General features: G+C 54.4%; 41 protein-coding genes and 1 pseudogene. 27 read left to right on the top strand and 15 right to left on the bottom strand.

From position 1 onward, the window contains the following. Nucleotides 1-96 precede the first annotated feature (96 nt). Entirely contained in the window at nt 97-255 is a 159-nt protein-coding gene (locus KXG62_RS29110) for a hypothetical protein (protein ID WP_218095523.1), read from the bottom strand. 21 nt (nt 256-276) lie between these two features. Beyond that, on the bottom strand, nt 277-711 hold the full coding sequence (locus tag KXG62_RS29115; protein ID WP_218095524.1) for a DUF6526 family protein: 435 nt from the start codon (nt 709-711) through the stop codon (nt 277-279). Nucleotides 712-878: 167 nt separating this feature from the next. On the opposite strand from KXG62_RS29115, the gene KXG62_RS29120 reads away from it, so the two are divergent. Further along, complete coding sequence (locus tag KXG62_RS29120) at nt 879-1,469, top strand: TetR/AcrR family transcriptional regulator (RefSeq protein ID WP_218095525.1); 591 nt, start codon at nt 879-881, stop codon at nt 1,467-1,469. 133 nt (nt 1,470-1,602) lie between these two features. Beyond that, nucleotides 1,603-2,343 (top strand): hypothetical protein, encoded by a 741-nt coding sequence (locus tag KXG62_RS29125; RefSeq protein WP_218095526.1) that lies wholly within the window; start codon nt 1,603-1,605, stop codon nt 2,341-2,343. A gap of 63 nt (nt 2,344-2,406) precedes the next feature. Here the strand turns inward: KXG62_RS29125 and KXG62_RS29130 are convergent, their stop codons facing one another. Then, on the bottom strand, nt 2,407-3,936 hold the full coding sequence (locus KXG62_RS29130; RefSeq protein WP_218095527.1) for an extracellular solute-binding protein: 1,530 nt from the start codon (nt 3,934-3,936) through the stop codon (nt 2,407-2,409). After that, nucleotides 3,917-4,336 (bottom strand): type 1 glutamine amidotransferase family protein, encoded by a 420-nt coding sequence (locus KXG62_RS29135; RefSeq protein ID WP_218095528.1) that lies wholly within the window; start codon nt 4,334-4,336, stop codon nt 3,917-3,919. The genes KXG62_RS29130 and KXG62_RS29135 overlap by 20 nt, the downstream gene beginning before the upstream one ends. 188 nt (nt 4,337-4,524) lie before the next feature. Between KXG62_RS29135 and KXG62_RS34735 the strand changes: the two are divergent. The 3 genes and pseudogenes from KXG62_RS34735 to KXG62_RS29145 form a co-directional block, all read left to right on the top strand. Next, a pseudogene (locus KXG62_RS34735) lies at nt 4,525-4,983 on the top strand (RNA polymerase sigma factor); the annotation flags it as partial. A 585-nt stretch (nt 4,984-5,568) separates the two neighbouring features. After that, entirely contained in the window at nt 5,569-6,948 is a 1,380-nt protein-coding gene (locus KXG62_RS34250; protein ID WP_246627692.1) for an extracellular solute-binding protein, read from the top strand. A gap of 40 nt (nt 6,949-6,988) precedes the next feature. Beyond that, a complete protein-coding gene (locus KXG62_RS29145; RefSeq protein ID WP_218095530.1) occupies nt 6,989-7,609 on the top strand; it encodes a chloramphenicol phosphotransferase CPT family protein in 621 nt (206 codons plus the stop codon). Nucleotides 7,610-7,665: 56 nt separating this feature from the next. Here the strand turns inward: KXG62_RS29145 and KXG62_RS29150 are convergent, their stop codons facing one another. Continuing rightward, nucleotides 7,666-8,856: a serine hydrolase domain-containing protein gene (locus KXG62_RS29150; protein ID WP_218095531.1), complete on the bottom strand. Its 1,191-nt coding sequence runs from the start codon at nt 8,854-8,856 to the stop codon at nt 7,666-7,668. Between the two features lie 170 nt (nt 8,857-9,026). Further along, nucleotides 9,027-9,533: a VOC family protein gene (locus KXG62_RS29155; protein ID WP_218095532.1), complete on the bottom strand. Its 507-nt coding sequence runs from the start codon at nt 9,531-9,533 to the stop codon at nt 9,027-9,029. A gap of 183 nt (nt 9,534-9,716) precedes the next feature. Between KXG62_RS29155 and KXG62_RS29160 the strand changes: the two genes are divergently transcribed. Continuing rightward, entirely contained in the window at nt 9,717-10,055 is a 339-nt protein-coding gene (locus KXG62_RS29160; protein WP_218095533.1) for a DsrE family protein, read from the top strand. A gap of 81 nt (nt 10,056-10,136) precedes the next feature. Here KXG62_RS29160 and yedF read toward each other — a convergent pair whose 3' ends face one another. The 3 genes from yedF to KXG62_RS29175 form a co-directional block, all read right to left on the bottom strand. Then, entirely contained in the window at nt 10,137-10,406 is a 270-nt protein-coding gene (gene yedF, locus KXG62_RS29165; RefSeq protein WP_218095534.1) for a sulfurtransferase-like selenium metabolism protein YedF, read from the bottom strand. A gap of 1 nt (nt 10,407) precedes the next feature. Next, complete coding sequence (yedE, locus tag KXG62_RS29170; protein WP_246627693.1) at nt 10,408-11,664, bottom strand: selenium metabolism membrane protein YedE/FdhT; 1,257 nt, start codon at nt 11,662-11,664, stop codon at nt 10,408-10,410. Between the two features lie 120 nt (nt 11,665-11,784). Then, nucleotides 11,785-12,660, bottom strand: coding sequence for a hypothetical protein (locus KXG62_RS29175; RefSeq protein WP_218095536.1), 876 nt, complete (start codon nt 12,658-12,660; stop codon nt 11,785-11,787). Between the two features lie 123 nt (nt 12,661-12,783). Here KXG62_RS29175 and KXG62_RS29180 point away from each other — a divergent pair, with 123 nt between their 5' ends. From KXG62_RS29180 to KXG62_RS29200, 5 genes are all read left to right on the top strand, one after another. Next, nucleotides 12,784-13,338 (top strand): RNA polymerase sigma factor, encoded by a 555-nt coding sequence (locus KXG62_RS29180; protein WP_218095537.1) that lies wholly within the window; start codon nt 12,784-12,786, stop codon nt 13,336-13,338. Then, the gene (locus tag KXG62_RS29185) at nt 13,286-14,941 is read left to right on the top strand and encodes a DUF4179 domain-containing protein (protein ID WP_246627698.1); all 1,656 of its coding nucleotides are present in this window, start codon (nt 13,286-13,288) and stop codon (nt 14,939-14,941) included. Before KXG62_RS29180 ends, KXG62_RS29185 begins: the two co-directional genes overlap by 53 nt. Before the next feature lie 184 nt (nt 14,942-15,125). Next, nucleotides 15,126-15,470: an ASCH domain-containing protein gene (locus tag KXG62_RS29190; RefSeq protein WP_218095539.1), complete on the top strand. Its 345-nt coding sequence runs from the start codon at nt 15,126-15,128 to the stop codon at nt 15,468-15,470. A 123-nt stretch (nt 15,471-15,593) separates the two neighbouring features. Beyond that, nucleotides 15,594-16,007: a hypothetical protein gene (locus tag KXG62_RS29195; RefSeq protein WP_218095540.1), complete on the top strand. Its 414-nt coding sequence runs from the start codon at nt 15,594-15,596 to the stop codon at nt 16,005-16,007. A gap of 596 nt (nt 16,008-16,603) precedes the next feature. Continuing rightward, complete coding sequence (locus tag KXG62_RS29200; protein WP_218095541.1) at nt 16,604-18,181, top strand: hypothetical protein; 1,578 nt, start codon at nt 16,604-16,606, stop codon at nt 18,179-18,181. A gap of 113 nt (nt 18,182-18,294) precedes the next feature. Here the strand turns inward: KXG62_RS29200 and KXG62_RS29205 are convergent, their stop codons facing one another. The 3 genes from KXG62_RS29205 to KXG62_RS29215 form a co-directional block, all read right to left on the bottom strand. Then, entirely contained in the window at nt 18,295-19,617 is a 1,323-nt protein-coding gene (locus tag KXG62_RS29205) for an ABC transporter substrate-binding protein (RefSeq protein ID WP_218095542.1), read from the bottom strand. Nucleotides 19,618-19,809: 192 nt separating this feature from the next. Beyond that, complete coding sequence (locus KXG62_RS29210; RefSeq protein WP_218095543.1) at nt 19,810-21,132, bottom strand: ABC transporter substrate-binding protein; 1,323 nt, start codon at nt 21,130-21,132, stop codon at nt 19,810-19,812. 337 nt (nt 21,133-21,469) lie between these two features. Further along, on the bottom strand, nt 21,470-22,240 hold the full coding sequence (locus KXG62_RS29215; RefSeq protein ID WP_218095544.1) for a helix-turn-helix domain-containing protein: 771 nt from the start codon (nt 22,238-22,240) through the stop codon (nt 21,470-21,472). A 150-nt stretch (nt 22,241-22,390) separates the two neighbouring features. Here KXG62_RS29215 and KXG62_RS29220 point away from each other — a divergent pair, with 150 nt between their 5' ends. From KXG62_RS29220 to KXG62_RS29230, 3 genes are read left to right on the top strand one after another with little or no spacing between them, the layout of a single operon-like run. After that, nucleotides 22,391-23,449: an amidohydrolase family protein gene (locus KXG62_RS29220; protein ID WP_246627694.1), complete on the top strand. Its 1,059-nt coding sequence runs from the start codon at nt 22,391-22,393 to the stop codon at nt 23,447-23,449. A 21-nt stretch (nt 23,450-23,470) separates the two neighbouring features. After that, on the top strand, nt 23,471-23,821 hold the full coding sequence (locus KXG62_RS29225) for a Rieske (2Fe-2S) protein (RefSeq protein ID WP_218095546.1): 351 nt from the start codon (nt 23,471-23,473) through the stop codon (nt 23,819-23,821). 17 nt (nt 23,822-23,838) lie between these two features. Next, nucleotides 23,839-25,317 carry a glycoside hydrolase family 88 protein gene (locus KXG62_RS29230; RefSeq protein WP_218095547.1) on the top strand — a complete coding sequence of 493 codons (1,479 nt, stop codon included), beginning with the start codon at nt 23,839-23,841 and terminating at the stop codon, nt 25,315-25,317. 207 nt (nt 25,318-25,524) lie between these two features. Here KXG62_RS29230 and KXG62_RS29235 read toward each other — a convergent pair whose 3' ends face one another. Beyond that, nucleotides 25,525-26,103 (bottom strand): NADPH-dependent FMN reductase, encoded by a 579-nt coding sequence (locus tag KXG62_RS29235; RefSeq protein ID WP_218095548.1) that lies wholly within the window; start codon nt 26,101-26,103, stop codon nt 25,525-25,527. Nucleotides 26,104-26,522: 419 nt separating this feature from the next. Here KXG62_RS29235 and KXG62_RS29240 point away from each other — a divergent pair, with 419 nt between their 5' ends. The 6 genes from KXG62_RS29240 (at nt 26,523) to KXG62_RS29265 (ending at nt 30,912) form a co-directional block, all read left to right on the top strand. After that, nucleotides 26,523-27,854: an ABC transporter substrate-binding protein gene (locus tag KXG62_RS29240; protein WP_218095549.1), complete on the top strand. Its 1,332-nt coding sequence runs from the start codon at nt 26,523-26,525 to the stop codon at nt 27,852-27,854. Nucleotides 27,855-28,114: 260 nt separating this feature from the next. Beyond that, nucleotides 28,115-28,552 carry an NUDIX domain-containing protein gene (locus KXG62_RS29245; protein ID WP_218095550.1) on the top strand — a complete coding sequence of 146 codons (438 nt, stop codon included), beginning with the start codon at nt 28,115-28,117 and terminating at the stop codon, nt 28,550-28,552. Between the two features lie 57 nt (nt 28,553-28,609). After that, nucleotides 28,610-28,855 (top strand): VOC family protein, encoded by a 246-nt coding sequence (locus KXG62_RS29250; RefSeq protein WP_218095551.1) that lies wholly within the window; start codon nt 28,610-28,612, stop codon nt 28,853-28,855. Nucleotides 28,856-29,006: 151 nt separating this feature from the next. Then, nucleotides 29,007-29,801 carry a Nif3-like dinuclear metal center hexameric protein gene (locus KXG62_RS29255; protein ID WP_218095552.1) on the top strand — a complete coding sequence of 265 codons (795 nt, stop codon included), beginning with the start codon at nt 29,007-29,009 and terminating at the stop codon, nt 29,799-29,801. A gap of 201 nt (nt 29,802-30,002) precedes the next feature. Beyond that, entirely contained in the window at nt 30,003-30,476 is a 474-nt protein-coding gene (locus tag KXG62_RS29260) for a MerR family transcriptional regulator (RefSeq protein WP_218095553.1), read from the top strand. Continuing rightward, entirely contained in the window at nt 30,460-30,912 is a 453-nt protein-coding gene (locus tag KXG62_RS29265; RefSeq protein WP_218095554.1) for a hypothetical protein, read from the top strand. Before KXG62_RS29260 ends, KXG62_RS29265 begins: the two co-directional genes overlap by 17 nt. A 254-nt stretch (nt 30,913-31,166) precedes the next feature. On the opposite strand, the gene KXG62_RS29270 is transcribed toward KXG62_RS29265, so the two are convergent. After that, a complete protein-coding gene (locus KXG62_RS29270) occupies nt 31,167-33,302 on the bottom strand; it encodes a GMC family oxidoreductase (protein ID WP_246627695.1) in 2,136 nt (711 codons plus the stop codon). Between the two features lie 493 nt (nt 33,303-33,795). On the opposite strand from KXG62_RS29270, the gene KXG62_RS29275 reads away from it, so the two are divergent. The 5 genes from KXG62_RS29275 to KXG62_RS29295 all read left to right on the top strand — a co-directional run bounded on the left by KXG62_RS29275 (nt 33,796) and on the right by KXG62_RS29295 (nt 42,746). Beyond that, a complete protein-coding gene (locus tag KXG62_RS29275) occupies nt 33,796-34,569 on the top strand; it encodes a class I SAM-dependent methyltransferase (protein ID WP_218095555.1) in 774 nt (257 codons plus the stop codon). A gap of 182 nt (nt 34,570-34,751) precedes the next feature. Beyond that, the gene (locus tag KXG62_RS29280; protein WP_218095556.1) at nt 34,752-35,735 is read left to right on the top strand and encodes an ABC transporter substrate-binding protein; all 984 of its coding nucleotides are present in this window, start codon (nt 34,752-34,754) and stop codon (nt 35,733-35,735) included. Further along, on the top strand, nt 35,732-36,793 hold the full coding sequence (locus tag KXG62_RS29285) for a FecCD family ABC transporter permease (RefSeq protein ID WP_218095557.1): 1,062 nt from the start codon (nt 35,732-35,734) through the stop codon (nt 36,791-36,793). The genes KXG62_RS29280 and KXG62_RS29285 overlap by 4 nt, the downstream gene beginning before the upstream one ends. After that, nucleotides 36,790-37,821, top strand: a complete 1,032-nt coding sequence (locus tag KXG62_RS29290; protein ID WP_343223542.1) for a FecCD family ABC transporter permease — start codon at nt 36,790-36,792, stop codon at nt 37,819-37,821. The genes KXG62_RS29285 and KXG62_RS29290 overlap by 4 nt, the downstream gene beginning before the upstream one ends. A gap of 473 nt (nt 37,822-38,294) precedes the next feature. Further along, entirely contained in the window at nt 38,295-42,746 is a 4,452-nt protein-coding gene (locus KXG62_RS29295; RefSeq protein ID WP_218095558.1) for a copper amine oxidase N-terminal domain-containing protein, read from the top strand. 222 nt (nt 42,747-42,968) lie between these two features. Here KXG62_RS29295 and KXG62_RS29300 read toward each other — a convergent pair whose 3' ends face one another. Further along, the gene (locus tag KXG62_RS29300) at nt 42,969-43,445 is read right to left on the bottom strand and encodes a nucleoside deaminase (RefSeq protein ID WP_218095559.1); all 477 of its coding nucleotides are present in this window, start codon (nt 43,443-43,445) and stop codon (nt 42,969-42,971) included. A 281-nt stretch (nt 43,446-43,726) separates the two neighbouring features. Here KXG62_RS29300 and KXG62_RS29305 point away from each other — a divergent pair, with 281 nt between their 5' ends. After that, entirely contained in the window at nt 43,727-44,623 is an 897-nt protein-coding gene (locus tag KXG62_RS29305; protein ID WP_246627696.1) for a phosphotransferase, read from the top strand. Between the two features lie 60 nt (nt 44,624-44,683). Further along, nucleotides 44,684-45,109 carry a GNAT family N-acetyltransferase gene (locus tag KXG62_RS29310; RefSeq protein WP_218095560.1) on the top strand — a complete coding sequence of 142 codons (426 nt, stop codon included), beginning with the start codon at nt 44,684-44,686 and terminating at the stop codon, nt 45,107-45,109. The last annotated feature ends 113 nt before the right edge of the window (nt 45,110-45,222 follow it).

Consider the following 45,222-nt stretch of genomic DNA (forward strand, 5'->3'; position numbering starts at 1 on the left):
ATACTTCATTTTGAGCGCCTCTTTCGTATGTGGGTTTTGTTCTTGCCGGAACGTTTCCCAGTATACAAGAGGGGCTTTTTGCGTTCAAAGCTCAAATTACTTCATTACAGGAATGGCTCCTTTTGCAAAGATTCGTTCGATTTCAGGCAGATGCTGCTCCCACACTTGCTGGCATGTATGATCGATATATTGTTGGACATAGGTTTTCAGCATTCCCATAGTCGTCCCTTTGAACGTTTCCGTTAAACTGCTCATTTGACACCTCCGTATTTAAGTTCAAACCCGATCATAATCGGCTCTCCATGTTTTAATCTCACGTTTAATGGCTTCGGGGGGAGTGCGATCATTAGCAGCCTTCTCACATTGAGACAAAAATTCATCATCCGAAGCGAAGCGCAGTGCGATTACTTGGTTCATCGTCAGACTGGGATCGAGCAGCTTGCCGGTTAATACGAAGTGTCGCAAGTTTTCCTCCGCACGAATCGCGCGATCCTGAGCCTTACATGCGAAAGTCCGGGAAAATATCATGGTCATGACCATCATGAGGGAAAGGGACACGAATAACAGTGGGGCAAACAGCGACACCGTGCTGCGTACCGAAATGAACAGATATACGACTGCAGCCGTCAACGTAATCAAACCGAGCGGCACGAGGAAAAAATGGAATCCCGGAATCAATCTTACGTAATTGCTGTAGTTTTGGGACTTCATGGGGGACACCTCCTTTCTCAAAAGTAGTAATGAGTGAGTGCACACTCAATATTATACACACGAACTCGTTCATCCCAGCAATTCATCGCTTGACTTTGAGTGAGTGCACACTCATAATGTGAGCATATACAGCTTTTCATGCCATGTCAATAGAGTGAGGGATGATCTTGGATTTAAAAAATAAAATTTCTGAAGCTGCCGAGCAAGTGTTATTAACGAACGGATTGGCCAAAACCACGACGAAGGAAATTGCCCGGGCGGCCGGCTGCTCTGAAGGATCGTTATATAATCATTTTCGCAACAAGGAGGATATATTTCTTCATGTGTTGCGGGGGCAGCTGAAACATTTGATGGGAACCTTATCCTCGCTGCCAAACCTTGTCGGTAAAGAACCGGTGCTTAAAAATTTGGAGCAGGTGTCTCTTGCGGCATTAGGGGATTTCAGCAATTCCATGTCTTTGATCTGTTCTATTTTCTCGGAACCGGATATTCTGCTTCGCCATCGAGAAGGATTTACGACAAGAAATGAAGGTCCTCACAGAGCAAATGAGGCTGTGGAAGCGTACTTGTTGAAAGAGAAACAGTACGGCAGAATCCCCGAGGAGATGGATCCGAGAGCCGCCGCGGATTTATTACTGGGCAGTTGCTTTCAACATGCGTTTCAGTTGAATTTCCTGGGTAAAGTCGAAACTAAAGAAGAGCAGACCGACTTTGTGAGCCGTGTATTGAAGACATTATTTCCAGTCGAAAGCACATAATGGGGCATATAAGACTAAGCCAACGTTAACGATAATTGTTCTTAAAATATAATAAGAATTAGCCTTCTATTTTCTTAAGATTAGCCTGATACATTGGTTAACAGGAGAATCCGAAATAGGAGGCGCATCCCCAATGAATGATCATGTAAAACGAGAATGGACTAACGAATTCGCTATAGGGTTTCCCGGTCGCTGGGTTGGAGGGATTTCTCTTATTGTAAGTCCCTTGCTTCTGCTGGTAGGCGTATTAATCCGCAGGCAGTTTCATTTCTTCTTTCCAGAGCAGCTTGCGGCCGTTCAGATGCATCCGATTCTAATGGCCGTGTCTTACAGCTGTTTTGCCGCGGGCAATCTGCTTTTGTGTCCTGCCGTCATTGTGCTTGCCGGGTTAATAGGGAGAAGGAAGCCCGGCTGGGCAATGTGGGGCGGAGTATTCACGATATTCGGATTGTTTGCCCGAACATTTCATTCCGGTGTTGACCATCTTGCTTTTCAATTAGTCCGAAATCAAAGCATTGAGCTTGCTACCGAGGTCGTTGCGAACTCCTATGGGGCGTTTCATATATTCTGTACTCTTAACCTCGCCATCATGATGGGTTGGATATTGCTCGCGGTCGGAGCCTTTCGTTCTGGTACACTTCATCCGCTCTCTTCTGTCGCTCTCGCTCTTATGGCTACTCTTCCGTTAGGTGTGCTCAAAGGCACTACACCGTTTTCCATGATAGCTATTACTGGACTTTGTATTTCATTTATTCCATTGGGCATCAAGATATTGCGTCATGGAGAGAAACCCGGCATTGGAAATATTCTCATCTGGTCCATACGTATTATATTGGTAGGAGGCATTTTCTTTTATTTCGGGCAGCAGGGCTGACCGCTTACAAGACTCGGCAGCCGGTCATTGATGATCCGTCTGCCGATTTGATATGGGGTTGACCTATGGAATTTGAGCTAGACGTTTATCCAGGCTGCTTGCAGCCTCAGTTAATCGCTTCTGAACAGCGGCAGGGGAATGTGCAGTCAATAGTGATTTGAACACGGTCGTCATATTAAGCATTTGCAGTTTAGGATTTCGATACATGCTAGGACTCACCGCGTAATTCAATTCCTCGTACATAACCTTCATACCCGCATCTTCTGTAAGCTTCCATTGTTGTATGGCTGCTTTGGAGGTCAGCATTTCCTGCTTGGCCCAGTCCCGCTGGAACCCGCTTTCCGGATTTAGAATGACATCCTTCATAAATTTCCATGCAAGCGGTTGTTGTTCGGAAGCTGCTGCGATGGACAGCGTGCTGATCGACACGGAGTTTGCCCTCACGCTGCTGGTTAGACGGGGAACGGATACAACGCCAACATTTTCGGCGTCCCAAGCTCTTAACAAAAAGGAGTAATTTAGAGCCTTCGATACGCCCATTCCGGCGTTACCGGTTCGAAGCTCCGTAAGCATGTCGTTATAGGGGCTGGAGGTTTGCTTGATGGCTTTGCTGTTATCCACGCCTGTGACCAAGCCGGCAACGGCTTCTGCAATTACAGGACTATCAAAATAACCGCTGAAGGTGCTGCCGTCAGGCGAAAGTAGGCTTTTCCCCTTACTATGGGCCAATGTTTCAAATAAGGAGAGTTCCATCGGCACGGCACTGCCGTAAATTTCCCTTCCTTGCACGGCATTGGCATCCTTCAGGAGAATGGAGGTGTTAAAGAACTGCTCCCAAGTCCAATCATCTGTAGGCTCCGGCAATCCGGCCACGCGGAACCAGCCTTTATGGTAAAAGACGACCATGGGGTCCGGTGTCATCGGAATCCCCGTTAATTTTCCATTCACAGTAGCAAAGTCAATCAACGGTTTGTATATATCATCCGTTGTCATGCCTTCGCTCTTGTAAAACGGCAGCAGATCGGCAAACGTCCCCTTGTGACTGAGTTCTGCATCGTAGGCGCCGAAAACAAGATCCATCGGTTGTTTTTCCTCCATCCGTTTAACCAGTGAGCTATGGTAGCTTTCTGACGGGAGAAAAACAAAGGTGATTTTTACTCCTTCATGGGCAGCTTCGAACAGCTTGGCATGCTTTTGAAATGTATTCATCCTGTTCACCCATGTGGTGGAGCTATTTTTGGGGAAGAGGATCGTTAATTCATGGGTCTGCGGGGGGTTCTCCGGTTTTTGAATTTTCGGCGTAGCTGTTCTAGTTTGCAGGTTAAATGTATCTCCTGCGGACAGGAAGTAAAATTTCTCACGCTTCCGGTCTTTGGACTTTTCATCATATATGGCAACCTTACTGTTTCCGACCACTTCAAACGTATCCCCCGAAACAACGATAGCCGTCCCCTCATCGATTCCAATACCGAGGAGCTCCGGATATTTTTCGATAACTTCAAGCAGATCAAACTCGCGGTTCCTAGCCAATAAATGCTGGTCAATAGCAACATTTTTGAGAAAGCCAAACCCTTCAAGATGGTCTCCGATCATAACGGTGTTTGAGCGGGTGCCGGCCGCCGACGATAAACACGCCCGCGGCTTTCTGGAGCGGCTCTACAAATTCATCCTGGTTGGCTGTGTTAGGGTCCCTCGTATGAAGTACAGTTACATCCGTAAATCCAGCATTATAAAAAGAGCGCAACGTTGGCCACGACTTTCCGAAATGTTCACCTTCATCCGCAGTCGGTATAACCACAATGGGTTTCGTCTTGTCATGAAACAGTTGGGCAAACCCCGTCACACTGCCAGTTCCGCCACCGTGAATATACAGCTTACCGTTGGAGCTCTTCGCGCTAGGTTTGATGAGCAGTGGTTTAGCGACGAATAAAGCAACCAGCAGAACACATATACAAGAAAACAACACCATAAGCAGTAACTGCTTTTTTTTCAAATCGACTCCCCCTCTTCTTGTAGTCTTCGGCTTCATCACCGATTGATTCACCTCCATGCCCATGTTAGACAAAATAAGTTGGGGGAAAGTCGCAAAGTGTATAAGGACTTTTCAGGAAATATAGCATCCTATAAGTGGTAAAATATGTTATATTTTAAGGGAGATATGAAGCGAGAGGAGTGGCTTGATTGACGAATGAGAAGCACCATGAGCCTCTGGAGCATCACTATGAACGGTTAAAAAAATACGTGATTCATAAAGTCGGAGAGGATCGGGCAGAGGACATCGTCCAGCAGGTTTTTCTCAAAGCGCACCAATCGCTTTCGGCGTTTAGGCATGAATCCGAACTATATACTTGGCTTTATAAAATTGCGCAGAACACCATAATAAATGAAGAAAAGCGGAGCTACCGTAAAAGGGAGCTGCCTGCGGATCGCGAAGAGATGTACCGTTTTGTTACGGCCGATTTTACAAGGGATGTTGATTTTCAGATTGATTTGGGGACGGCTATGAGACATTTGGATCCAATGGATCAAGACATCATATCCATGCGATTTGCAGTCGGATTGCCTTTTGCCGAAATATCATCCCAGCTGGAGTTAAATGAAAGCACAGTGAAGAATCGGTTATACCGGTGCATTGGGAAAATGAAAAACGTGCTTGAAGATTGGCACTCTCCTGAGCCATTATCTACAAAGCAATTGTTTATTATGGTGAATATGCTTGAAAGACAGAGGCATATGAAGCAAGACGATCAGGCTATGGACGATATTATGAATTTACTTCGAAAAAACTTTCAACGTGTTACAACGTTGCTTAATTATGTTCCGACGCAAAAGATTACTTATGAAGTGTATCCCAACATTGAATCGTTTCATAAGTCGCTTAAGAGACCTGTCGATATATGCGCGGACTCCTTTACGGGGGTAAATCGGGTAAGCATGGTTTCTCCCCTTAATCCGGGACCGACACGCTGCTATGAAGATGTGCTGCGCTCCGCCTTATATTTGTTTGGGTCAAAACTGGCCCAACAGCTCAATCCTCGTCTCCCTAGATGGCTATACGAAGGGGTAGGCGAATATATAGGGATGGAGAGACCTCGCGCGTGGGTAAAAAGATCGTTATCTGCTAGAATGCGATCGGATGAAATTCCTACATACAACGAAATTATGACGACCTTTAATGGAACATTTTCAAACGGTGTCCCGCGTCTTCATATCAGTTACACCTTGGTGGATTTTATTCATACCCGTTACGGGCTGCCACTGTTACAGCGTTTACTGCGGGAGCCGGAGGTTGAATCTGCTTTTCACAAAGACTTGGCGGAGCTGGAATCCGAGTGGAGACAATTCGTATGCGATAATTATTTGAGCCATACCATTACGACAGCCCCTGCGACGGGATCGGCAGAGGGGGCGGAGGAGCTTGTAATCCTGATCCCGACAGCATCGTCGGGTTCATTCAGAAATCGGGCGCAACTGTTTCAGAAGCACGCACAGCTGTTCGAGAAGGCGAACCCCGGCGTTATCGTTACCATTGAAACATTCGATCATTGGGGACGGGAGATGTATTTGCGAAGACGCTTGCAGAGGGGGGAGCCGGTCGATCTCGTGTTAAGCAATTTTTATGCTTCATTGGCGCAAGAAGGGGTATATGCCGATCTGCTTCCGTTCTATCAAGCGGATCGGATGACCACCGACGACCTGTACAAGACGCTGGCCGACATGACGACCGTTAATGGGAGGCTGACCGGCATTCCGATGTCGCCGCAGCCGCTGGTGCTTTTTTACAATAAAGAATGGTTCGATCAGATGGGCTTGGCTTATCCGAGCGGTGCGATGACTTGGCAGCAATATTTCGAAATTTCCAAGAAGCTGAAGACGGCTAATCGTGAAACCGGGAAGGCAGTCTACGGGAGCGTAACGCCGTTTGACATGCAGTTCCTCGAAACGGTTGCGCTCAGCAACGGACTTCAGGTAGTGTCGCCCGACGACACCACGCTGACCGGGTACATCGACGCCGAATCGGTCGCAGAGGCGTTGAAGGAGGTGCTCGATGGAATCAACAAAGGAACGAGCAGCAAGCTGGTATCGAACTCCATGATGCCGCCATTCGAGGAGCTTAAGAGCCATAATACAGGAATGGCAATCGGCCAGGCGGGGATGTATTTTTATTTGTCTAAGAGAAGGAGCGACTTCGGCGTGGCCGCCATCCCGAAGCCAGCCCACGGCGTTCAAGCGACTTCCTCCTATATCACCACGTTATCGATGATCGCAAGCTCGAATAAACAGCAGTTGGCCTGGAAGTTTATGAAGGATGTGATCCTTGACGGGAACAGCCCCTTTCATGAGGATTGGGGGAAGCTGGAGCTGCTTACCTCCAAAGCCGCCGTTCACAAGCTCGAACTACATCTGGACCCGGACATGAAAGTGCTGTACGAGCAGCTTGATTATGCCAATAAGCCTGTCTTGTACCGAAATCCCAGGATTAGAAAAATTAATCCATCCGATCTGCTGAGAAAGCTCGCCTCCTCGAAATCGAAGAAATCCATGCAGCGAGAGCTATCGGAAGCTGCGCTCCAGTTTGACGCTTATATGGAAACCTTAACGTGAAGCGGTGGGGTCAATTGAAATCATGAATGGAGGGAAATGCATGCCGCACGAAAATAAGCCCGGTCAAATCGTCATTCTCAATGGCAATCCGCGGGCTGGGAAGACCAGTATTGTCCATGCGATCCAGAATACGTTTGAGGAGGTATGGATGAACGTGGGGGGCAGTCTATTCAAGAAAATGACGCCTGAACGCTACCAGCCGGGGATCTCGCTTCGGCCTGGAGGGGAACGCCCCGACCTTGAGCCTCTCATTGTGACCTTGTATGAGGCGATGTATGAGTCCATTGCGGCACATAGCCGCTTAGGACTGAATGTCGTGGCGGATGTCTGGCACCACGACTCTTACTCTAGCCCTCGAGGAATTCTTCCCAGATGCGCCAGGATCCTGAGTGGATTGCCGGTTTTATTTGTGGGGGTGCGATGTCCGATAGAGGTTGTCATGCAGCGGCGGATCGCGACTTGGAATGCCGGCTACGAAGAAGACGGTTCCGTACCGAAGCCGGTGGGATTGTGGCAGCACGCTGTCCATGTGCCGGGCATTTACGACATGGAAGTGGATACTTCAATTCTTAGCCCCGAGGAGTGTGCCCGTCAGATCCGTCAGCGTCTCGAAGAGGGCCCGCCGTTCTCGGCTTTTCATAGTCATGAGGACATGATGTAGATGCAATCGTAGGACCAAGCCCCCATGACAGGCGGGCTTGGTCCTTGCATTATTAATTATTTGATGCCGAAAGCGGCCATGCCGATTTTGAGTCCAAGCACATTTTGATCGGGGCCTTTGGCATCGGTCGAGTTGACAGAGTAAACCACCTTGCGCTGCAAGTCACGGGTAGCGAACATGCCGTTGGCGTAGCCCGGTCTTGCTCCGGTCTTCCCCCAGAAGGTCATGCCGTTGATCTCGGTTCGCATCATGCCCATGCTCATTGTCGCCTGGCCGGCGTCCGCGCCGTCTTTACTCCATACAGGAACGTCCGGTACGGTGAACATATGCTCGAGTTCGTTCTTCGGCACGACTTCACCGCGAAATAAAGCGGTCATGAAGACATTCAGGTCATTGGTTGTTGAAATGATCTGCCCCGCCGCCCAAGTGAAGGACTGGCTCCCTTCGGTCACGTCTTCCAGTTCGACGCGATCCTCTCGCTGAATCGCTTGATAGCCCTTCGCATGTGTACCGATCATCCTCACGTCGCTTCCCGGCAAATACGTGTTGTACAGGCCCAGCGGCTGCAGGATTCGGGATTGGACCTCGACTTCGTACGGGTTACCGGTCACCTTTTCAATCAACAAGCCGGCAAGAACGTAATTGATGTTAGTGTAGTGCTGCCGGGTACCCGGTTCAAATTCCATCGGTTGTTGAAAGGCCAGCTCGGCGAGCTCTTGAGGCGTCCAATTTTTGTAGCGCATTTCTTCATCGCCGAGATGGTCCGGCAGTACGGGACTGGGAAGGCCGCTCGTGTAATTGAGCAGTTGTCCTACGAGTACCGGCGGAAACTCGGAGGGCAGCAGGCCGGGCAAATAGTGCTGAATCGGCTTGTTCAAATCGACCGTTTGCTCGGCAGCGAGCTGAAGCACAACGGCGGCGGTAAACACCTTCGTGATGCTGCCGATGCGGAATCGGCCATCCGCCCTTGCGGGGGCGTTGGATGCGATATCGGCCACGCCAGATGCTCCCATCCAGCTGTCTGTCGGGGTACCTACATAGACCAGAGCCGCCGTCGCCTTCGAGTTCGGCAGACCGGAGAGCACCTCACGCATCGTCCTGAGGTCGAGCGGGGGAAGAGAACTGACCGCGGCCGCATCAGCTGCATGAACACCGGGATTCTGCGCCGCCGCCGTAGCAGTGAAAGATCCTGCAAAAGTACTTACCGTTAGCATGACGGCAAGGATCGAACCGATCGTTTTTTTCATAAAATGAACGCTCCTCATCTCGTATATTCCTTGGTTCAAATATACGACGCGAGGAATTTTCAGGAAACGGACGGGAGTCGGGACATTCGCTAGGCTAAGGTCTAGTACACCGGCCCTATGTTCTTCTTGCCGCAGATATTCACCTTGACAGGGGTTCAAGCTTGCTCTGGTTACCCTTCATAAGCTCGGCGCAAAGCGTTCAAATCAATCTTCGTTTTCGTCTGCAGCAGTGCGTTCATCACGCGCTGCGATTGGGCCGAATCCGGGCCGCTGATCATCTCGCTCAAGTCCGCAGGAACGACTTGCCACGAGACGCCGAACTTATCCTTGAGCCAGCCGCACACTTTGGCTTTCTCATCCCCGCCCTCGCCAAGCTTCTCCCAATAGTAGTCGATCTCTTCCTGCGACTCGCAGTGGACGATAAACGAGATTGCCTCTGTAAATTGAAAGTGCGGCCCGCCGTTTAAGGCGACGAACGGCTGTCCCTCCAGCTGGAATTCGACGGTCATGACGCTTCCCTCCGGAATCCCGTGGACTTCGCTCCGCTCCGACTTTCCGTAGCGGGTAATTCTGCCGATCTGGGCATCGTTAAAGATCGATACGTAATGCCTCGCCGCCGCTTCAGCCTGCGAGTCGAACCAGAGGTTCGGAGTGATTTTATGAATCTTCGATTTCATGCGGACATCTCCTTTTTCGCGAATCGTGTTTTTTTTGGAATCCACAGCTGTAGCTTCATGTTAACAAAAAACGCGGTCAGCGGTTTCTTATGCATTGCGGATTTAGGACACGACGGGAATCGGCGAAATGAAGCGGTTTCTGATACAATACAAGGGGACAAACCAATCCAAGGAGGCGTTACGATGCGCAATAAAGTCATTTTGCTGAGCACGGACAGCTGGGGGAAGGGCGACGGAGAGCTGGGACAGACGATTCTGGAATCGTTCTTTACGATTTTGAAGCAGGAAGAGGGAAAGCCGGCCGCTATCTTTTGCATGCATCGCGGGGTGCTGGCCCTTACGGATGCATCCGTCGCTTCGCTGCATCTGAAGGAAATTCAGGAGCAGGGTGTGCCGGTTCTCGCCTGCAAAACATGCGCCGATTATTACGAGGTGACGGACAAGCTGTACGCCGGGGAAATCTCGACCATGAAGCGTTTCATCGAGCTGTCCGCCGAGCACGAAGTATTTACGATTTCCTAGTCAATGGATGCGTTCAGGCGCAACCAAAACAAAGCCCTCCGGCTCCGCTTATACAAGCGAGACCGGAGGGTTTGTCACTGCCTATGGCTTTAATATATAAAAGCGGATCGTCGGTCCGTCCGTCACCGGCTCGCCGAGCAGCACGTACCCGGCCCGCCGCGCTTCTTCCGGCACAGCGTGGAACGCTTGAGGACAGTCGGCGATGACCTCCAATATTTCTCCCTTGCGCAGCTGCTCCATCGCATCCAGGCTGTAGACGACGGGGTAAGGGCAAGGCTCGCCTTCCAGATTGAGCGTCATCGTCGGCTGAATCTGTTCGAGCTTGAAGTCTTCCGTTCGAAGCGGGTTCATGTTAAGCCATCTCCTTTCTTGCTACGCCGGCTTTCATCAGCACGGTTTGACCTTTGCGGTCCGCCTTGTAACGGACGCGCTTCTCCCAATACAGAGCGAATACATAGAACGCGAGCATCAGGCCGATCGTGGTGGCAATCGCTCCGCCCCAGCCCCATTCCGAGACGAGATTGTATTTCGGATAGCCTTCCACCAGTGTCGCGTATAACGACCAGTGATCCCAGCCCCACGCCAGCAGTCCGGCGCCCGCGATATTGCCCGCGCCTACCACGACATATTGCATCTGGCCTTCCATCGCGCGGTACATCCAGCCGGTCTCGCAGCCTCCGGCAATGACGATACCGATGCCGAACAGCAGCCCGCCGATCAGCGCGCCCGGACTGGCCCACATGATTTTTTGCGGGACGCCCAGCGAAATGATGACGGCGGTGCACAGCGTCGCGGCGATAATGCCGATTGAGAGCGCCTTGGCCATCGTAGCACGTCCCGTGACCCACAAGTCGCGGAAGGCGGACGTGAAGCAGATTTGTCCGCGCTGGATCAGCAGGCCGAAGGCGACCCCGAACAGGCCGGCCAACGCCAGCTTCGGTTTACCCGCGGCGAACTCTACGGCAACCAAGACGACGGCCACCGCGAGCACGACGAGTCCGATCCACGGCTGGAGCTTCGGCGTCGTGGAGACCATCGGACGCGGCCCGTGTGCGGCTTTCTCCAGCCGCGGCTTGCCCAGCAGCAGCGGGTGCAGCACCACCTTCACGCCGATCCATGTGCCGATGCCCATCCCGAGCATGAACAGCCACGCATGGAACGAGAATTGCGGGATGCCGGTGAAAAAGGACGCGAGGTTGCAGCCCATCGCAAGGCGCGCGCCGAATCCGGCGATGATGCCGCCGACGAAGCCCTGCGCCAGTCTGCGCTTTTGCTTCGGAAGGCGCAGCTTGAATTGACCGGCCAGCAGCGCGCTGAGCAGGGCGCCGAGGAACATGCCGGTGACGACCCATCCGTCGATCCGGTCGATGGGACTGCCCTCCAGATGCATAATTTGTTCAATGTACGTAAGCTTGTGGGGATCGACTCCGAGCCACTCCATCCCATGGCCGGCAAATCGGGTAAATTCGCCCGTAACCGCCCAAAACGTGCCCGTGACGCCAAAGTAGAGCGCACTCAGCACACCCGCGATGACGGTGACCAGCATCGGGTTCCAAAACCGTCCGAACAGCTTCCGGCGAAGCTCGGGTATCAGGTGAAACAGATTCAAGCCCATTCTCCTCCTTTGGGATAATGAAAACCAAGTCCTATTGTAGCAAAATTTATTCGGAATAGGGGCTGGAAAAAATAAAAAAACGGAAGCATGCCGGCGCATACTCCCGTTTGTAATTCAAGCTTCCGCTTTTTGAATTTTGGCCGGATTGTTGATTTTGTAAGGCACAGGATGCTTGGTCAGCTTCTTGGCGACCACCTTCGCTTCGAACGTAATCGTATCGCCGACGGTGAGCTCCAGCTTCTTCAGCGTGTTGCTGTAGCTGGACCACGCGGCGCCGAGCTCGAGGGCAGGCTCGGCGATGGCAACGGCCTCGTAGACGATCACCTCGTCGTCGGTTTCGGTGAAATGGTTCGGCACGCTCGTAAACTGCTGCACGGTCGCGGTCATCTTGACCTTCTCCTCGGGCAGCTCGATTTTCGCCGCTTTGCCTTTCTTCGCTTTCTCCTTCGGCGGCTGCTCCGCCGCCGGCTTGTCCACCGCGGGCTGCTCCGCTGCCGGTGCCGCAGTATGCTGATCGGCAGACGCATCGTCAGCATTGGCTGCGGCCTTGGCTTGCGTAACGGATGGAGCCGCCTCTTCGCTCGCGTCCGAGTCCCCGGTTTCCGGCGCAGCTTCCATCACGCCCCCCGAGCCTCCGGTCGTCGCCGCGGCTGCTTCCATCCCGGCGTCCGCTTCGGCTGTTTCCGGTACAGCCGATTCCTCGGCCGCGGTCCCGACCCGCTGCCCATAGCTGGCCGCCTGCATCTCCTTCAGATACGACGGGTGGATGCAATGCTTCTGCCCGTTCTCCAGTTCAATGACCGCTGTCATTTGGTCGGCATAGCCGACAATGGAGCAGGTCAACTGGAGGCTGCCCCGCTTGTAATAAAATGGCTTCATCTTCGCCGCCTTCTCAGACAATAAGCCCCATTCCTTGCACTTGTCGATCTGCGCCGTTTCGTCTTCAAAGGCGCTATACGTAATGGGCTCGATCGTAAACGCATATCCCATGTGTGTTCCACCTTTCATTGCGGTTACGAACATTTTATCATGTTCATAGACAATGGGAAAATCGAATGAACCTTTTGACGGCTGGCGTTGTTTAGTAGTCAGAAACGGAAAGGAGGGGATCGCTTGACGGAAAAGGAGCTGTTCCAGACGTACAATCAAGCCGTGTACCGGACGTGCTATTTCATGCTCCACCATGCCGCCGATGCGGAGGACGTGTGCCAGGAAGTGTTCATGACCGTATTCCGGCACGACTGGCGAACGGTGGAGCATTTGAAAACATGGCTCATGCGAGTAACGGTGAATCACTGCCTTAATCATTTGAAGAAGGACCAGCGCGCGCGAACGAAGCACAAGCGGCTGGAGCTCGAGCCGACGCCCGTAACGGAGAAAGCGGCCGAGACGATTGCCGAGGAACGGGAGACGGCGATGGAGGCAATCCATTTGCTGCGCGAACTGCCAGGGAAGATGAAGGCGGTCGTGTCGCTTCGCTACTTGAACGAATGCAGCTTGAACGAGATCGCGGACATTCTCGGCATCCCGGTAGGGACGGTCAAGTCGCGCTTGAATAAAGGATTGAAGCGGATGAGGCAGCTGATGACGAAGGGAGAATCGCAACGTGGAAAGGATGGACAAGCGTATGGACAAGGCGGAACAAACCTTTGCGAAATGGCTGAATGAAGACAAGCAGATCGAATACCCGGATTTTGACGCGATGTGGGGCCGACTGGAGCAGGCGCTGCCCGGGCCTGGCGATAAGCTGCAGCCGGTGGACATGAACGCCCCGAAGCGCAGGCGCCTTCGCAAAGCGGCAGTCATCTCCGTTCTTTCCGCGGTGCTCGTAGCAACCCCGGTGGTGGCGGCCCTCTCGTATAATTGGGACCCGATTCTTTCTTATCGCAGCGGGATTCAATCGGCACTGCAGCAGGGCTTAGGGCAAAGCATCGAGAAGTCGGTGACACAAGACGGCGCGAAGCTCACTGTACATACGGCCATTGTGGACGATAACCGGACGGTGCTGCTGTACAGCTTGAAGACCGAGGGCGGTTCGGAGAAAGACAGCTTGTATTTTGCCACAATGCAGCTTACGGACAGCAGCGGCCGCGTCATTGAAGGGCGGCACAGTCAGACCTGGGATCAGGGCAACAAGGCGTGGACCGGCTATTTCGAGACAGAGTGGACGCCGGACGGCCAGGAAGCCGATGTGCAGTTCACGGCGCGAAAATTGCAAGCTTTTTCCTCCGTGCAGCGCGATCTTGCGTTTCAGCCGTTCGAGAACAAAACGCAATCGTTCGATATTGGGCAGGACGGAATCGGCAAGCTGACGCTGCAGCCATTTGTGCAGGGGGACAAAGTGATGCTCGCTTCTGCCGTAACATTCAGTAACCCGGATGCTCAGGCATGGGCGTTTCCCCGGATCGGCGTGTTCCAAGGGGATACGCCTGTCAAGGACGCGGCAACCGGCGTATTCGGCAAACCGGGTGAGAACGGAGAATATACCGGCCAGCAGCATTTTGCCGTAAGCGATGTACAGGAACCGTCCGTCTCTTACAAGCTGCTCTATACGCGGGAAGAGCGGCGGATCGACAAGGCCTGGACCTATGATTTGCATTTGGATAAAAAACAGATGTTGAGCGGTACCATCAAACGCCAATTGAACATCCCTGCGGCTCACGCCGACAAGCAAATGGTGCTCAAAGAAATGATCGTGACCCCGACGCAAATCCGGCTCAAGGCGGCTCATGAACCGTATATGCGGTTCCCGTTCGTCAACTACGTACTGGAGGTGAACGGCGAGGTGTTGAACGGAGGCCTATGGTACGGGGAAGGCAATTCCAAGGAAACGACGTTCCGCTTCGAGCTTCCACCCGGACTGCGCATGACGGAGCAGTCGCCGATCGCGCTGATCGCTCAATATGAGGTAATCGAGCACAGAGACGCCAAGGAACCGATCCGCTTGAAAGGCATTAGCGAACAGAAACAAACGATGACGACGCAGGTCGGCGGCTACGACGTCACATGGACTTATTACAAACAGGACGGCAATCTGTACGTGCAGAGTGAGTCAGCCGACCCGAGCTTTGGCGGAGTCAATCAGACGTATATGGGCACCGGATCAAGCCGCATCGTCGGCAAACCTGTAGGCGCCGGCTTCTACGGAGACGGCAATAACCGGGCCGTTGACATGTACCCTAACTTTACCGGAACGGATGCGGAACTGTATATTTTCTGGTATTACACCGACAACCCGTCCGAACAATTACGGATCAACGTAAACGGATAAATGGATCGGCGCATACGGAACCGGCTGCTGCGGCAGCCGGTTGTTCGCTGTTCCGCCGTTTTGCTGCTAGTGAAGACCCCGTAACCGCAACCGAATCGGTTCGGTTGTTGTGGCACGAAGAAGGAAAGAACGGCTTTTCGTGGAAATGAGTAGGTGAACGAGTGTAGGCGGGAGGGAGGCTTCCATGAAGGGATTATTGATCAAGTCGCCATGGATCGACCGGATTTTCGAAGGCAAGAAAACATGGGAGATCCGAGGTTCCAATACAGTGATCCGCGGCACCATCGCGCTGATTAGAAGCGGATCGGGTCTCATTCTCGGCACCGTGGATCTGGTAGACTGCAAGCGGCTGGAGCTGGAGCAGTACCGGGAAAGCACGGAATTCCATGGCATCCCGAAGCAAGCATGCGAAACGCTTCCGTATCAACATACGCATGCCTGGATTTTCGCGAACCCGACGCTGTTCGAGCGGCCGAAGCCGTACAAGCATCCGAACGGCGCGATTATATGGGTAAACCTGGAGGATTGAGAGGAGCTAATTTTTGGGTTTTCGCAACTTCCAATCCGCGAAACTTTTGCCAAAATTATCCGTAATGCTGGAATATAAATATAACGGGGGTTACGCATCGATCCTGAAGTGGGGGGAAGTCGGATGAAACGAAGAATCGGAATGCTAAGGTATCAGCCGCTGTTGTATTTTGGGTTGTTTTGGCTGGGAGCGGAGCTGTATCCGCCGCTTTTCTTGCTTTTCATGCCTATGTCCATTTTTGGCATCATGTTGTCGCTATTGAGAGTCAACGAGGCTACAGATTCCGGTAGGCCGTTCCGTTTTTTCGCATGCTTTATTTATTTGATTTTTTCGATCGCGATGTTTCCGCTCAGTGTTTTTATGATTATTTTTACGACCGGATCGGATTATTACAGAAATCCGCTTGTGGTGATTGCGCTGCTTATTGTACCGATGATTGCCGTTGCTATCATCGCCTTACGGCAAGGCGCTTTTGAAGGAGGAAAGCAAGGTTTTGTCCGTATGTACAAAGGGCTCATGAGACGACCGTGGGTGTAACAAATAAACAGACGGACTGCGGATACCGATCGCCGCTGACCTTCGATATCCGCAGTCCCTCTTCAGCCAAAGTTCCATCGCCAGACATACGCTTCATTCCCGGCCCAAGCGCCCCGGCTCAGAACCGACGGAAGGTTCTGGGCTGGGGTTCTGCTTTTCAGGCGGCGCACTCGGCGCAGGTACAGGAGCGGCTTACTGGCTTTCCCGACTGTCCAAGTCGGCAAGAGACCGGCTTGACCGCAGCACATAGTGCAATCGCATAACGATGGAGCGAGTTTTTGCCATACTTTTGCGTAGAGCACAATGGTATAATAGACCCGTATACATGCCGGAGAGAGGCAACTGCAAGGACATTTCATGGACAAGCAGGAGCTTCGGGCGCTTCTTTACGGAGAGGCGAATATATTCCCGGGAAGGTTCATTTCCGGCTGCACCGTCATGTGCGCACCCTTCATTGGGCTGTAGCGGAAACAGCGGATCGAACGCATGGCGAAGCAACCATCCGGCGGTTCATATCGTCTAACACATAGACGCTGAAGAATGCAGTTACGCTTCAGCGCATCTTTATCTTTTCCAACCGAAGGAGCGTGTGCGCTATGAAAATAAAATGGCTGCTTATCGCAGCGCTTTGCACGATTGCGGCGGTGCCATCCGCTGCGACGGCCGCGCAGCTGGATATCGGTGACGTTGTCGGTCAAGTGCAATCGACTGATATTCAGGCCGTCGTGAACGGAAGCCCGATCCCTTCGATGAACGTGAACGGCTATACAGCCGTCGTCGTGGAGGATTTGCGGCAGTACGGCTTCGACGTGGCATGGATTCCGCAGCGGCGCGAAATTATAATCGAGCCCGTCGCGGGCAAGCAGCCGAGTCCTTTGCCGGTATCCCCGTCCGCCTCCAAAGTCGGCGAGAAGCTGGGCGATGTGCTGTACACGGATATCGCAGCATACTTCGGCGATGTCAACATACCGTCTTACAATATCGGCGGCAAAACGGCCGTCATATTGAACGATTTGGAGCCGTTCGGGCAAGTGAACTGGTCGGAGAAGGAGCGCAAGCTGTCGTTCTCACCGGCGGCCAGCTCTGGCAAAGAAGCGCGGCCGGCTCAGTCGCTGCTTACGGTTCGCCAGAAGCAATCGGTCACGATCGAAGGCGTCGCCATTGGAGACGAGAAGATCATGCACGAGGGCAGAGAGATCGGCAGCGTCATCGACAATAGGCCAATGGTTTCCGTGCAGTGGATGGCGGAGCGGCTCGGCTACCGTACGGAACAGGCGAAGGATGGCAAGCTGCAAGTGCGGAGCGGAACGTACGGCTTCAGCCTTCAAGCCGGGGATGCGACAGCGGAGCGGTTCTGGTTCGGCACTCCTGTGGCGAGCGATGAGCTGTACGTCGAGCCGAAGACGGTGAACGGGGAGCTGCTCGCCTTCGAAACCGACCTGAAGTATTTGTTCGGCTATTATTCCGTTTGGGACCCCGAGACGCGTGCGCTGAATATCGATTACCGGGAATACGAGACGGCGGATTACGGCTTGCCCGAGACCGCGAGCAGCTATTTTTACTATGTTTTTGCCGACGAGTACGTATCCGGCGATAAGGGCGTTCCGAGTGTTTATGTGACCAGCCGCATGAACGGCGGCGAGTGGAACGGAGGCAGCGGGGGAGGCGCTTCTCTTCCCGAACCGGGCGATGGTCCGAAGTACCGCTTCGGCTCCGGCGCGCCGATCGATTTTGGCCGCAACGACGTGGAGGTTTGGTTAGGGGAAGCCGGCCGTCTGCTGTACTACAAAAGCCTCATCGTCAACCTGACGATGCAAAATGTGAAGCCGATCATCGACTATAACGGCCCGCTCGGATTCGGCGACTACTCCGTGCTGAAGCGCGTTGCCCCAGAGCAGGCTTATATGAAGACAACGGCCGCCGAGCTGGAGTTTTCCGGGCAGGTCAGCTCGAAGGTGGGCAGCGGCCTTACATTTACCATTGAAAAACAGGAAGGAAGCGGGTACAGGAACGTCTCCGATACCCCGGCGCCGTTCAGCGGTGATACATTCGGCATCAAGCTGAGCTTGCCGGAGGAGCCCGGCCTGTACCGCATTACGGCTTCCAGCGTGCTGACGAATCCGCGTTACACCTCGTCGACCGCCGTAGCGAAATGGTATGTAGACAAGCAATAATCGGTTACGGAAGCCGTCAGAGGCAAGGGCTGTCAAGCCAGACTCCGTATAAACGCAAGCGCCGGAAGGACGTTTACCGTCTTTCCGGCGCTTCTGTTATGGCGGCCCCATGCCTACTTCTCCGATTTGATCTGATCCTCGATTCTTTTATTCGCTTCTTCCTCGTACTCGCGCAAAGCCGTATTCATATCTTTTTTGCCCGTCACCACTTTACTGATGGCAGTCAGCAGGCTCGTATCGGCGATCGCATAGTATGGCGAGAAAGGCGGTGCCGCAGCGAACTTCTCAGGGAAGAACGCTCCGATGTTTTTACCCTGATAGTTTTTGTTGTTTTTGCCGAAGGCGGCCTGCACTTCCTTGTCGCGGATGGCGGGAGTGAATCCTTCCCTGGCCAGTCCCATCTGCACCTCCAGCGATGTCAGGAACGCGCTCACTTCGAACGCCTGCTTCTTGTATCTGCTTGTGGACATGACGTAGAGGTAGTACGGATCGACGGATGGCGCTGTGCCCTTGGCTTCCGAGTAATAGGGCAGCGACACCGCATCCCAGTTCAGCATTTCCGTATCGGGCAGACGGCGGGACACATTCGTAAAGTGCGGAAACATGGCTAAAGTCTGATCCTTGAAGAACATTTGCTCCAAGTCTCCGCCTTTGCTCATTTTTTCCGTAAATTCATACCCCGGCACCTTGAAGAACCTAGTGAAATTTTCGGTAACCTGTTTTACTTTGTCGTCGTTTAACGCTTTATTCGTCTGCGGATTCACAAGGGCCAAAGGCAGCTGGCTCGTTTTAAAATGGAACGTGGCGTTAGTGCCGAGTCCGTAATATTTGACCCCGTCGACGGTACGGCTCATGGTGACGGCCTTATCATAGGCTTCATCCCATGTCATCCCGTCTTTGGGATAAGGGACGCCAAATTTATCGAACAAACTCCGGTTGTAGAACAAGATCGGGAACTGAATGAACGCGGGCAGCGCATACAGTCCGCCTTTGGCAATATCACGCTGGGCATTGACAATACTCGGATCAAATCGGTTCAGGTCGAAGTTGGTTTCCTTGATCAGTCCGGAAATATCGTAATTCAATTTGTTGTCCAGCACCATTCTTCGCGTGCCCGCCGGTGTCACAAGCATGAGATCGATCGTTGCTCCGGCGGTGACGAGCTGCTCAAGCGGAGTGCTGCTATTAGCGATAAATTTGGGCGTAATATGCGGAAACCTTCTCTTGATCGGATCGCCGTACAAGGCCCAGAACATTTCGTCGGTCCAGTTGCTCTGTCCCCCGTAAAAGACAAGCTCGATCGGCTCTTGCGCTTTGTCCGGTGCATTGGACGCGTTCGGTGCGCCTTGCGTGCTGGATTGGTTACAGGCGGTGACGAGCGACCCCAGCATCCCGGCAATCGCAAGCAGAGCTGCGCCTGTTTGTATTCGGTTCATGTGCTTCCCCCTTCGGTTATAAGCGCTTACATTGACGTTGTGCGTAACACCCGGTTATGCGCAGGTCCCGAGGTTCGGTTAACGAATGGTTTAGATCAAGTGTGATCCAGATCACACCTACAATTATATCGGGGGGCTGAAGCGGATTACGATTAGTAATCTTACAATTTTTTTAGCAATCCAACGGTCTCGCTATTTCTCCGACTTGATTTGCTCCTCGATTTTTTTGTTCGCTTCTTCCTCGTATTCCCTCAATGCCGTATTGACATCGGTCTTGCCTATGACGACTTTACTGAACGCGTTCAGCAGGCTGGCATCGGCAAGCGAGTAGTAGGGCGAATACGGAGGCGCGGCGGCGATTTTGTCGGGGAAGAACGCCTTGATGTTTTTACCGGCGTAGTTTTTGTTGTTTTGGCCGAACGCGTCCTGAACCGCTTTATCCCGGATGACGGGCGTGAAGCCTTCCTTGGCCAGCTCGATCTGGGCCTCCACTGAAGTGAGAAAAGCGCTGACCTCAAACGCCTGTTTCTTATGCTTGCTGGTAGAGGTGATGTATAAAAAGTACGGATCGACGGAGGAGGCGATGCCTTTGGCTTCGGGGTAGTAAGGCAAGGAGACGGCGTCCCAGTTCAACTGCTCCGTATCCGGCATCCTGCGGGCCAGATTCGTATAATGCGACCACATCGCCAGTGTCTGGTCCTTGAAAAACATATTCTCATATGCCGTACCCTTGCTCATTGCCTCGGTCGCCACAAATTCCGGAATGGTGAAAAACCTGGAGAAGTTATGGAATACTTGCTTGATCCGGTCGTCGGACCGCGCCTTGTTCGTTGCGGGATCGACCAGCGTGAGCGGGATTTGGCTCGTCTTCATATGGAACGTCAGCGTCGTGCCGAAGCCGTAATACTTCGTGCCGGCATCGATCCGGCTCATCTTCGCTGCAAGATTGTACGTTTCATCCCAGGTCATCCCGTCTTTCGGATAAGGCACCCCGAACTTATCGAACAGGCTCCGGTTGTAGAACAAAATCGGAAACTGGGTGAACACGGGCAGCGCATACATGCCGCCCTTGGCGAGATCGCGCTGAATATTGACGATATTCGGATCGAAGCGGCCGAGGTCGAACTTGCTTTCCTTGATCAAGCCGGAAATGTCGGTTTGCAGCTGGTAGTTTAAAATATACGCCGGTGTTCCTGTCGACGTAACGAGCAGCAAATCGATCGGCTCTCCTGCCGTCATGAGCGAAGTCAGCTTGACCTTCTGATTGGAAATGAATTTGGGCGTAATATGAGGGAATTTCTTCTTGATCGGATCGCCGTACAGCGCCCAGAACATCTCATCGGTCCAGTTGCTCTGGCCTCCGTAGAAAACCAGCTCGATCGGTTCTTCCGCTTTGGCGCTGTCGTTCGGCGGATTCGCCTGCTCCTTTTGTTCCGTATTGCCGCACGCCGTCATGCATGAACCTAGCATGGCCGCCGCGGCAAGGACAATGCCGCTTTTGCACAGTTTGTTCATGTATACCCCTCGCTTGTTTTGTTATGGCCGATCCAATCATGGCTGCACCGTTTGGCAACCCGCATAAAGCGCTTACATAAGTGTGTGGCTGCTAAGATGCATCCGGTCCCGGACCGCTGTGATCTACATCACAGTTTCATTATATCGACCGCGGGAATCGCATTGCGATTAGTAATCCTACTGTTTTTTTAACGATCTAACGGTTCCATCCGCCGGCTTCTCGGGCTTCGCCGAATGGCGACGGAGGACGGCATCCGGGACGCCGAATCAGACCCCAAACGTCAAAAAGCAGGCCGCTATGACGGCGCTGCCGGATTCGTGTATGGGATGCCAATATTTAAACGATCTTTCCTTTTTTTAGATGGGATGGGGGCTGCCCTACGATTTTTTTGTACATGTAATTGAAATAGGTTTGATCGCAATAACCAAGCGCTTCGGCGACTTCGCCGATCGTCATGTTGGTCGTCATCAGCATTTCCCTGGCGGCCGTGACGCGCACTTCATGCATATATTCCACGGGCGTCCGCCCGGTCACTTCCTTGAAGACGGAAGATACATAGTTCGGGCTGCGATCCACATGCGCGGCGAGCTCCTGCAGCCGGAGCGGCTCGCGGTAATGCTTAACGATATATTGCTGGACGCGTGAAGCGAGGTTCCGCTTGGAGGAAGGGATGCCTTCGGCGACCAGCTCGCTCTGGACGAGCCCGAGAATTTCCAGCGCAATGCCGCGCGAGATCATTTCGTAACAGGGCATCTTGCCGATCCAGCATTCGCTCAGCATGGAGAAGCGCTGCTTGAGATAGTCGTAGCCGAACGGGCGAATTCGTTTGTACGGCTCGTCCATGAAATAGGTAAGATCGTCGGGCGAAGAATCCTGGAAATGGATCGAGTACATTTGCTGCTGTGCGCCGGGATGCACCGAGCGCGCGCGCAGCGTGCCCTGTGGGATGAACAGCCCGTCTCCCTTGTCCAAGGTCATGCCGGCGTCGCCGAGCCGGTAATCCACTTTTCCTTTCACGACCAGAAGAAGAATATGATGGCGGGTAGGAGCCAGTGCCATATTCCATTTTGTAGGGGTATGATCAAAAAAGACATGCTCGATCTTCAACGCGAATGCCCTCCTCTTCTTTGTTCCGTCCTTCCAACCCAGAACCGATCGCCAAGCCGTAGAATTACTAAAAAAGACGTATGATTACCAATCGTAATGGCAGCCGATCATTTTTACAATAGGAATATGAACTGGAGAGGGGATTCCCGAATGAATACGCAGCACAAAGTGATTGACGTTGATGTGCATAACGATTTGAAAAGTCCGAAGCAGCTTGTCCCTTTTTTGCCGGAGCCGTGGAAATCGGCGGTAGCGAGCTCAGGGATCGGCATGCCCGGTCACGGATACCGCTCGCCGATCGGCGTCATGCGTAAAGACTGCCTCCCGCCTTCCGGCGGCCCGGCGGCCTCGGACCCGGATTATCTCGTACAGGACCTGATCGAGCCTAATCATATGGAGTATGCGATATTGACAGGCAACATGATGAACATCTCGACGATGCACGATCCCGATTATGCGGCGGCGATCGCCTCGGCATATAACGATCATATTATCGCGGATTGGCTGCCGAAGCATCCGTCATTCCGCGGCTCGATCACCATTGCGCCGCAGGACCCGCAGCTCGCCGCCCGGGAGATCGACCGGCTGGCCGGGCATCCGGGCATGGTGCAGGTGCTGATGGGAAGCGCGCAGCGGGCGCCGCTGGGCCAGCGCCAGTTCCACCCGATCTACGAGATGGCGGAGCGTCATGGTCTTCCGCTGGCCATTCATCCGGGCGGTGAAGGCGCGGGCTCGACGCCACCCCCGTCGCCGGCCGGGTATCCGACGCGCTACCTGGAATGGCATACGTGCTTGTCGCTCAATTATATGGGGCATTTGATCAGCCTCATCTGCGAAGGCGTGTTCGAGAAGTACCCGAACTTGAAGTTCGTCATGCTGGAAGGCGGGATCGCCTGGCTGCCGCACGTGATGTGGCGGCTCGACAAAAACTACAAAGGACTGCGTTCCTCGGTGCCGTGGCTGAAGCGGATGCCGAGCGAATATATACGCGACCACTGCCTGTTCTCGACGCAGCCGATCGAAGAGCCGGACAATCCGAAAGATTTGATCAGCATCTTCGATATGATCGATGCCGAGAACTTCCTCATGTTCTCCAGCGATTACCCGCATTGGGACAACGATATGCCGACGGAAATTTTGAAGCGGCTTCGTCCGGAAGCGCGCGACAAAATATTTTACCAAAATGCCAAAACGTTATATAAGCTTTAGGAAAGGAGCCGGAAGGACGACATGGCGATTCATTACGTGGCCGAAGCTGATGAAATTCTAGAAGGAAAAAGTAAAATCGTTCAAATCGAGGGCCGTTCCATCGGCATATATCGCATCGGCGATACGTATTATGCTCTGCATAACCGGTGTCCTCATGAAGGCGCTCCGCTGTGCAAAGGTCCCGTGTGCGGTACGACGCTGCCTTCGGACGTATACGCGTACGAATTCGGCCGGAAGGGCGAGCTGGTGCGCTGCCCGTGGCACGGGTGGGAATTTGATATTAAGACCGGCAAATCGCTTTTTGATGAGAAAGTGCGGGCGAGAAGCTATAAGGTTCAAGTCGATGAAGGCAAAATCGGCATTATGCTGTAGAAAGGCGCGATGGCACGATGGTTGTACAAGGGTATGTTCCAGCGCGCATCGTACACCGGCAGGAGTCGCTCCTGCCGGAGGGGAGGCGGCTGCCCCGCGGCTGGTCCGGCGTGCGGGTCGACGGCGGGCTGCGTCTTGCGTGGCCTGATGCGGACGAAGCGCTCGCAGAACAGATGCGTTCGGCACCGGCGACGGGCCGCTTGCGGATTGCCGCAGCGCTGGACTTCAGGGAGGCCAGGCATGTAGAAGTGTTTTTGCCGGAGAGCGGAAGCATACTGGGTCGCATGGATATTCGATATGCCTATGCGTTCCAGCTGTTCGAGCTGCCGCTGACGCGGGAGCAGATGGAAGCGGCGCTGCGCGAAGGCGTCGGGCTCAGCGTGGAAGGGGGCGAAGACTCCCAGGGGGGGAGCCCGCTCTGGATCTTCGACGAGCTGGGCGGAGATCCGGCGAAGCGGTGCTTCGCGCCACATCTGTACATCGACGCGGGGCCGGAGCGTCCTTGGGCGGAGCGCTTCCTGGAGCGGACGGCGTCGCTGGCTTCCTTGCAGCCGTTCGGCTGGCTGGAAGGCTGCGTGCTCGACGGGCTGTACGACTTGCGGGATGTGCTCGGAGCCGGGAACGTCGATCCGGTGATCGCCGCGCATCTTGGGCAATTCATGGATGCGGGCGGCGAGCTGCAATACGAAGATCTTCGCGGCAGGGCGGTGGCGGGCGCGTTTACGACGATTGAAGCGACGCTTCCCGTCGGGATTATTGCCAAGCTGCAACCGAACCATCCGATGGTCGCCCGGGCGGTATCCTTCTGGGATTCGCGCGGCATGGCCGCAGGCGGGTATGTTATGGATGGCGACACGGTATCGGCGGAGGGGGCATACACCGTCGCGTATCCGCTGGCGGCCGTCGCCGCAAGGCTGCACAGGCCGGAGCTGGCGGAACAGGCGATTCGGCAGCTGCTGCTGCGCCGCGACCGGCTGGCCGAAGGCGATCACGTCCATCTGCGCTACGATGCGAGAACGGGCACGCATTCGTTCCGCAGCTGGGCGCGCGCCTACGCCTGGTATATGCTCGGCATGACGCGGACGTGGATCGAGCTCAAAGCTTCAGGCTTCGCCGGCTTGTCCGGCATGGCGGAGATCGAAGCGGAGCTTCGGCGCGTGGCCGGGGCGGCGCTATCGTGGAAGCGGCGGGAGGAAGCGCTGTGGGCTTGCTTCCTGGATGAGCCGGATACCGGCATCGACACCTCCGGTTCGGCGGGCATCGCCGCTGCACTTGCTCTTGGGGCGAAGCATGGGGCGCTGCCCGGTGCCTGCTTCGCGGAAGCAGAGGCCAGCCTGAACGCGCTGGCATCGTACTTGACGCCGGACGGTATCTTGTCGGGCGTCGCCCAGCATAATGCCGGCGGCCTCGCGTTGCAGCACTCCGGCTACCGCGTCCTGTCGCAGATGGGGATGGGGCTGATGGCGCAGCTGTACGCCGCCGTTCATACCGGATAAAACAAAAATCGGCCGTTGCGACGGCCCGCGGATCTTCAAACGTGCAGATTTGAAGACCTGCGGGAGCGTACGGCCTTTTTTTGCGGGACAGGCGAATCGATTTTCGAAGGTGATAAAGCGGCAGACCGGATCTTCGCAGACCAGTCTTGCACGCTCAACCGGAACGCTAACAGCGTGGGCATTGCAGGATTCCGCGTGGCCGGGCGGCTACAACGACCCGGGCTCTCTCGTTTGCAGCTCTCTCACTTGCCGCGCAAGCGCGCCGAGCACAAGCTGCAGCTGCAGCACCGTTGCTGCATCCGTCAATTCGCCTTCGGCGCTCAGCTTCGCGCTCACGAGCGGAATGGCGACCGTGCCGTCGTCAGCCACGTCGGCGGACAGCATGCGCAGCGTCAGCCGCAGCGATTCGAGCGCTTTCTCGCCGCCCGTCAAGGAAGGCGAAGCGCTGATCGCGGCCGCTGGTTTGTTCATCAGCTCCCCCGACGATACGATCCAGTCGAGCGCATTCTTTAATGCGCCCGGCATGCCTCCCGCGTACTCCGGCGTGCAAATAAGTACGCCGTCCGCAGCATTAAGCCGCGTGCGTAAATCTGCAACCTGTGCCGTTGGCTTGTCCCCGTCGGTATCGGGATTGAATAATGGCAGGTCGCCTAGCCCCTCGTACATCGTAATAATCATATCGCCCGGAGCAAGGGAGGCCGCGGCGCGCAGGATATGCGTATTGGACGAACGGCTGCGCAGGCTGCCGGATATGCCTATTATGCGTATTGGCGAAACATCATTCATCTTGATCCCACCATTCTATAGAGATTCGTGCATAGCTTCCGATTTCATTATATACCGTGACACTAATGTGAGGGTCAAGCGGGTGTGAAAATCCCGCTGCGCTGAAACGGCACGATCCCGAAACGGCGCATGGCAAGCGATAAATCGTTCAAGCCATTCCCCGGATAACATGAATATTGTTATATATTAGGAAAATTATGTGATTGCGAAAAGCAAAGTCATTGATTATATTCGTATCGTAAGTTGATCGATGCGCAGGAAAGAGGGACAAATTCACAAGTAGAAGGGGGTGTGCCTTGCACTTAAATTCGACGTAAAAGCGAATGAGAGAAGGCACGCAAATCGTCTACGAACAAGAGAAGCATACAACGGCCTTCGCGGTGGGTGGCGTAATCATTCCAAGGGAGGTATGGATGAAGATGAACATGAAAGTCTCCGGAAAGGTATGGTTCATTCTTTCGATGATCGTGGTGGTTATGCTAAACGGTTGCAGTAAAAATGAAAACGCTTCCAGTTTTACAGGGCAGCAGACGGGGAAAATCCCTGAAGCTAGCGTTGTCAGCACGGAGCCGGTAACGATTCGAATGTTCCAATCATCGACCGCCATTACGGATGAACATTTTAACAGCTTCTTTGTCGAACCCGTCAAGAAAAAATACCCGAATATTACGCTCGAACTGGTCAGAGGCTCCAATGCTAAAGCGACGGAAATGGTAACAGCAGGCGAATTCCCCGATTTTATTTTTACCGGCATCGGTTCGATCGACTTTTACAAATCGTTGAATTTGCCCATCGATTTGAATCCGATGATTCAAAAAAGGAATTTTAACATAGGCGATTTTAACCCACGGATCATCGATCAATTTAAGGTGTACTCGGATCATGGGGAGTTGTATGCGATCCCGTTCTTAGACAACTATTCCGCTTTGTGGTACAACCGGGATATTTTCGATCGATACGGAATGGCATACCCGAAGGACAATATGACGTGGGACGATGCGATTGCGCTTGCCAAGCAGCTCTCGGCCAAATCCTCCGGGGAAGTGACGACCCTTTGTCCGGGTGCGTTTAACCAATTTAATACGGTTTTATCGCTGCCTGTCGTTGATCCGAAGACGAATAAGGCCATTCTGGAAACGGATAAGTGGAAAATGCTGATTGACAAATTTACCGCAGTTCATCAAATTCCGGGTAATGCCTGCAAGGGGGCCACACCGGAGGCAGCCGATTTTAAGGCCGGTAAAGTCGCGATGGCTGCGATTAACGGCGGCTTAATGTCCGAATTAGAGGAGCTTCAGAAGCAAGGCTCCATGATCAACTGGGATATGGCCTCCTACCCGACATTCGCCGAGGCCCCCGGCTTGAGAAGGCGCATGGACGTTACGCTGCTGATGCTTTCGTCCACCAGCAAGCATCCCGAACAAGTATTCCAGATCATGGAGGCCGTTTCGTCGCGTGAGGAGCAGATAAAGCGCACCCGTTTGGGAAGAATGACCGCATTTAAAGACCCGGCGTTGCAAAAAGATTTTGCCGCCGATGTCAAAGTGGCCGCAGGGCGAAATATACAAAGTATATTCAAAACCCAAGCCTCTGCGGTGCCGCCGTTCACCAAGTACAACGGTCCCGCTAACTCTGCCCTGGATGCTGCTGTAAATGAAGTGCTGAAGGGAACCGATATGAACTCCGCTCTGCGGACGGCTAATGAAAAGGCAAACCAGGAAATCGCGAGGATGATCACCAGCGGGCAGTAAGGTGCCAATCCGTGAAATGGCGCTGATCTTGAAGGGACAATGGAGAAATGTATAGCTAATTCGTAACCAGGGTTGTTTCGTGGACGACGTTCAGGTTAGGAGCTGCCGCAGGGGACAGCTCCTATTTGTTTATATCAGGCTTCAACTTGAGCTGAAGTATATCAGGAGATTTCTCGAAAATGTCACCCAATTACTTCCAGTCATATGGGATAATAAGGTTGAATGGCTTGTCTCTACGATCATCGAAGGGTGGAACGGGAATGGCGCATAAACTTGCGGCTGGTGTAGTGGTAATGAAAGACAATGCGGTGCTCTTGGTAAAAGACAAATCCGGTTGGAGCTTGCCGAAGGGTACAGTCGAGTCGGGTGAAACATTTTCCGATGCTGCCGAACGGGAAGGCGGTGAAGAAACGGGCTTCCAAATCGATCTTGAGGAAGTTGCGTTCGTTACGGAATATACATCTGAAAAGTATGGACAATACCTTCAAGTGTACTATTCAGGAAAATCATCAGCGGAACAAAACGCAATAAACGACCCCGATCAGGATGTCATTGAAATTCAATTTGTAGACGTCAAGCATTTGCGCCAATATATACAGTTTCGTCCATGGATCATCCCTTTGGAAACATGGCTTCAGAGCAGAACGATGAAATACCATACATTCGATTTGGATGTTGAAGGCTTTCATATATCTTAACCGCAGTTCAAAGAATTAGAACGCCCTCCATTTCAATCCAAGGGGATATGGTATGACTTGGGCGAACAACAGTTGCACGTAGTGGAATGTCCCGAAAGCGAAACGCTTCGCACGAGCGGCATGAACACGCTGGAGGGGCACTTTTCGATATGGGTGAAAAGTTACAGCCAAACCGTGCAATGGCTGGAGAAGATGGGCATACAATACGAGATCGAGCCGAACAGCGTTGCGGGCTTTTCTCAAATTTATATACTGGACAGAGACAATAATGTCGTTGAATTTGCCGCCCCGTACAACTCGTGACGGACACTGTGAAGCCTTTTGCAGGAGCACTTCAATTTTACGCGGATGAACTAAACTAAAGTGCTCATAAATGACGAAGGAGCTGTTCGGCAGCACCGTTTAACCAGCCTTAGTTTGGGAAATACGATATTCATGCGAGGAGGTTTTGCACATGACCCTGACAGTACAGATGGTACTGAAACGTCTCATGGGGCCGGTCGGAACGCTGGAGCCGACTGTCGATACGCTGAAGAGCGGACGCTTGGATGCCGAGGTCCGCAAAGTGGCCGTGGTGTTTATGGCGACGTATGCTGCAATTCGGCAAGCGGTAGAAGCGGGTGTCGACCTGATCATCACCCACGAGCCGACGTACTACAACCATAAGGATGAAGTGGATTGGCTGACGGGAGACCCGGTGTATGAGAGGAAACGAGCGCTCATTGAGGAATCCGGCATCTCGATCTTCCGGCTGCATGATTATGTGCACCGCTACCGACCGGACGGCATCCTGATCGGCATGCTAAAGAAGCTGGGGTGGGAAGCCTACGCAAGCCCGGAGAGGATGCATCTGCTCACGGTTCCCTCCGATGAGCGGCAGACCGTCCGTACCCTCGCTGATCATTTGAAAAACAAACTCGGCATCGAGAGCTTTCTGGTGGCTGGTGAACCCGATATGCCGGTAAGGCGCTTCGGACTGCTGCCCGGTGCCTCAGGCGGACGTTCGCATATCGGCTTCATGGGAAACAAGGCTATCGACCTCCTGATCGTGGGCGAGACGAATGAGTGGGAGACGAACGAATATGTGAGAGACGCCGCCGATATGGGGCTTTCCAAGGCGTTGATTATTACCGGACATCAGAAGAGCGAGGAGGCCGGGATGTTCACGGTCGTGGAGCTGATTCGCGAAGCGTTTCCCGAGCTTCAAGTGGATTTCATCGCAAGTCCTTTGGCAGTCACGCGACTATGAAGTTCCGGGATCCGATATGTGGCGGGCGATCGAATTTTATGTTGGTCAGCTTGGTTTCTATATCGATTTAGGCAAAATCCCCTTCGGTTTGGTCAGAGAGCAGGGAAGTGTTCTTGTACCCGGCCGAAGGGCTGATGGCATGAAGGAAACTTATAAAAAACGACTTGACATTGGAGATGACTCCAATGTTATTTTGAATTCATGGAAAAATATTATTCAATACAAGACGTTTCGCAGATGCTCGGGATCTCGAAGGATACGCTTCGATACTATGACCGGATTGGAGTTGTATCGCCATCTCGGGAAGGCAATCGGTATCGCAGGTATGCCAAGGAGGACCTTGTCGACTTGATGAATATTCAAATCATGCAGTTTGCGGACTTTTCCCTTGATGAAATCAAGGGGAAGTTTGGGTTCCACAGGATGGAGAATGTGGAACCTGCCTATTGCCGGGAAGTTGCTGCGTTCCTCGATGCTAAGAAAGCAGACACGCGTAAGAAGATTGAGCATCTGGAGAAGGTCAGTCAATTGCTTGATGCGGCGGCCGAAACGCTAAGGAGCTATAGCCGTGAGAGCGATCGGCAGCTAGCGGAACTCGTTCGGGAGATTTACAGGGATATCCGAAAGAAGGATCCGGACCTATCCGAGGAGGAATGTCATGGACCTCAAGGTTAGAAACTTTTATTACTTGATTGCGGGTATACTTGCAATACTGTTTGCCGTTACGCACGCATGGAATGGGCAGGCCGCTGTACTGCCGACGCTCGGCGCGAACGCAATAGCCATGGATATCCGGACTGTGTTCATGTATGTCTGGCACATCATCACTGCGGAAAATCTGGTCTTCGGTATTTTGTTCATATTCATGTCATTCCAAAGCGAGCGATCAAAGAGCCGGCCGGTCGCATGGACGATCGTGTCACTCTTAATCGTGCGACTGCTGGTCATTGTTGGCATCACGGCATGGATTGATATTTCGGCACTTTCGGATACGTTAATCGATTCGATTGCCATCGTGTTCTATATCGTCCTCATCATTCTGGGATTAAGTAAGAAGCAAACTGTGCTCGGAAATGAATCTGTAGACTCCAGGAGAACCCGCCACAGATAGAAATAGGTTCTTCTTCCCCTGACGGATGGGCTGACGGGAGACCCGTATATGAGAAGAAACGGGCGCTCATTGAGGAATCTGGCGTCTGGTCACGCGCCTATGAAGTTCCGTGAGCGGCTTGCTTTTACTCGGGATGGAAGGCCGTATCACTTTGTCATACTTGGAGAAAAGAGAGCCGGCCGAAGCTGTTCGGGACCGGCTCATAGCTCATGGCGTAAAGGATGAGGAATTTTCCGGAAAAATTACTGCGCATCCTACCCCTGCTTCACCAGCATCTCCGTTGTACGGAAGGCGAGCGCAAGAATTGTCAGCACCGGATTAACTCCACCATTGGTGACATGCAGGGAGCCGTCGCTCACCCAGAGATTGTCGTATCCGTGGATGCGGCCGAAGCGGTCGGTGACCGAGGTGGAAGGATCGTCGCCCATGCGCAGCGTCCCGGCCTGATGCTGCCCGGCACTAAGCCCGCCTCCCGGTCGGGTTCGCCATACTTGGCGGGCGCCGGCAGCCCAGAGCCACGTCTCCGCCTGCTCTGCCAGCATGGCTGCGGCTCGAAGCGACTCGGGATGAACGCTTCCCGACAGTTGCGCAACCGGCAGGCCGAACCGGTCTTTGACTGTGGGCGAGAGGCGCACCCTGGATTCGGGCGTCGGGATCTCCTGAATCGGCCCTTGCACATGGCTTGTGCGCAAGTAACTATCGCGCATCATGATCTTGCCGGCGATTCCCCATCGTGCGGCATCCGGCGCAAGCGCCCGGTTCCAATGAATGAGCGGCAGCCGCGTGAACTCGTTGGCGAGCATCCCGCCCCCGATGATTCCATTCCCGTTGCCGTGGGCAAAGCGACAGGTGGCGATGCTCACCCCGGGCCCGAGACCGTCTTGAACCGGCTCGTCAAAGAGGGCGTACGCACCCGTGTAGACATGCCCCTGAAGATGCCTGCCCACTTGCCCGTTCCGATTGCCGATCCCGTCCGGTTCGGCCTCGCTGGCCGAATGCAGGAGCAAGCGCGCGCTTTCGATGGCACCCGCAGCGACCACCACATGTCCTGCCCGTATTTGCCGGCGCTCGAGCTTGCCGGCTAACTCCTGCACAAGGCGAACGCCAATGGCATGTTTCCCTGCTTCAGTGTCGATGCGTTCAACCATCGTATCGCAAATCAGATCGCAGTTGCCGGATTGAAGGGCTCTCAGCAGCATCGTATTGTGTCCGCCATTCTTGCTGTTGGTCGGACAAGCGAATCCGACGCATTGGCCGCAGCGCCCACAGGCGGGCCGACCGTCCCGTTCGACCGAGTTAATGAGCAGGGGGACCGGACCTGCATCCCATCCCAATTGGGCTGCCGCCCGGGCTAATCGTTCCGCCTCGAGCGTCCTTGACAGCGGCGGCATCGGATAAGGACGCCGCCGGCCCCCGCGCCCGGGATGCGCCTGAGCGTCTCCGGAAACGCCGACCTCCCACTCCGCCCGCTCGTAATAAGGCTCGAGCTCATCGTAGCGAATCGGCCAATCGCGGAGTGAACTCCCGTCCGGAATCCCGTAACGGGTTGCCATCCGGAAGTCGTCGCTATGAAATCGCCATGCTTGTGCGCCGTAGATGCGGGTTCCGCCGCCCACCGTCATTGCATTATTATGGTAATGGCCCTCATGGGGTGCGGCAATTCGCTCTTCTCCGCTACCGGAGAGGAGGGTGCGAGGGTGGCCATCCAGCGCCGGTCCCGTGTTATGGCCGTATTTGCTGAAACGATGATTGCGCGTATGATCGCTGCCGACCTCATGATATCGAAGCCAGCTGCCGCGCTCGACGACAAGAACATGAAGTCCCGCCTCGGCCAGCACTGCGGCCGCTACCGATCCTCCGGCCCCGGCTCCGACGACGATAGCATCGTATCGGTCCCGGAGCTGGTCGATCGTTCGCTGCGGAAGCTCGGTTTCCGGGACCGGTTCTTGGAGCTTGGAAACGGGTCCCGGGCGGAATCCGATCATGTCCCACGACGTCCCTTCCCGATTTCCGCCGGCATTCGGGCTTCCATAATAACCTTCGATAACCAGGCTCAAGATGGTGGAGAAGAATCGCTGCTGGGAGAGAGGAAAGTCTCGAAGACGCCCCTGCTCAAGGCCGCGTAGCAGCACGTCCTGCTCATCCGCCGACAGCTTCGACAATGGCTTGTGATGGAGAGCGAGCGCTTCCGCATCCAACGCCCGAAGCCCGGGCTCCAATACATTCGTCCATGTAGCGGCATCCTCGGATGCGCGCCGTTCCAGATAGTCCAAGACGCCGCCTTGGGTTGCAGACGGCCAAGCATCGGCCGGAATCATCCGGTCGACGACAGCCTTCACAATGGCATGCAGCTCGCCCCAACGATACTTCGAATGTTCGCGTTCCATCATGGTTCACCTGCCGATCGTATGCGGCTCATGCGATGAATGCTCCGTTTCATAGACCGTCTCTCCTTTTCCGGACTCGATCGATTTATTTCATTCCATAAATAATTTAAAGCGCTTACATTTAATACCATTACACAACAGCTGCCATGGCGCACACCGGCCTAAGGGTTAGTTTATCACGTACCGCAGGATTTCCACCAGACCTTAGAATGGTCCGGCCTTCACGAGAATCGCGTATTTCGAAGGAACTTCTCCTTACAGCCAGGGGAAGGGTATCTGCGTTTCTTCAATGATATATGAACTTGATTATAAATCAATTATACCCTTGCCTGATTTTATGGATATGGGTATGCTGAGCTTAACTTTGAGAAGAGAGCGAGTGGTTCCTATGAGAGCACATCACTATAAAACTCAAAATTATGATTTTGGCAGGACGGAAGGGTTCATTGGATAATTCGCCTTTCCGTAATAACCATTTCACGGAGGGATACGATCGATGTCTTTCAGTTTGTACGGTGAGCTTTGCACGGAGGTATATGACCTCACGAAGACAATAGGGCATTCCTTTGGCGGAGACATACAATATTATCGGGACCGATTGCAAGCTTGCGACGGAAAAATACTGGAGGCGATGGTTGGCTCCGGTCGTGTGATGATTCCGCTGCTTGAAGCAGGTCTCAACATTGACGGCGTCGACGCATCGCCTCAAATGTTGGCTTCTTGCCGTCAACGGTGCGAGGAGCGGGGACTGAATGCTCCGTTGTTTGAGGCGCGGTTGCAGGAGCTGGCGCTGCCTTATCGCTATCAAGCGATTATGATTCCGAGCGGCTCGTTTTTATTGATCGAAAAAAGGGAAGAGTCCATCGCCGTATTAGAGCGGTTTTTCGAACATTTAGAACCCGGCGGACGCCTGATCCTGGACATCTTTCTTCCCAAAGCGCTTGATTTTGAGAAAGGCAAAGTCGGAACCTCAACCTATCATTTTCCGAATGGTGACATCATTACAATGGAAGGAAAGCTGGTTGAGGCGAATCTATTCGAACAATACAAAGTATCGTATTTGAAATATGAAAAATGGCGTAACGGCGTTCTGCTTCAAACCGAGCTGCAGCGTTTTGCCTTGCGATGGTACGGTGTGGAGGAGCTGAAGCTGGTGCTTGCAGACATCGGGTTCACGAACATTACGGTGTCCGCCGATTTCGAATTTGGCAAGCCGCCTACAAATGCCAATCAAACTTACGTGTACGAGGCATCCAAACCGTTACGTTAAAGCTTCATAACTACTTCAAAAGGCTGCCTTCATATGAGGCAGTCTTTTTGGCATGAGGGAATCGTATGGCATCCATGTTTTTCTCGGCATTTCATCGTGGAAGCTATTGACAGGTGAAAGAAAAAGATATACAAATAATAATGATAATCATTATCAATTAGATAATAGAGGCGGGGATTAAGGTGGTAGCTGCGAAACAAGGACAACGTAGTTGGATTATGGCTCTATTGCTGATACTGCTGGCCATGACGGCAGCGGCATGCGGCGGGGCGGATGCCGGAGAGAGCAAGGCGGCGCAAGGGAAGCCCCAAGCGGCGCCCGTAAAGCGTACGCTTACCCATTCACTGGGGACCATTGAGGTGGATGCCGATATTCAGCGTGTGGTGACGCTGGAGCGCAGCTTTGCGGATCATCTCGTTTCGCTTGGTGTTGTGCCGGTCGGTTCGGTCGTCCGGGACGGGGGAGATTTCGAGCCGTATTTGGCCCCGCAGTTGAAAGGAACCACATCGGTAGGTCAATCCACAGCGCCGAATTTGGAGAAGATCCTGGAATTGAAACCGCAGCTGATTATCGGCACGGATACGGATCATTCCAAAAGCTATGACACGCTCAAGCAAATCGCGCCGACGCTGATTGTGAAGAGCGAGGAGATGGAGAACGATTGGCGGGCGGTGTACTTGCGTATTGCCGAGGCGATGAACAAACAGAAGAAGGCCGAAGCCGATCTGAAAGCCTTTGACGACAGGCTGGCTCAGCTCAAAACAAAGCTGGATGCGCCGATGAAAGATAAGACGGTGGTTTTCTTCAAAGTAACCGATAAAGACACGCGAGTATTGGGCAATCTGAGCCCGCTCGGGAAAATCGCATACGGCCAGCTTGGCTTGAACTATCCGAAAAGCTTGAAAGATGAGAAAAATGAAACGAAACTGGCGATTGAAGTGCTGCCCGAGCTGAATCCGCATACGATTTTCGTGATGGATACCAATGTGCCGGATTATACCAAAAAGCTGAATGAAACGCTTGCCACACCGCTTTGGAAAAATTTGCAGGCGGTGAAGGACGGCCGCGTATCGATGGTCCCGCTGCGCGCCACCAAAACCGGCTTTGGCCTGGTGATGCACCAGCAGTTTGTTGATGCTCTGGAGAAAGGGCTGCTGGGCAAATGACCGGTCAGCAGCATTCCGTATCGACGCGGCATCGCCTGCAATCGGAGAAGAGAAGGATACGTCCTTCTCTTCTTCTTTGCGGGCTGCTGCTCGCTCTCATCGTCGGAACCGCAGGCGCCGTCGTGACAGGGGCGGCATCGATTCGGCTCTCGACGGTTGCGGAAGCATTCCGCAGCTATGATCCGGAGCAGGTCAGCCACTACACGATTATGTCCGTTCGGCTGCCTCGGGCGATTATTGCGATTTTGGCCGGCGCCAGCTTCGCCATATCCGGCGCGATTATGCAGGGGATGACGCGTAATCCGCTGGCCAGTCCGGGATTAATGGGGGTATCGGCCGGATCGGGCTTTGCGATCGTGCTCGTATTCGTGGTCGCGCCTTACTTGGCCTATCACCAAATGATCGCCGTTTCGATGATCGGGGCCGCATGCGGCACGCTGCTTGTGTACGGCGTAGGCGTACTCGGCGCTGCGTCCCGCAGCCAGCAGTATCGCAATGTCAAGCTGGCGCTGGCGGGGAGCGCTGTCAGCGCCTTGCTGGGAGCTTGCGCGGAAGGGCTGCAAATTTATTACGGTCTGGCCCAAACCGTCATGCAGTGGTATACGGCGGGATTGTCCGGCGTGAAGTGGATCGATGTGCGCGTCATGCTGCCGTGGACGGCTGCCGGGGGCTGCGCGGCACTGGCCATCTCCCGCTCCTTGTCTGCTCTTGCGCTGGGAGACGAAATAGCATCCGGACTGGGACAGCGCGTTGCCCGGACCAAGTGGATCGGCGCGTGCGCGGTATTTGCTTTGACCGGCTCGGCCGTGGCGATCGTCGGCCCGATCAGCTTCATCGGACTGATGGTGCCGCATCTGGTGCGGTTTTTGATTGGCGTCAATTACCGCTGGATTATTCCGTGTGCGGGGCTTATGGGCGGCGCGCTGCTGCTGTTCGCCGATACCGCGTCGCGGCTTGTCAATATGCCCCGCGAAACGCCTGCCGGAATTATTACTGCCGTACTCGGCGTACCGTTCTTTCTATATTTGGCGCGGCAGGACGGGAGGGGAGGATTGTGAAGAGAAACGGCATGCGGCCTGCGCGGCGAATCGGTATGGCTCAATTTGCAGTTGTACTTGCGGGGCTGGCGGTCCTGCTTCTAGCCGGTTTATGGCTTAGTCTGAACAGCGGATATACCCGCCTTGCCTTTGGCGACGTCATTCAGGCGCTGCTGCGCCAAAGACCCGGCGATCCGACCATTATTATGTGGGGAATTCGCCTGCCGCGAATTGTGCTGGCCATGCTGGTCGGTGCAGGACTGGCAGCCTCCGGGGCGATCATGCAAGGCGTATCGCAAAATGCGTTGGCCGATCCGGGCATCCTTGGGGTGAATGCAGGGGCCGGACTTGGCGTTGTCGTCTACGTGACGCTGTTTTACGGAAAAGTGCAGCTGGCGCCTGTTCATGCGCTGCCGGTTGCGGCGTTCCTCGGGGCAGCGGCAGCGGCGCTAACGGTGTTTGCCCTTGCAAGGAAAAGAATGCGGATTACCCCGACCCGGCTGCTGCTTGTCGGCATGGCGACGGGAGCGGGGATTTCTGCGGCGATGCTGCTGTTTACACACCGGATGGACGCGTACAGCTACGACCTCGTGAAGGTGTGGATGTCGGGGAGCATCTGGGGGGCGAACTGGCGCTATGTTGCCGCAGCCGGGCTATGGGTTGCTCTGCTTCTGCCAGCCGCCATCTATCGCGCCGGCCGGATGAATGTATTGAACATGGGAGATGAGCTGGCGACCGGAGTCGGGCTGGCGGTGCAGCGCGAGCGTCTCATTCTGCTGCTGCTCGGTGTCGGTCTGGCCAGCAGCGGCGTTGCCGTAGCCGGGACGATCAGCTTTGTCGGCTTAATCGGACCGCATCTGGCGCGGCGGTTCGTGGGTCATAATTACCGCTTTGTACTGCCGACAGCGGCTTGTTTTGGGGCGCTGCTCGTGCTGCTGGCCGATACGATCGGGCGCACTGTTGTTCAACCGACCGAAATTCCGGTCGGAATCGTCGTAGCCGCGATTGGGGGACCTTACTTCTTGTATTTGCTCTTTTACCAGCGGTGAACCCTCCTCGACGGATAGGAATGATGCGTCCGTCTGCACCCGTAAGAACCGCCGTCCGTCTGCCCGGGAGTTAAGCCGAGTGCGTAGACGGCCGGCGCGGCGGTTGGCCCGGCACATGCGGAAGTCCGTCCGGTTGTCGGCCGTTCAGGATACGCAGCCGCGCTTGGAGAGTATGCCGCCAAGCTAGCGGCGCTGCGCGGGAGGTCTTGAAGAAATTACAGATACATCCGGTAAAAAAATGTGAATGTTCAATGGGAAATCATTCCATTACAATAGGGACACCAGTCTGCCTCAACAGCCGCGTCGAAGCTGTCGGCGATTCGGGGGTGGCGGGAATAGAAGAAGGAGGGCTGCAGTGGAAACAGCCGCTAACGGCGGCAAACGAAACGATGTGACGACGGGAAGGAGAAGTTTATGGAACGCCTGAATGTAAGCGTTTTATTGTGTCTTCATTCCAAGGAGGGAGCCTGTTCATGACAAGAACGATGGTTTTGCTGCTCGTGCTGTGCATGCTGTTCACCGGGCCCGGCTTCGGCCTTGCTCCCGCGATGGCGCAAACGGGCGAAGCAACCGCCGCCACGCAGCTGCCCGATACGAAACCGGACAAGCATTATATCGTGCTGACGGCTGCCAGCTTTGCCTCCCATCTGGGCAACTGGACCAAACCGGCCGACAAGCGGGGCAGTCCGCTCCCGGACATTCTGACGGGAGCCACCGATGGGAAGGACCACAGCGCGACGCCGGCCATGGCAAAGTACGGGATTCCGGTCGACGGCATGTACAAAATGATGGTGCATACGCGCGATTTTTCCGTTAGTCCGGGCACGCGGCCGTTCAAGCTGAAGCTGAGCGGGAGCGAGCCGGCGACCTACGGCGTTCACGGGACGGAAGGCTGGCGCTGGGAGGCCGGCGGTCCGCTGCCGATGATCCGGGGCGAATTCGACCTGGAGGCGATCGATTTCCGCGGGAACTTCCCGCGCTTCGACATGATCGTGATCACGGACGACCTGAGCTTTACGGTGGAGGACAGTCCGGCTGCGCTGCAGTGGCTTGCATCCCAATATACCTACGTGCCCGGCACAATCGTCAACGGGCAGCCCGATCCGAACCGGCCGCCGGTCGATATTGCGGTGAGACTGAACGGACAATATATTAACTTTCAAGCGCAGCCCGTTCTGGAGCAGTCGACGGTGATGGTGCCGTTTGCGGAGACGTTCGCTTCCTTGGGAGCGGCGGTTACCGTCGATGCGGCAACGTATCAGGCGACGGCAAGCAAAAACGGGAGTCGCTTTCGAGTGATCCCCGGCCAAGACTCCGCCACGATCAACGGCAAAAGCATATTGCTGGAGAAGCCGGCGATGATCCGCGGGGGCACAACGCTCGTGCCGCTCAGCTTCGTGAAGCAATATTTTGGCGCAAATACGTTTTGGGACGAAGGTGGGCGAACGGCTGTGATCGTAGCGAACATTCCGTCTAACGCGTTCTTGTTCCGGCCGGATAGCTTCGATCATTTCGGCACGTGGACGATGGAGGGCAATGTTGAAGGCGCATTCGAGAAATCGGTCCTGCGCGGACTCATTCCGGGTGCGGGCGCAACGCCGGACATGGCCGATCCGTCGGGTGCGCAGCCGGCGACCGCAGCGTTCCAGACAGAACAGGCCGGAACGTATAAAGTATGGGTGCGTTCCCGCGACTTTGCGACGAATCAGCAAGGCTCGCGATTTTTCAATGTCGGGCTGAACGGCCAAATGCTGCCGCAGCGGCTCGGCACCCACGGGCATGACGGGTTCCAATGGGCGGAAGCCGGCGTCGTCCAGCTGTTGCAAGGAACGAATACGCTGGAGCTTTACGATACGTCCGGCTTTTATGCCCGCTGCGACGCGGTGCTGCTGATGGCCGACTTGCAGGCCGTTCCGTCGGAAGATTATGCGCAAGTGCTGCGGACCGCCGTGCCGCTCGGCTCGGAGACGGAGAGCTTCCCGGCTTGGGCGCTGTCGCAGAGCGAGCCTACGCATAGCGTTACTTTGGAGAATGCCTCCACACGGGTCGTCTTTTACAAGGTCCCGACCGCCAGCGGGCAGGTGGTGCAAAATGCGGTATACGCGCGCTACGGAAACGGCTGGGTCCCGACAAAATTCCGTTCCGAGGAGCTCGGCTATCTCGTCTTGTCCGCCGACAGCAGCTCAACGGTGTCGACGTCGCAGGATATGTATTCGTTCAAGAGTAAATATACGACGGCGGGCGGCAACGATAAACTATACTCGGGCACCGATCTGTATAAGGCGGGCCGCTTCCACTGGTTTATTCCGAACGACTACGAGATGACGCCGGGCGGTGGCGTGAAATTGTTGTTCAGCGAGCCCGTGGCCGATTTCACCTCGGAATGGGAGCTGGCGGGTGATAACCCGGCACCGAAAGTAACCGTCAGCGCAACCTTCCATCAGGCCGGCACCTATTCGATCGGAGCATGGGAAGGACGTGGGTTCGCCGACGAGCAGTACGCGTTCGCGCTCGCTCCGTACCGGGTGATGGATAAGCGGATCGCCCCCAAAGCGGGACTGATGACCGAGCAATATTTGTTTACGCCGATGGGGACGCTCACGTTGAATGCCAACAATCCGTATGTGCCCGGACACGCCGTCACAAAAGGCGTCGCGGCCGAGCCGTCCTGGATTCCGCTTCGCTGGGTGTACGGCAGCAACGGCAAATTCGGCATCTCGATGCGAGGAACAGGCTACAATCCGAAAGGTTCGATCTTCGCTCCCGTGCTCGGCTCCGCCGATGCGAAATTCACCGCAGGCCAGAGCTATACGATGCAGTATCGGGTAATAAGCCGCGTATCCGACTGGTACGATACGTACAAGTTTGTAGCGCAGGACCTGTTCGGCGTTCACGACTATCGTCAGAACGTGTACGGCACGCTGAACGACGCGATATTTAACGCCCGTTCGCTGATGATGGATGACCTGCTTGGCGGGTGGGACGTCCATGACAAGGCGCATTACAATATGGAAGGGAAGAATGTGACTTCCTCCGCCAATCCGATGCAAGCGTTGCAGGAATATTTGCTCACCGAGGACAAAGACATTTTGACCCGGAGGGCGATTCCGACCTTGGCGAATTTCTTGACGCGCAAAGAGCTGCATTTCAACCGGACGCCGGAGTGGGGCGGAGTCGAGAGTTGGCAGTCGACCGATTTGCCCAAATCGATCGGATCGCCCATTAACGGCTACAACCTTAACGTTATCGGCGGCATGTACGAGATGACGCGAGGGGCCGTTCCGTATTTGTACCAATACGGGTTGGAGAAAGGCAAAGCGACGGTGACCAATGCGTACGGCTCGATACCGACGTTCGCCAACAACTTGTATTTGTATAAATACACGGGCGAGGCGCAGTATTTGACCAAAGCCCGGCAGCAGGCGCAGCAGTATGTGACCGACGCTGTCTACAAGGCCCACACGGAGCCGGTCAACTGGTCGAGTTTTATTAACATTTCGTATTATCCGAACATTTCGTCGTTAATCGACTTGTACGAGGTGACAGGCGATCCGGCCGATTTGGCCGCGGCCGAGGAAGCGGCGCGCTGGCTCACGGCCACGCTGTGGGTGCCGGGCATTGACGGCGCCAAGCGGAACCAGCCGGTAACGGTTAACGACATGACGCAGATTCGCGCCAATTTCCACTATGGCAACGAGGCGAGCCCTAATTTCTGGTGGCATGGCGACCAGCAGGAGCGGCTCGGCCGGCCGCCGGGCGAGCCCGGCAACCTCGCGAGCAACGACTTGATCGCGCAGCAGCAAACCCAGGTGCCAGGCTGGATTCCTTCCCGCGTCGGACTGGGCCTGGAGCAGTCCTCGACGTTCGGCCGCAGCTCGAACATCATCATGTCGAGCTGGACGGGCGACCTTCTGCGATTGGCCGACTATACCGGAGACAACTATTTTGCCGACGTGGCGCGTAATGCGATTGTCGGGCGATTCGCCAATTATTCGGGCTATTACCAGAACGCGATGACGACGTTCCAGCAGAAGCCGGATTATCCGCTGCAAGGACCGGATTATACGGGCATTTACTGGCACCATCTGCCGCCGTTTTTGGCGATGCTCGAAGACTTCCTGATTAACATGACGCAGCACTGGTCGGATGACCGCATCCAGTTTCCTTCGCTGCGCCAGCAAGGGTATGCCTACTTTAATTCGAATCAATACGGTCATGCCCCCGGGCACTTTTTCGACGAGCAGGAGATGTGGCTGTGGCTGGACGAGGGGATCGTGGATACGGACAGCGTACAGATCGACTGGCTGGCCGCTCGCAAAGACGGCGTGCTCGGCATCGCGCTGATCAACGAAAGCGATGCCAGCGTGACCGCGAGCGTCCAGCTTGGCAGCAAGGTGCCCGGCGGCAGCGGCTTTAACGGGACGGTCGAGCTGTACAACCCGGACGGCAGCATGACGCTCGCGAACGTCACCGCCGGCAGTTTCAACGTCACGATTCCAGCGAAAAGCTTGAAGGGCGCCGTGCTGCGCATTCCCGGCGTGCACAAGCCGGCGTTCTCGCAGCTGACGTATGCGCTGAACGGCCAGCCGCAGCTTGGGCAGACGGTAACCGAGCATACGTACGGCAAAGCGATGGTGCTGCAGATGAGTCCCGAATCGTATTACGCTTACGTCTATGTGACGGATAAGCCGGATCAGACGTCAAGCGTATCGCTCATATACAGCATCGGGAACGGACCGGAGCATACGGAGACGACGAACGTGTATCCGTACGAATTTATTATCGAGGTGCCGGACGCCTCACAGAGCTTTACGTACCGGCTGGAGGCGACGACCGCCTCGGGAACTGTAAGGAGCATTGCCGGAGGAACGATCGCGCCGCTGCAAGCCCCCGGTTCCGGCACAGGGAGCGGCGCGAATCCTTAGAAGGCATCGGTAAACGATTTTCAATCGTGTTCGGCCTTCGCTTAAGGAGAAGTAGGAGATACAAAGCGCGAGTGGCGGCCATTCCGGTCTGCTGCTCGCGTTTTTGGTTTGTGTGCGATTCTTCCGGCCGTTTTTTGAATATCGCCAGCGGGAGCTTGCGTTGAAGAGGTACTTAAAAGTGGCAGCCTTGACGTGAGTTCGCGTCCCAAGCTGCGGTATGGTTCATCGGGTATGAAACTGACGATGGAGCAGCCGGACTTGATCGGCCAGCTCGGGAACAGGGCCGTCAACAGCAGTATCGCGAATGACTTCGTGAATGGCAAGATTGCGAACGCGCGGTGCGGCAACCCCCATCTCATGAAGCCATTGCGCCAGCTGTTCGGAGGAGCTCGCGTATACGATTCGCCCCAGACCGACCCAGCCGTGGGCTGCGGCGCACATAGGACAATGTTCTCCGGAGGTATAGACCGTAGCCCCGCTCCGTTCTTCCGGTGTCATATGTTGGGCGGCCCAGCGGGCCAGCGCAAATTCAGGGTGCTGGGTGTGGTCGCCACCGGCCACATGGTTGTGATCTTCCGCAAGCACCTTGCCGTCAGTAGAGACAAGGAGCGAACCGAAGGGTTCGTCACCGGCCTCCAGCGCGGCCTTCGCCAGTTCAATACAGCGTTGCAGATGCAGCAGGTCCGTACTCGTTATCATCTTAATCCTCCTCTATGTTCTCGTCTGCAAGTGGGCAGGCTTCATCCGTCAATGTGTTGACGCTGCTTTATTTTTTGTCATATACGAAGATGCTACCATGAATGTACCCATATGAAAAATATATATATTATTGCTTTTGCTTAGGTTTTTCGTATGGGATGCCATCCACAACAGGCGCAAAGAAGTAACGATCATTTATATTCATTTTATCTCTGTCGATGCAGCAGTCCGTTGCTTACAATGGAACTATCTGATGTAAAATGTGAACGGGGAGTGTTCCAATGATGACAACCGCCGCTACGCTTCAACAGTTATTTCATGAGCCGATCGAACAGATCGCATATCTCGACCCGGGCTATTCCGGTCATGCCAGCGATGTCTGGCTGGTCAAGACGGCTTCGGAGGAGCAGGTCGTACGTGCATCCCGCTGGACTGAAGCGCCGAACCGCGAATTCTGGTGGGGATGCTTGGACCTGTTCGGGATTGATCCGAGACGCATGCTCCACTTCCAGGCGAACGCCGCCATGCTAAGCTCGATCGAGGATATTCCGGTGCCGCGAGTACAGGCGCATGTAACGATAGGGGACAAGGAATACCTCGTCATCGAGAAAATGAACGGCAGCCCATGCCCCCCTATCGCCGGGCAATCCGATAAGCTTCTGCATCAACTGGGTGTTTGGCTGGCGCGGGTACATACGCAGCGCTGCGACTACTTCGGAAACTTGGCCCTCACCCAAACGGACCGAATACAAGGCTTCCATGACCGCTTGTCCGAAACGATGCGCCAGCTCGTCGAACGCGATTATGCCGATGACAGCAAGATCACAGGAACGTTCGATGCCATGATTCGTGAGCTTAGCTCGCTTCCGGTACCGGATCACTTCTGTCCTGTGTTTATTGACCTGGACTCGTCCCAATTTCTAGTGCAGGACGGCATGCTGTCGGCGGTTGTCGATGTGGAAGCTTATGCGGTAGGTCCCCGCGAGCTTGATTTCGTTGGGCTGGAATACGTATTGGACGAACGATCGGCCGCTTCGTTTCTCGAAGGCTATTCCACCGTACTCGCACCTCCGGATATTTCGGACTACCGCATCGTATATCGCTATTTTTACAGGCTGCTGGGTGTGCAAGGGTCGGTGGATTTGGATGAATGGTTCGCGCAGCGCACATTGTTTTGATGCGCCTTGACAATAGACCGGCTGTACGCCAAAACATGCAAAATAGAGGGAGGCGAATCCATGCGTACCATCGATTACAGCCATTATTTTTGGCAGGATGAAGCGATCCGACTGCGTGCGATCCGACCGGAAGATTGGGAAGACCATTACATCAATCGATTTGATTCATCTGCACGACGCCTATTACAGTGTGAAGTCGAGCTGCCGCCGACGGCTGCGGAAGCCAAGTCATTCGCGGAGAAGTATGCCGACTTCTCATCGAACCGTCTTATGTTTACTATTGAAAGCTTGGATGGCGAGCCTGTGGGCGGAATCAATCTGAACAGCATCGACGAAAGGAACGGGACGTTCAGCATCGGAATTCAAATCGATAAAGATCATCGGGGAAAAGGATACGGCACCAGGGCCGAGGCCACTGAAGAACTTCCGTTTTTTCTACTGGCGTCCCTCATAAGTTGCAAAAAGACATCTACCTCTTTTTTTTAGGGGCGGATGTCTTTTTTTGGAGTCTCTAAATCGGTCTACTCGCAGTGTCTTTTAATCTATCAGCTTCAATATTCGCTTAAGATTTACAGCGAATATTGTCGTTGCACCTTGCA

It is taken from the genome of Paenibacillus solanacearum, assembly GCF_910593845.1.
GTDB classification, from domain to species: domain Bacteria; phylum Bacillota; class Bacilli; order Paenibacillales; family NBRC-103111; genus Paenibacillus_G; species Paenibacillus_G solanacearum.

Coding starts and splice junctions, on each gene's coding strand:
- KXG62_RS29110 (WP_218095523.1), bottom strand. CDS start 255: ATGAGCAGTTTAACGGAAACGTTCAAAGGGACGACTATGGGAATGCTG.
- KXG62_RS29115 (WP_218095524.1), bottom strand. CDS start 711: ATGAAGTCCCAAAACTACAGCAATTACGTAAGATTGATTCCGGGATTC.
- KXG62_RS29125 (WP_218095526.1), top strand. CDS start 1,603: ATGAATGATCATGTAAAACGAGAATGGACTAACGAATTCGCTATAGGG.
- KXG62_RS29130 (WP_218095527.1), bottom strand. CDS start 3,936: ATGATCGGAGACCATCTTGAAGGGTTTGGCTTTCTCAAAAATGTTGCT.
- KXG62_RS29145 (WP_218095530.1), top strand. CDS start 6,989: ATGCCGCACGAAAATAAGCCCGGTCAAATCGTCATTCTCAATGGCAAT.
- KXG62_RS29150 (WP_218095531.1), bottom strand. CDS start 8,856: ATGAAAAAAACGATCGGTTCGATCCTTGCCGTCATGCTAACGGTAAGT.
- KXG62_RS29155 (WP_218095532.1), bottom strand. CDS start 9,533: ATGAAATCGAAGATTCATAAAATCACTCCGAACCTCTGGTTCGACTCG.
- KXG62_RS29160 (WP_218095533.1), top strand. CDS start 9,717: ATGCGCAATAAAGTCATTTTGCTGAGCACGGACAGCTGGGGGAAGGGC.
- yedF (WP_218095534.1), bottom strand. CDS start 10,406: ATGAACCCGCTTCGAACGGAAGACTTCAAGCTCGAACAGATTCAGCCG.
- KXG62_RS29175 (WP_218095536.1), bottom strand. CDS start 12,660: ATGGGATATGCGTTTACGATCGAGCCCATTACGTATAGCGCCTTTGAA.
- KXG62_RS29185 (WP_246627698.1), top strand. CDS start 13,286: ATGGACAAGCGTATGGACAAGGCGGAACAAACCTTTGCGAAATGGCTG.
- KXG62_RS29190 (WP_218095539.1), top strand. CDS start 15,126: ATGAAGGGATTATTGATCAAGTCGCCATGGATCGACCGGATTTTCGAA.
- KXG62_RS29195 (WP_218095540.1), top strand. CDS start 15,594: ATGAAACGAAGAATCGGAATGCTAAGGTATCAGCCGCTGTTGTATTTT.
- KXG62_RS29200 (WP_218095541.1), top strand. CDS start 16,604: ATGAAAATAAAATGGCTGCTTATCGCAGCGCTTTGCACGATTGCGGCG.
- KXG62_RS29205 (WP_218095542.1), bottom strand. CDS start 19,617: ATGAACCGAATACAAACAGGCGCAGCTCTGCTTGCGATTGCCGGGATG.
- KXG62_RS29210 (WP_218095543.1), bottom strand. CDS start 21,132: ATGAACAAACTGTGCAAAAGCGGCATTGTCCTTGCCGCGGCGGCCATG.
- KXG62_RS29220 (WP_246627694.1), top strand. CDS start 22,391: ATGAATACGCAGCACAAAGTGATTGACGTTGATGTGCATAACGATTTG.
- KXG62_RS29225 (WP_218095546.1), top strand. CDS start 23,471: ATGGCGATTCATTACGTGGCCGAAGCTGATGAAATTCTAGAAGGAAAA.
- KXG62_RS29230 (WP_218095547.1), top strand. CDS start 23,839: ATGGTTGTACAAGGGTATGTTCCAGCGCGCATCGTACACCGGCAGGAG.
- KXG62_RS29235 (WP_218095548.1), bottom strand. CDS start 26,103: ATGAATGATGTTTCGCCAATACGCATAATAGGCATATCCGGCAGCCTG.
- KXG62_RS29240 (WP_218095549.1), top strand. CDS start 26,523: ATGAACATGAAAGTCTCCGGAAAGGTATGGTTCATTCTTTCGATGATC.
- KXG62_RS29245 (WP_218095550.1), top strand. CDS start 28,115: ATGGCGCATAAACTTGCGGCTGGTGTAGTGGTAATGAAAGACAATGCG.
- KXG62_RS29255 (WP_218095552.1), top strand. CDS start 29,007: ATGACCCTGACAGTACAGATGGTACTGAAACGTCTCATGGGGCCGGTC.
- KXG62_RS29260 (WP_218095553.1), top strand. CDS start 30,003: ATGGAAAAATATTATTCAATACAAGACGTTTCGCAGATGCTCGGGATC.
- KXG62_RS29265 (WP_218095554.1), top strand. CDS start 30,460: ATGGACCTCAAGGTTAGAAACTTTTATTACTTGATTGCGGGTATACTT.
- KXG62_RS29270 (WP_246627695.1), bottom strand. CDS start 33,302: ATGATGGAACGCGAACATTCGAAGTATCGTTGGGGCGAGCTGCATGCC.
- KXG62_RS29275 (WP_218095555.1), top strand. CDS start 33,796: ATGTCTTTCAGTTTGTACGGTGAGCTTTGCACGGAGGTATATGACCTC.
- KXG62_RS29285 (WP_218095557.1), top strand. CDS start 35,732: ATGACCGGTCAGCAGCATTCCGTATCGACGCGGCATCGCCTGCAATCG.
- KXG62_RS29295 (WP_218095558.1), top strand. CDS start 38,295: ATGACAAGAACGATGGTTTTGCTGCTCGTGCTGTGCATGCTGTTCACC.
- KXG62_RS29300 (WP_218095559.1), bottom strand. CDS start 43,445: ATGATAACGAGTACGGACCTGCTGCATCTGCAACGCTGTATTGAACTG.
- KXG62_RS29305 (WP_246627696.1), top strand. CDS start 43,727: ATGATGACAACCGCCGCTACGCTTCAACAGTTATTTCATGAGCCGATC.
- KXG62_RS29310 (WP_218095560.1), top strand. CDS start 44,684: ATGCGTACCATCGATTACAGCCATTATTTTTGGCAGGATGAAGCGATC.